Here is a 57671-nt window from a genome sequence, read left to right on the forward strand (position 1 = left end):
CGCGACAGGAAGGGCGGGCAGCCTTCGACATGTTCGCCATCCGGCGTGGGGAAAAACGGGAAGCAGTTGCCATCGTAATAGCAGGCCTCCAGATGGACCGTCCCGCCCTCCTCCCAGGCGTTCATCATATGGCTGAGGCAGCCGGCAGGCCCCCGGAACCAGCGTATATCCTCCCGCGTGCCGCCGCGTTTCACCAGCGCCACCACAATCTGTTCGTCGGGGTGCCACTCATAGAAGGTGCTGCCGCGCTTCAGAGCCTCCACATCCGTGATCAGCGGCATGAAGGGAAAGATGGCCCAGTGCGGCGTGACCGCGAAATCATGGACCAGGGAGGCATAGGGCATCTCGAACCAGATTTCGTCCAGGATGCCCCCCTGATCGTCGATATCGTAGAAGACGATGTCCCGCGTCCCGTCACCGCGCGCCTGATAGGAATAGGTCAGCAGACGGCCATCGTCGGGATACCATTTCGGATGCGCCGTCAGGGAGGTCGCCCGGACCTTACCCCCGAAATCATAGCGCCCGACAGGGTCCAGCGTGTCGCGGTCCACCTCGAACGGCAGGTCATCCTCCTTCAGCACCAGCAGCCGGCCATCATGGAAGATCACATTGGTGTTGGCGGTGCCACCGCTGACACCCTTGACCGACGGGTCGTCGGTGAAACGGTTGCGGTACAGGCCGTACAGCGACCGGCCGGCCTTCGCCTGCGCCATGTAACGATCATTGCGGACCCAGCGGCTGCGGTAGGAGACGGTGCCATCCTTGATGCGGAACATGTGTGCCATGCCCTCGCCATCGATGAAGATGTCGGTGCCCAGCATGGGCGGATATTGCCGGTCCGGCCCGGCGCGGTACCAGGTGCCATCCAGGCCGGCCGGCACCGCCCCTTCGATCAGTTCCAGCGCCTCAACCGTCGATTCCAGGCGCAGCGGCTTGGCCCAGCCATGATAGGCCGGGATGTCGGGAAAACGGACTTCCATTGATTTCTCCCCTCGGCCATCCGCGGGTTCACGGGTGACCGTGATTGGGGCAGCGGTCCGGTTCCCCAGCCGGGGGGCAGCCTCCGGACGGGACACGACTCGTTGCCTCATTGCGATAGTCATTGAATAATCAATATTATGGTTGGGCTGTCAATGCGCAAAAGCGCGGAATTTCTGATCATCGCCGGCAGAAGAAGAGAGGCTGGACATGACCGTTCCCGGTTGAAAGCCGAAAGCTGGCCGGACATGGCTCCAACGCCCGGCCAATCGTGAATTCTGTGGCAGGCCAGAACCGGTTCGCATACCATCGGATGCATCCGCCCGACAGGAACCATAAAAAAATACCAATAAATACAATGTATTATATTGCGATGGCCAAGCAGATTCTATCCAAGGCACGCCAGGGAGTAAACCGTGGAAGGGTCATCGATTTACCCGATCAACCACTTGCCAAGATACACATCATTGAGCTATCAATGATCTCATTGATAAATCAACAAGCGTTTGCGCCGCCGTGCCCCGTGTCTGTCCGGCGCATCGCAGGGGGAGGAAATCCACATGAGGCATTCAATGGCGCACCGGCTGACCGGCGCCAGCATCCTGGCCGTCCTTGCCGCCCTGGCCAATCCCGCCGCCGCACAGGACGCCGCCGGCGCGCCGCAACAGACGCTCGACCAGTTGGAAGAGATCATCGTCACCGGCACGCGCCTGCCTATGACCGGCTTCGCGGCGCCGACGCCGGTGACCGTCATGGGCGAGGTGGAATTGCAGCGCCAGGGCGTGTCCAATGTCGCCGACCTGCTGAACACCCTGCCGTCCTTCCGGCCGCAATCGACCCCGGCAACGGTCGGCATCTTCTCCAGCAATGCCGGCGCCAATCTGGCCGACTTGCGCGGCCTGGGCGCCCAGCGCACGCTGGTGCTGGTCAATGGCCGCCGCTTCGTCGCCAGCACCATCGCCGGCAGCGGCAATTCGCCATCGGGTTCCGTGGACCTGAACCTGATCCCGACCGTGCTGATCGAACGAAGCGAAGTGGTCACCGGCGGCGCCTCCGCAGCCTATGGGTCCGATGCGGTTGCCGGCGTCGTCAACGTCATCCTGAACACCAGTCTGCAAGGCGTGCGCGGCAGCGTGCAGTATGGCCTGTCGCAGGAGGATGACAATCGGGAAGTCTATGCCACCCTGGCCGGCGGCACCGATTTCGCCGATGGCCGTGGCCATATCGTGATCGGCGGCGAATATTCCAACAACAAGGGCATGGGCGACTGCTACAGCCGCGACTGGTGCGCCGAAAGCTACAACGCCATTTCCAACCCGACGCCGCAGACCAACGGTCTGGCGCGCCAGATTCTGCTGCCCAACGCCCGCACCGCAACCTCGTCCTTTGGCGGCCTGATCACGACGGGTGTGCTGCGCGGCATCGAGTTCCGGCCCGACGGCAGCTATTTCAACCATGATTACGGCACCTATTATGCCACCGGCCCCGCCTTCTCCAATGGCGGCCTGTTCCAGTCGGGCGGCAGCGCCGATCCGGTCAATGGCTTCTACAACAATTTCCCGCTGGTGGCGCCGGTCGAGCGCTATTCCGGCATGATGCATGCCAAGTACCAGGCCACGGACAATGTCGAACTGTTCATGGAGGCCTCTTATGGCCGTGCCAACGCGGAAACCACCGGCGCCTCGGCCCGCAATACCGGCAACATCACCATCCAGCGTGACAATGCCTATCTGCCGGCGGCCCTGCGCGCGCAACTGGTGACGGCCAACCAGACCAGCTTTTCCTTCGGCCGTGTGTCCAACGATATCGGCCCGCCTGTGGCGGAGGTGGAGCGCGAGACCTATCGCCTGGTCTCCGGCGCGCGCGGCGACCTCAGCGACAGCTGGCAGTGGGACGCCTATTATCAGTATGGCCGGACCAATTACGAACAGGAAACCCGCAACACCCAGATCACCGACAATTTCGCCCGCGCGGTGGATGCGGTCGACCAGGGCCTGTTCCAGAACGGTGTCGCCAACGGCAATATCGTCTGCCGCTCCACCCTGACCACGCCGACCAACCCGCTGGTGGCGGGGTGCAAGCCGCTGAACCTGTTCGGTGAGAACCGCTTCTCGCCCGAGGCCGTCGCTTATGCCTACGGCACGGCCTGGCAGAAGACGCACCTGATCCAGCAGGTGGCCTCGGCCAACATCTCCGGTACCGTCGCGGAACTGCCCGCCGGCCCGGTCTCCTTCGCCACGGGTGCGGAGTACCGCGTGGAAAGCGTGGCCGGCAGCGCCGACCCGCTTTCATCGGCCCTGCGCTTCATCACCAGTTCCGGCCAGTCCATCACCGGCCCCGACATCAAGGTGAAGGAAGGCTATGCCGAACTGGGCGTGCCGCTGCTGAAATCGGTGCCGTTTGCCGAAAGCCTGTCGGTCAATGGCGGCGTCCGCCTGACCGACTATTCGACCAGCGGTTCGGTGTGGAGCTGGAAGGCCGGCCTGTCCTGGGAGCCCACGGATTTCCTGCGGGTACGCGGCACCCGGTCGCGTGACATCCGCGCGCCGAACTTCTTCGAACTCAATGCCCCGGCCAGCACCAGCTTCCAGTTCCTGACCGACCCCGCCACCGGCGGCAGCGCACTGACCTCCGTCGTGCTGAGCGGCAATACCAAGCTGCGGCCAGAGATTGCCAAGACCTGGACGGCGGGTGCCGTCGTCACACCCATCGACGACCTGCAATTCTCCGCCGATTATTTCGATATCAGCCTGGATGGCGCCATCACCACCCTGGGCGGGCAGATCATCATCAACCGCTGCGCTGCCGGGGCGACGGAACTTTGTTCCCTGATCACCAAAAATGCCGCTGGCACCATCACCAGCGTCAGGAACGCTAACCTGAACCTGAACACGCTGAAGACACGCGGCGTGGATGTCGAGGCCCGGTATAAAATCGCCGTTGGTGAAGGCGACCTGACCCTGCGCGCGCTCGGCACCTATCTGTTCGACCTGATCACCATTGATGCGACGGGTGCTTCGGTAAACCGGGCCGGCATGAACGGCTCGCCCACGTCACAACCGTCGGGCCTGCCGACCTTCACCGGCACGCTGAGCGCCACCTATGCGCAGGGTGATTTCAGCGGCACCCTGACCTCACGCTACATCTCGCGCGGTGTTTACAACGCCACGCTGATCGGCCCGCACCAGTCCGGCTACACCGCGACGGCGGCCAACAGCATCAGCGACAATTATGTCGGCGATTACTGGCTGTTCAACCTGAACGCCCAGTACGACCTGACCGTCAACGACACGAAGGTGCAGTTGTTCGGCATCGTGAACAACCTGTTCGACCGCGATCCGCCCAACGACCTGCCGTCCAGCTTCGGTGTGACCAATCCGGTCCTCTATGACAGCATCGGTCGTACCTTCAAGGCCGGCTTCCGCTTCTCCTTCTGATCCAGCCAGGGGAGGTCACACGACCTCCCCTCTCTCCCGGTAAGAATGTGGAGCCAATATGACCTCTCCGGTACAACCGGCCATCGATGATCCCCTGTTCGGACGCGGTTACCGCGCGACCTTGCTGGTGCTGATCCTGCTGGTGTCGGCCTTCGCCTATGTCGACCGGGTTATCGTCCAGACATTGGCGGAACCGATCAAGAAAGATCTGGGGCTGACCGATTTCCAGTTCGGCCTGCTGGGCGGCCTGGCCTTCGCCATCCTCTATTCCACGCTGGGCCTGCCCATCGCGCGGCTGGCCGAACGGCGCGACCGTGTCACCATCATTTCCGTTTCGGTAGCCGTGTTTTCGGTGATGAGCCTGCTCTGCGGCATGGCGACCAATATCTGGACGCTGTTTCTCTGCCGCATCGGGGTCGGCATCGGGGAGGCCGGGGTGCAGGCGCCCAGCACATCGCTGATCGGCGACCATTTCCCGCCCCACCGAAGGGGTTTCGCCCTGACCGTGATGCGGCTGGGTGCCCCGGTGGGCGCCTTGCTGGGCTCCGTTGTGGCGGCCTGGCTGGCACGGGACTATGGCTGGCGCGTGGCCCTGATGCTGGTCTGCGCGCCCGGTCTGGTGGTGGCTCTGCTGTTCCGCCTGCTGCTGCGCGACCCGCCCCGCGGGCATAGCGACCGGCTGGCCGGTGTCAATATCCCGGCACAGGGGGCTGGTGCCGCCTCGCCCCGGACGCTGGAAGTGTTCGCGCAGATGTTCCGCCGCCCAGCCTTCCGCCACATGCTGGCCGGTCTGGCACTGGCCAGCATGGCCTTGTTCGCGGGTGGGGCCTTTACCGCCCCCTTCTTCATGCGTGTGCATGAATTGCCGCTGACCACCACCGCCTTCTATGTGGCGATCCTCAGCACCACGGCATCGACGGCGGGCATGAGCCTGGGCGGTTTCGGCATCGATTTCATCGCACGGCGTGGCAAGCGCTGGTACGCGCTGCTGCCCTGCCTGGGCATCGCCATCAGCGTGCCGCTCTATCTGGCTGGCTATGGGCTGGACAACCATGTCGCCGCGGTGACCCTGATCACCATCGCCGGAATGTTCCTGTTCTTCCATTCGGTACCGACGCTGGTCGCCTTTCAGAACATGGTGGCGCCACAGCAGCGGACCACGGCGGCCTTCGTCTATTTCTTCGTTTCCACCATGGTGGGCGTGGGTTTCGGCCCGCCGCTGCTGGGCCTGCTCAGCGACCTGTTCGCCGCCGCATCCGGGGTCACCGACGACGCCGCCGCCTCGGCTATCGGGGTGCGCAGCGCACTGCTGGCCAGCATCGGCCTCTATGCCTGGGCCGCCCTGCATTACGGGCTGGCCGCCCGCGCCATCGCGGCGGAGGATCACCCATGACCTTCCGTCCTGAAACTTTCCGTGCAAGGGGCATATCATGAAGTTTCCCAACACGCCCAACTTCACCGGTTTCTTCGCCCCGTCCGGCGTGGAGGCGGAAGTCCATGATCTGCCCGTACTGGATGGTGCCGTTCCCGCCGACCTGGATGGCAGCTTCTACCGCGTGGCGCCGGACCCGCAATTCCCGCCGCTGGCCGGCGACGATATCTGGTTCAACGGCGACGGCATGGTGACCCGGTTCCGGTTCAAGGACGGCAATGTCGCCCTGCAGCAGCGCTGGGTCCGTACCGACAAGTTCACACGGGAACGCGAGGCCGGCCGCGCCCTGTTTGGCGCCTACCGCAACCCGCTAACCGATGATGACAGCGTTCAGGGGGAGGTGCGCGGCACCGCCAACACCAATGTGCTTGTCCATGCCGGCAAGCTGTTCGCCCTGAAGGAGGACAGCCCGCCCGTCATCATGGACCCGGAAACGCTGGAGACCCTGGACCCGACCTATGATTTCGGCGGGACCATGACATCGCAGACATTCTCCGCCCATCCCAAGATCGACCCGCGCACGGGCGAGATGCTGAGCTTCGGCTATGCCGCCAAGGGGTTGTGTACCCGCGACATGGTCTATTACACGATCAGCGCGGAGGGGCAGATTACGAACGAGGTTTGGTTCGAGATTCCTTATTACTGCATGATGCACGACTTCGGATTCACCGAGAATTACGTTGTCTTCCATGTGGTGCCAATTGTCGGATCCTGGGACCGGCTGAAGGCCGGCCTGCCGCATTTCGGCTTTGACCGGGGGCGGCCCGTGCATCTGGGCGTGCTGCCGCGCAATGGCCGGGCCGAGGATATCCGCTGGTTCTCCGCCCCCACCTGCTTTGCCAGCCACGTCATGAATGCGCATGAGGACGGCACCAAGGTGCATTTCGATGTGCCGATGGCCAAGGGCAACATGTTCCCCTTCTTTCCCGATACCGAAGGGGCGCCGTTCCAGCCGCATGAAGCCGCCGCGACTATGACGCGCTGGACCGTGGATATGAGTGCGAACAGCGACGACATCCACATGGCGCCGCTGGCCAATCTGGTCGGCGAATTTCCCCGCATCGACGACCGGTTCGCGGGCGTGAAGAACCGTTATGGCTGGCAGCTTGTGCAGGACATGACCAAGCCCGTGGACCTGCCGGGCGGGCGCAGCGCCTCTGGCCTGATGATGAACACGCTGGGCCGCATCGACCTGGAAACGGGGGAGACCGACACTTACTGGGTCGGCTCCACCTCTTCCTTCCAGGAACCGGCCTTCATTCCGCGCCCCGGCTCCACGGCTGAAGGCGACGGCTATATCGTGGCGATTGAGAACCGGCTGGTGGAGCACACCTCCCGCCTGTTGCTGTTCAACGCCCTTAATGTGGCGGCCGGTCCCATCGCGACCATCGGCTTGCCCTTCCGCATCCGTCAGGGACTGCATGGCAACTGGGCACCGGCCCAGGCCACCGCTGCCTGATCGCCCCCTTTGCGCGACCGAAAGGATCAATTTTGGTTGACCAGACTTCCGCCGATTATCCCAAACTCGGCATGTATATCGATGGCGAATGGATCATGCGGGCCGACCGCACCCATCCCGTCATCAACCCGGCCAATGGTGAAACCCTGGGCGAGCTGCCGCTGGCCGGGGCCGCCGATCTTGACCGGGCGCTGGCCGCCGCCGACCGTGGTTTCCGGACCTGGAGCAAGACATCCGTCGATGAACGGGCGCGTGTTCTGCGCGATGCCGCCCGGCTGCTGCGCGAACGGGCCGATGTGATCGCCCGCAACGCCACACGGGAGGAAGGCAAGACCCTGGCCGAGACGCGCATCGAGACTATCGCCTGCGCCGGCCTGTTCGATTTCTATGCGGAGGAAGCGCGCCGGGTCTATGGTCGCGTGCTGGTCCGTCCGGCGGGCCAGCGCTCGCTGGTCATGAAGGTGCCGGTGGGACCGGTGGCGGCCTTTGCCCCCTGGAACTTCCCCGTGCATAATCCGGGCCGCAAGCTGGGCGCCCCCATCGCCGCCGGCTGCTCCGTGATCCTGAAGCCGGCGGAAGAGGCCCCGGCCTCGGCCATGGCCGTGGTGCAGGCGCTGATTGATGCCGGCTGCCCGTCCGATGCGGTCCAGCTTGTTTTCGGCGTGCCAGACGAGGTGTCGCGCCATCTGCTGGCCAGCCCCATCATCCGCAAGCTGAGCTTCACGGGATCGACGGTCGTCGGCAAGCATCTGATGCGGCTGTGCGCCGACACGATGAAGGTGACGACCCTGGAACTGGGCGGCCACGCGCCGGTGATCATCTTCGATGATTGCGATTTCGACCGGACGGTGGAGATGCTGGCCAACAGCAAGGTCCGCAATGCCGGACAGGTCTGCGTTTCCCCCACGCGGTTCTATGTCCAAGAGGGCATCTATGACCGGTTCGTGGCGGCCTATGCGCAGCGTATGTCGCAGATGAAGGTCGGCGACGGTCTGTTGCCCGACAGCAATATGGGGCCGATGGCCAATCCGCGCCGCCCGGTCGCCATCGCCGACCTGATCAAGGATGCCGTCAGCCATGGCGCACGGGTCCGCACGGGCGGCGAAGCGATCGAGGGTAAGGGCTTCTTCTGGCAGCCGACGGTACTGTCCGATGTGCCCAACAGTGCCCGCATCATGAACGAGGAACCGTTCGGCCCCGTGGTGGTCGCCACCCCCTTCGCCACCCTGGACGACGCCGTGGAACAGGCCAACCGCCTGCCCTATGGCCTGGCCTCCTTCGCCTTCACGGAGAATGCGCGCCGCGCCAACCTGATCGGTGACGCCATCGAGGCGGGCATGGTGGGCATCAACACCACCGCACTCGCCGCCTCCGACGCGCCGTTCGGCGGGGTCAAGGAAAGCGGCCACGGGTCGGAGGATGGGCCGGAGGGCCTTGCCGCCTGCCTCGTCACCAAGACCATCCATCAGCATTGAAGACAGGGGTCTACCCATGACCATGCCCAAGACCGGCGGCGCCCAGGGCTATCTGCGCATCGCGACCGAGGAAGCCTTCACCACGCCCGAACTGATCGCGGCCTTTCGTGAGGAACTGGCGGCACCGGATGTCGATCCGGGCTTCCTCAGCCTGATCGGCTACTATCTGGACCATCCTGCCGAACGGCCGCGCTTCGTGGCCAATGCCCTGATGGATCTGGGTGACCAGCGCATCGCGCATATGGATGAACGCGGCATCGACCGTCAGATCCTGGGCCTGACCGCCCCCGGCACCAACGTGATCCGCAATGCCGACCGGGCGACCATGGTGGCGGAAACCGCCAATGACCGGCTGGCCGAGGCCATCGCCAGATATCCCACGCGGTTCAGCGGCATGGCCGCCTGCGCGCCACAGAACCCCAAGGCGGCGGCGCGGGAGGTGGAACGCGCCGTCGGCAAGCTGGGCCTGTCCGGCGTGCTGATCAACAGCCACATCCTGGGCGACTATCTGGACAATCCGAAATTCAACGAGGTGCTGGAAGCCATCGAGGCCATGAATGTCCCTCTCTACATCCACCCCAACACGCCGCCCGCCGCCATGATCGGCCCGCTGCTGGAAGCGGGGCTGGACGGGGCGATCTTCGGCTTCGGGGTGGAGACGGGCATGCATGCGCTACGCATGATCACGTCCGGCGCGCTGGACCGGTTCCCGAAATTGCAGATCATCATCGGCCATATGGGCGAGGCCCTGCCCTTCTGGCTTTATCGCCTGGACTTCATGCATGGGGCCGGCGTGCGCACTGGCCGCTATGAATGCATGAAGCCCCTGAAGAAGGGCAAGGTCTCCACCTATCTGCGCGAACATTTCCACATCACCAATTCCGGCGTGGCCTGGGAAGACGCGATCAAGTTCACGCAGAAGGTGATGGGCGAGGATCGCGTGCTCTACGCCATGGACTATCCCTACCAGTGCCCGGTGGAGGAGGTGATGGCCTTGGACGCGATGGACATGCCGCTGGAGGTGAAGCGGAAATTCTTCCAGACCAATGCGGAGAAGCTGTTCAAGATCAATCCGTCGGCATGATGCTGTTTCCGGTCCGATAAGCCCGAGCAATCGGGGGGGAGCTACGTTTACGAGCATATCCGCCCTGGACCGGCGCGTCAGCGCTTCGGCGCAGGCGGGGTTCGGGGTCGACGCCTTGGAACAGGCTGTCCATGACCGCCACCCCGCCAAGGCAATGTCGGATGATCAAGGTGGGTAAATAACCAGGAGGCTTTGCAGGTTGGATGCGAGTATCGTTACTCTCGCATCCAACCTGCAAAGTTAACTTATTGATTATAATGGAAACCGGCTCAGAGTCGGCATCTGGCCCGGGGTGGCGACTGATTTCCATTGAGAATTGACCCATGTGACCCTTCCCCCCGGGCTCAGCGAGCGATGAGGGCATCGGAGTGATCCACATGGGACTTTTGAATGTCATCCGCCGTTTGGCCCTGCGGGAGAATTTGCCGATCCGGGAGATCGCGCGTCGAACTGATCTGTCGCGGAATACCATCAAGAAGTATTGAAAGCCGGCACGGTCGAGCCGAAGTTCTCGGTGCCGGAGCGCCCCAGCAAGCTGGACCCTTACGCCGACAAGCTCGCAGGCTGGCTTAGGTCGTAGGCCGACGGCGCCAGGGCCGGGAAGGGCACGGTTGTTCCACCGGTCCCGTTCGCCGTGTGGTCGATTGGGGTTAGCGCGGCTTGCCTATTGGTCATTCCATCCCTCGTTGTTCCGACGGTCGCTACGTGGCTTAGCGGATGGCTGGTCATGCAGTGTCCCTTCACGGCTTCAGACCCCGCCGGCACCGAGCCGCCAACCGGCGCGGCCCCCCCCTTTAAGCGCAAGCACGTCAGCGGATAGCCGTTGCCCGCAGACGCTCTCCATAGCACACTGGGAAGCTGATACGCGGTTCAGATGTTCACGACAATTTCCCTTGTAACGGTCTCTGCATGAAAGACATTCTCTTCCTGCGCTTGAGCTAATCTTTTGCAAGTACGCCAAACAGCGACGGAACTTTTGAGTTCAGCAGGAGATGATTATCATATGAAGATTCTTGAGCTTGCCGATCTGGATACTTCGCATGTGAAGGCCGCCTATCAGAAAGTAGTCGCCGCCATCGAGCGGCAGGATTTCCGGGCTGCTCAGGTCAAGAAACTGACGGGAACAGCACATCGCAAGCTCTATCGGGCAAAGCTTAACGATGCGGATCGCCTGATCTTCACCCTGGTTCGCCGAGACGGTGATATCTGCGCGGTGATGCTGGAGATCGTCCATAACCACGCCTATGATCGTTCACGCTTTCTGCGTGGCATCCCGGTTGATGACGAGAAGAGCCTGGATTGCGAGGCTGGCGAGGCGGCAAAGGATGCCGAACCACTACGTTATCTGAACCCCGCGCATAGCATCCTGCATTTCCTGGACAAGCCGATTTCCTTTGATGACATGCAGGATGCGGTGTTTCGCGCGCCCGCCCCGATGATCATCGTCGGCAGCGCCGGCAGTGGCAAGACGGCGCTGATCCTGGAAAAGCTGAAGCAAGCCGATGGTGAGGTGCTTTATGTCACCCAATCGGCCTTCCTGGCTCAGAATGCCCGAAACCTCTATTACGCCAATGGCTTCGTCCGGGACAAACAGGACGCGACATTCCTGTCCCTGCGCGAATTCATCGAATCCATCCATGTACCGACCGGACGGGAAGCCACTTGGCGGGATTTCGCTGGCTGGGCACAGCGGTCACGCCCGCTGTTCCAGGATATCGACAGCCATCAGGCATTTGAGGAAATCCGCGGCGTGGTCACCGCCCATGACCGCGGCACCCTGTCGCGTGAGGATTATCTGGCATTGGGCGTGCGCCAGTCGATTTTCCAGGCCGAGATGCGGGACAGGCTCTATACGCTTTTTGAGAAATACCGCGCCTGGCTGGCCGATGCCCGGCTGTTCGATCTCAATCTTGTGGCGCAGGACTGGATCGCCAAAGCGGCACCGCGGTACGATTTCATCGTCATCGACGAAGTTCAGGACATCACGCCGGTGCAGTTGCTGCTGGTGCTGAAGACCCTGAAAACCGCCGGGCAGTTCCTGCTGTGCGGGGATTCCAATCAGATCGTTCATCCCAATTTCTTCTCCTGGAGCCATGTCAAAAGCCTGTTCTGGCACGACCCGGCCCTGGCCGAACGACAGCAGCTCTCGGTTCTCGCCGCCAATTTCCGCAACAGCCAGGCGGCGACGCGGGTGGCCAACCAGTTGCTGAAAATCAAGCAGCGCCGCTTCGGATCAATCGACCGCGAAAGCAATTTCCTGGTCCGACCGGTCGGGGCAGAGGATGGCGTAGTGACCCTGGCCGCCGACAAGGAGCCTCTGAAGCGCGACCTCAACCAGAAAATCCGCCAATCCACCCGCTTCGCCGTGCTGGTGATGCGCGACGAGGACAAGGCCGAGGCGCGCAAGCATTTCAACACGCCCCTGCTGTTCTCCATCCATGAGGCCAAGGGCCTGGAATATGAGAATATCGTTCTCTATCGCTTCATCTCGGATTACCGCGCCGAGTTCAACGAGATCGCGGACGGAGTCAGCCCCGACGACCTGACCGCCGACGAACTGGCCTACCGCCGGGCCAGGGACAAGACCGACAAGTCGCTGGAGGTCTATAAATTCTTCGTCAATGCTCTCTATGTGGCGCTGACCCGAGCGACGGCCAATCTGTATCTGATCGAATCCGACACCACCCATCCTTTGCTGCGGCTTCTGGACCTGAGATCGGTCGACCAGATGCAGGTGGAGGCCCGGCAATCCAGCCTGGAGGAATGGCAACGTGAGGCCCGCAAGCTGGAATTGCAGGGCAAGCAGGAACAGGTCAATGAAATCCGCCGGACCATTCTGAGGGAGGTTCCAGTTCCCTGGCCGGTCTTTGATGAGCAGAAGACAACCGAGTTGCTGGTCAAGGTCTTCAAGGACAAGGCACCCGGTTCCAAGCCGCGACAGCAGTTGGTCGATATCGCCATGGGTCAGGATTTGCCCTTGTTGGCCGAACGCGTCCACAACAGTTCGACGCCTGCGGCAAGATCATTCGCCCAGCAACGCGCCCAGCATGGCATGAAGAGCTATGCCGCTTTCGCAGCGAAGAACTTCAAGGATATCCTGCGACAGTGTGACAGCCACGGCATCGAACATCGTCTGCCGATGAACCAGACGCCGCTGATGGCGGCGGCGGCATGCGGCAATCTTGCCCTGGTGGAAGCCCTGATTGATCGTGGTGCCAGCCTGACGGCCACCGACCATTTTGGCTACAACGCTTCGCAATGGGCAATGCAGGAGGCGTTTCGCGAGGAGCGGTTTGCCAAAGGGCCGTTTGCGGCCCTTTATGATCTGCTGGCGCCTGCCAGCATCGATATTAACACGGGCGATCGGCTGGTACGAATCGACCGGCATCTGGTCGAGTACAGCCTGTTCCAGACCTTCTGGGTGTTGTTCCGGTCGCGCTTCACCTATCCGCAGCGCCATATCCACGGCGCCCTGGCCACGCAAGAAATTCTGGATGCCTGGGAGCATCTGCCCGCCAACGCGGTGCCGACGGAACGGAAGCGGCGGCAATATCTCTCCGGCGTGCTGGCCCGGAACGAGGTCAGCCGTGACTATCCCTATAACCGTGCCTTGTTCAAACGCCGGGCGCAGGGATGGTATCAGTTCAACCCGGCTCTGTCAGTGCGCTGGCAACGTAACGGCGAGGAAACCTGGGTGCCGATCTTCCAGGCGCTCAACTTGCCTTTCATCGCCGAGTTCACGCCCGCTGCGTATTGGGGCAGTGCGCGCGACGCATTGGAAGACTATCTGCAAGAAGCAGCCATGCCGCCGGCTACCGCAGCGATCATGGGATGATGCCTCATCCCCCCTCCTCGAAGCGCAAAACGGGCACGCCCATCTTGCGGGCATTGTCGGCGAGGTTCTGGGTGATGCCGGAACCTGGAAAGGCGATGAGGCCGATGGGCAGGATTTCCAGTATCTGGTCATTGCGACGGAAGGGGGCTGCCTTCTTGTGGCGAGTCCAGTCGGGCTTGTAGACGATCGTAAGCGTCAGCCGAAGCCCGTCTTGCGGAACGTCTGATAACTGAGATTCTGCCGCCCCCTGATTTTGGTGGTGGCGGATGGTCGGGATTTTGGAAATGGACGGTCTTGGGAGTGCTCGTAAGAGCAGTCGCAAGGGAGGCGCGGTTCTGGTTGACCCGGAGCGGCGTCGTCGATGGAGCGTTGAGGAGAAGCTGGGCATTCTGTCGGAAACGATGGCGCCAGGGGCTTTGGTGTCGGCTGTATGCCGGCGGCATGGCGTTGGCAGCGGGCAATTCTACACATGGCGGGGACAGTTGCGCCGCGGTGAGTTGACGGGGTTCGCGCCCTTGGTTGTCGAACAGGAAGCCCTTGCCTTGCCGCAGCCAGCATCGGCACCGTCCGTGGCACCACCCTGTCCGTCCCGTGTGGCGCCAGCAGCGGATAGGGCGGGTGCGGGGTTGATCGAGCTTGTGCTGCCATCGGGTGTCGTGGTGCGGCTGCGCGGCGCTGTCGATCTCTCGCTGCTGGGCCGGGTGCTGACGGTGCTGGAGCGATGATCGGCCCGTCCGGCCCGGTCCGGGTCTATCTGGCGTGCGGTGTGACGGACATGCGCAAGGGGATGGATGGTTTGGCGGCCCAGGTACAGACGATGCTGCGGCTGGATCCGCATGGCGGGGCGATCTACGCGTTCCGGGGGCGCAGCGGCGACCGGGTGAAGCTTCTCTGGTGGGATGGCCAGGGCCTGTGTCTGTTTGCCAAGCGGCTGGAGAAGGGCCGGTTTGTCTGGCCGCGGGCGGCGGGCGGGACGGTATCGCTGACGCCGGCCCAGTTATCGATGCTGCTGGAGGGGATTGACTGGCGGAACCTGTTGCGCAGCTGGTCGCCCGAGGCGGCGTGCTGAGAGCCGTGGCGATGTGACTCATGGAAGATCGACCCCGGTCGGATGCCGAGCGAACGGCGCTTTGGTAGACTGCCCAGATGATGCAGGACAGCGCCCAGGAGATTGCCCGGCTGCGGGCAGCATTGGCGGAGCGGGAGGCGGAACTGGCCTCCGCACGGGCGGAACTGACGGGTGCCAAGCTGCTGATCGAGCGGTATCGGCTGGAACTCGCATCCTTGCGGCGCCAGCGGTTTGGGGCCTCGTCGGAAAAGCTGGACGGTCGGATTGCGCAGTTGGAACTGCTGCTGGAGGACCTGGAGGAAGGCGAGGCCGCGCCCCCGGTACGGGGCGGGTCAGACAAACCGCGCCCGGAACGGCCGCGGATACAGCCGGTGCGCCAGCCGTTGCCGCCGCATCTGCCGCGTGAGGATGTGGTGCATGCGCCGGGCGATGTGTGCCCCGGCTGCGGCGGGCGGCATTTCTCGCCCCTGGGCGAGGATGTGACCGAGATTCTGGAGAAGGTTCCGGCACGGCTGAAGGTGATCCGGCATGTGCGGCCGAAACTGTCCTGCCGGACCTGTGCCACCATTGTGCAGGCCTCGTCGCCCGATCTGCCGATCACGCGGGCCGGCCGGGGCCGGGGCTGATCGCCCAGGTGGTGGTGAGCAAATATCTGGATGGACTGCCGCTCTATCGGCAATCGGCGATGCTGGCCCGCGAGGGCATCGAGATCGAGCGCGCCACCCTGGCCGATTGAGTGGGGCACGCGGCTTGGTGGGTGGCGCCGCTGGCCGAGCGGATCGGGGCCTATGTGCGGGTTGCCCCGGTCATCCATACCGACGACACGCCGGTGGCGATGCTGGCACCGGGACAGGGGCGCACCCGGACAGGTCGGCTTTGGACCTATCTGGTGGATGAGCGGCCCTGGTGCGGGGATCGGGCGCCGGCGGCCTGGTACCGGTTCAGCCCCGACCGCAAGGGCGAACGCCCCCGTGAACATCTGGCCGATTACAAGGGGGTGATCCAGGCCGACGCGTTCAGCGGCTATATTGCCCTGATCCGCGCGCCGCCTGATCCGGGGGTTGGGGCGGGCGACGGGGTGCCCGCCATCCGGCATGCGGCCTGCTGGGCCCATGCGCGGCGCAAGTTCCATGAAGTGTTCGAGGCGACGGGTTCCCCGGTCGCGGGCGAGGCGCTGGCGCGGATCGCCGCCCTCTACGCCATCGAGGCGGAGATCACCGGACAGAAGCCCGATCAGCGCCGGGACGCCCGCCAGCGCCTGGCCATGCCCCTGCTGGCCGACCTGAAGGTGTGGCTGGAAAGCCAGGCCGCGCGCCTGTCTGCGAAGACCGCCCTGGCCAAGGCCATCCAGTACGCGCTCGGCCGCTGGACGGCGCTGCTGCTCTATACCGGGGACGGCCGGATCGGCATCGACAACAACCCGCCGAACGCAGCCTGCGCACCATTGCCCTGACGCGGAAGAATTTTCTGTTCTTAGGCTCGGAGGCCGGCGGCAAGCGGGCGGCTGGCCTCTACACCGTGCTGGAGACGGCCAGGCTCAACGGGCTGAACCCGGATGCCTGGCTGGCCGATGCCATCGACTGCATGGCTAGGGGCCATGCGGTCAACCGCCTGGACGAACTTCTCCCCTGGAACTGTCGGGAACCGGCGCTACAATCGCCGGCATGAGCCGGGCCGACCCATCCCCCGGTGCCACATCCTTCCAGGAGATCGCCACCCTGCGCATCGAGTTGAAGGACAGTGATCCCCTGATCTGGCGTGAACTGGAGGTGCCGACCTCCGTCACGTTGAAGGTCCTGCACGACATCGTCCAGGTCGCCATGGGCTGGTTCGACTATCATCTCTGGGAATTCACCCTGGACGACCGGCGCTATGGCCTGCCATCCGACGAGGATTGGGGAACCGGTCGCCTCTATGACGCCACCAAGGTCCGCCTGCGCGATATCCTGAAACCCCGCCGCACCCGCATTGATTACCTCTATGATTTCGGGGACAATTGGGAACACCGGCTGATCATCACCCGCGTCCGCCAGGGCGACCCCGGACTGGGATATCCCCGCTATCTCGGCGGAGAACGCAATGCACCGCCGGAGGATTGCGGCGGCATCCCAGGGTTCTACGACATGCTCGCCATCCTGGCCGACACAGACCATCCCGATCATGCCGAGATCGCCGAATGGCTCGACGAGTACGATCCCGACACCATCGATGAAATCCCGATGCAATACGCCCTCAGTCGAATCGCAAACCGCAGAAACGCCGCCGCCAAACGCCTCAAAAACAAAAAAGACGCGGGGAACAGCTGACGCTTACCCTTCACCGGAGGCGTACGCTTCCGCTGCGCTTCCACGGTTTGCATCACCCCCATGGCCCGAACAGCAAAAAGGCCAGCAACCCGTTGGGATTGCTGGCCTTTATTGGATGCGGGGGCAGGATTTGACCGATGGCATGACAATTTATGCGTGAATATTTAGAGTAAAATTCCCTCCATAAAATGCGCGCACTCGCCACTCTACAGTAGCCGCAAGGTCTCGTCTGCGCCAGGAGGCGGCGCCCATCTCCGCCCGAGCTTTTCCATCAGCCGCTGTGCATTCCGCGGGGCTTTGCGCTTGTCGGTATTGTCGAAGAAGACGAAAACGTCGCGCGGTGTCGCTGTACCGCCGACCGGATCCCCGGCGAATTCACCGTCCTCCATCGCGCAACCTTCACTCCAGGCGCCGATGCGGGCGGCCCACCGATCCAAAGCCGCGTCATCATAGCCGGACCGGTACAGTTCCTCCGATCCATGCAGGCGGCAATAGATGAAGTCGGCCGTGATATCCATCAGCCGCGGCCATTCCACCGTATCGGCGCAGACCAGGGCCACCTTGTGCCGTCGCAACTGCCTTATGAAAGCCGGATCGCGGAAGCTCTCATGCCGGATCTCCACGGCGTGACGCAGCCGGTGAACACCATCGGTCTGAAGCCAGGCACGGCTTTTCAGATTGTCGTCATGGCGCGCCGCCAGTTTGGATGCCGCTTCCGCCCCATGCGGCAGGAGAGCCAGAAATTCCTCCATCACATCCGCGTCATACCGGAAGCTGGGCGGAAATTGCCAAAGGATCGGGCCAAGCTTGGCCCCCAGGCGCAGCAGACCCGATGCCAGGAAGTTGGCCACGGGATGCAGCGGGTCGGTCACGCGCGTAACATGGGTGATGTATCGCGGTGCCTTTATGGCGAAGATGAAGTCCTCCGGCACCTCCTCCGACCAGCGGGCGAAACTGGCGGGCTTCTGCATGCCGTAGAACGTGCCATTGACCTCGATCGCTGGAAAGGTGCGGCCGGCATAAGCCAGTTCCTTTTTCTGCACCAAGCCCTTGGGATAGAAATGGCCGCGCCAGGGTGGGTATGTCCATCCGGAAATGCCGATGCGGATATCGCCTTTCACAGAATGCCCTTTCCTCTCGCTCAAATTATATACCGGTCCCACCCGCCATAGCGCCCTTTCACGGCTCCCCGCCGGATGGAGAGCGCGATCAGCCACAGGCCGATGATCACATTTGCCACGCCGTGCGCCGTGCCCGCCCCGAACAGGAAAGGGGCCGCCATCGCGGCGAAACCCAGTGGCACCAGGCAATAGCGCAGCGTCCGGGCGACCTCCGCCGCCGCCAGCGATATCACCGTCAAGGCCAGGAAGCCGATGACATGGTCGGCATCCGCCATGGCGCCGTCGGCCCCGAATGTCAGCCGCGTGAACAGCAGCGACGTTGCCAGAATGCCAGCCAGGGCGAGGTTCCAGGGCAGGTTGACGCCGCCCGACCACATGTCCCGCATCACCGCCCCCGCCGGCCGGTCGAATTCGTCCTTTCGCGCGTCCCGATCACCCTCATCCGTATCCCCGAACAGGAAGACGCGCAGCCAGGGCCGGCCGGCCTTTGCCCGCCGCCGCATAAACTGTATCGTGGCCAGCAGCTCGTCCAGCGAATAGGGGATCTGGATCAGCATCGCTGCGGCACCGACCAGGGTCAGCGTCGCCCAGGTGCCGATGACGATGGGCTGGATGATGACGAACAGGATCGAGACCACGCCCAGGGGCGCGATCATCAGCCCGAACAGGAACACCAGCCACGGCATGGTCCGCCAGCGTGCCCGTGACCCGACAATGCCGGTGACGATCTCCAGCGCGTAGGTGTAGCCGCCCAGTGCGGCGTCGGGGATGGGAAAGGCTTCGGACACGGCCGATGTGATCACCGCCTCCGTGCCGTTCTTGGCCGGCGCATCGGGAAGGCCGGGGAAGAACGGATCCCACACACCGCTCACCTGTCCAAGCTGATAGGCAGACAGGTAACGGGCGACCAGCAGGCCGATTAGCGCGAACAGGATGATGGGCAGCCGCTGCGCCCAGCCCGACGGGTTGTAGCTCCAGCCCGGCGGGATGTCCGGCCCCGTCATCGCGGCCACCATGGAGGGGCCGGGTTCCGGCCGCGTCCCCACCGCCAGCCCGAAGGCGAAGGCACCGACCAGCGTATCGGACAGGAAGGCGGCGGGGTTTGCCGTCCAGAACAGGAACGGCACCGCCATGATCCCCGCCGCGACCGCAGCCGACGCCCAGCGCGCCCAAGCAATCCGCCAGGACAGCGACAGCGAGGCGAAGAACACCAGGGCCGTGCCCAGCGCGATCTCCGACCAGAACAAGGCCGGCTCCTGAACCTCCACGATCACCGGCTGCACCAGGATCCAGAAACCGAGCGCGATATTAACGAAATGCGCCCAGCGATTATCGGCATGGGCGGCGCGATACCAATCCTCGTGGCTGGCGCGCAGTTCCTCCGGATCGTGGCCGACCTTCTCCGCCTCGGTCACGAAATCCGGTACGGGGATGCGGTTGGCCTTGTACCAGGCGGCCGGGTCCTGCTTCAGGGTGGCGATGATGGCCGGCAGTTCGTCGGTCAGCCGATGCCGGGGCGTCCAGCCCAGAAGTTCCCGCGCACGGGTTATATCCAGTGCGTAATGGTCGCTCGCCATCCGCATCATGAAGGGCTGGATGAAGGGGCGCTCACCGCCATCGATGGCGTCGGGCACCAGCGGTTCCGCCTTGTCCTGCACCCAGGCACCGACGCCGGCCACGGCGGACGGCACACGCAGAGTGGCCCAGTCCGCCTCGCCATGGATCAGGCAACCGAGACGATCCTGAAGATCGTCATAGCCGATGGCATCCGGTTCCCCGACCAGGATCACCGTCTCGTCGGGCAACTGCCCGCGCCGGTCGATCGCCCGGACGAAGGCGTCGATCATATCCTCGCGATGCACCATCGCCTGGCCGGCATCTGTGTCACCGGAATAAAGGTGGCTCTGGAAATCACGCTCATAGATACGGGCGATCTGGTTGGCGAAGGTCGGCACCGATGTGCGCGCATCATAGAGCCCGGCCAGATGCAGGAAGACGGTCGGTATCCGCCCGCGTGTCTCACGGATGGCCTGCTCCGCCTCCGCCTTGGATTTCGGATAGGCCCAGCCGGGTTCGATCGGCCAGCTCTCATCGATGCGTTCCCCCGGCCGGCCGGCCTCATGCACCAGCATCGTGCCGGAATAGACGAACTGTTCCACCTCGAATGCCTGCAGCGCCTGCATGAGATTGCGGCTGCCATCGACATTGACCGCCTTGTATTCCGGCTTGTCCTCGCCGCTGAAATCGAAGAAGGCCGCCAGATGCACGACGCTGGCGAAATGACGGCCATAATGCGCACCGATCCGGTCCAGCGCATCGGCGACACTTCTGCCGTCGGTCAATTCGGCCTTGATCACCGGATAGTCGGTGTCGCCGCCGGCCGTATCCAGCCCTACCACCAGATAGTGGTCCCGGAGTGCCGCCGCCAGGGAATGGCCGATATTACCGGCCGCACCGGTGATGAGGATGATAGGCTTGTCGGGCAAAGGTCCCTCCCCGGTCAGGTCATGCGGGTAACAACCCCGGGACAAGGCGGTTCCCACCCTGTTTCCCGCCGCCCGCGGGAACCTGCAGCGGTGACAGTGTGGAATTGGCAAAAAACCATGAAACCCGGGACGGGGAATGAACGTTTCCCAATATTCGCCTGACGGCGCCCTTCCACCTTTCCAGACAAGCCGGAGATGATCCGTGGCAAACGGCAAGCTGGCTTCCTACACCCAGAAGCGCGACTTCACCCGCACGGCGGAACCCAGGGGCCACACAGGCCCCAAGGCCGGACCCCGACGCCGCTTCGTCATTCAGAAGCACGATGCGCGGCGCCTGCATTACGACCTGCGGCTGGAGGTGAATGGTGTCTTCAAATCCTGGGCCGTCACCAAGGGCCCGTCACTGGACCCGCATGTGAAGCGTCTAGCCGTGGAGGTGGAAGACCATCCGCTGGCCTATGGCGATTTCGAAGGCACGATCCCCAAGGGTCAATATGGCGGCGGCACCGTGCAATTATGGGATCGCGGCTATTGGGCACCGGAGGACGAAGGGGCAGATATCGAAGCCGCGCTGAAAGCTGGCGAGCTGAAATTCACGCTTGAAGGCGACCGGTTGCAGGGCGGCTGGGTGCTGGTCCGCATGCGCGGCGACCGCGAGGGCCGATCAGGGCGCAGCAACTGGCTGCTGATCAAGCATCGCGACGAGGCCGCCCGCGAGGGGGACGAAGATGCGCTGCTGGCAGAAGACCGCTCCGTCGCGTCCGGCCGCGCCATGGTCGACATCACCGCCGGTAAGGGGCGGAAGCCAACACCGTTCATGGCGAAGAAACCGGCGACCGCACGGAAGAAGCCAAGTAAGGCGGAGGCGTCGGAAATGCCCGGTTTCGTGGCGCCGCAGCTCTGCCGCTCCGTCGACCGGCCACCATCCGGGGATGATTGGGTGCATGAGATCAAGTTCGACGGATACCGCGTGCAGGTGCGGGTGGAAAAGGGCTTGGCCGTCATCCGCACACGCAAGGGCCTGGACTGGACCGACCGTTTTCCCGCCATCGCCAAGGCCGCCGGCACGCTTCCCGATCTGCTGATGGATGGGGAGGTCATCGCATTGGACGCGGACGGCATCCCCGATTTCGCGGCCCTGCAGGCCGCCTTGGCGGAGGAGAAGACCGATGCACTGTCCTTCTTCGGCTTCGACCTGCTGTTCGATGCCCACCACGACCTGCGTGAACAGCCGCTGCGCGCCCGCAAGGAAAGGCTGCGGCACATCCTGGATGCGGTGAAAGGCGATGCTGCCCGGCGGCTGCGCTATGTGGAGGATTTCGCCACGGGCGGCGATGCCGTGCTGTCGTCGGCCTGTCGGCTATCCTTGGAGGGGGTGGTATCCAAGCGCATCGACGCACCCTACCTTTCCGGCCGTTCAGACAGCTGGGTGAAGGCCAAGTGCCGGGCGGGGCACGAGGTGGTGATCGGCGGCTGGACCACGACGGACGGCACCTTCCGTTCCCTGCTGGTCGGGGTCAACCGTGACGGCAAGCTGGTCTTCATCGGCCGGGTGGGCACCGGTTACGGTGCGGCCAAGGTGAAGGCCCTGCTGCCCCGGTTGGAGGCGCTGGCCACCGACAAATCCCCCTTTGCCCAGCGCCTCCCCCACGGTGGTGGCATGGTGCATTGGGTGAAGCCCGAACTGGTGACGGAGATCGAATTCGCCGGCTGGACCGCCGCCGGCAATATCCGGCAGGCCGCCTTCAAGGCGCTGCGCGAGGACAAGCCCGCAGCGGAGGTGGAGGCCGACATGCCGGCCCCCATCGACAAGGTGGGCCTGGCCGTGCCCGCCGTCCCCATGGCCGACCGGAAGGCCGGCGGCAACCCGGTCATGGGCGTGACGCTGTCCAATCCCGACAAGCCGCTATGGCCGCACGCGGAGGATGGCAAGCCCGTCACCAAGCTGGACCTCGCCCGCTATTTCGAGAGCGTCGCCGATCTCATCATGCTCCATATCCAGGGCCGCCCCTGCTCCATCCTGCGTGCGCCCGACGGCATCGACGGCCAGCATTTCTTCCAGCGCCATGCCATGCGCGGCATGTCCAGCCTGCTGGAACAGGTGAAGGTGACGAAGGAACACCGGCCCTATCTGCAGGTGGACCGGCCAGAGGGGCTGGCCGCCTTGGCGCAATGGGGAGCGCTGGAACTGCATCCATGGAACTGCCGGCCGGATGCGCCCGATAGACCGGGCCGCCTGGTCTTCGACCTGGACCCCGGCCCGGACGTGGCCTTCGCCACCGTGGTGGCGGCGGCAAGGGAGTTGCGCGACCGGCTGGAAGCCCTGGGGCTGACGCCATTCGCCAAGACCAGCGGCGGCAAGGGCCTGCATGTCGTCGCGCCTCTGGCCGATGAAGACCGGCGTACTCCCAACTGGGACGCGGCCAAGGCGTTCGCCAAGGAGCTTTGCCGCCGCATGGCCGAGGATGCGCCCGACCGCTATGTGGTGAACATGGCCAAGAAGCTGCGCCAAGGCCGCATCTTCCTGGATTATCTGCGCAATGACCGGCTGGCCACGGCGGTGGCGCCCTTGTCGCCGCGCGCCCGGCCCGGCGCCCCTATCTCCATGCCCCTGACCTGGGAACAGGTGACGGCGCGGCTGGATCCGGCCCGGTTCACCTTGCGCACCGGCCCCGCCCGCCTGCGCAAGAGCGATCCCTGGACCGGCTATGCGGATGCCGAACAGCCGCTGAGTGCCGCCATCAAGCGGCTGGAGAAGGAATGACGATATGGCCGGACGGCATTTCTGGAAGGGTTATCTGAAACTGTCGCTCGTCACCTGCCGGGTGGCGATGGTGCCCGTTCTGTCGCAGGCGGCGAAGGTACGTTTCCACCTGTTGAACCGCACAACGGGCAACCGCGTGGAAAGCCGCTATGTCGATAGCGTTACCGGCAAGCGCGTGCCGGAAAAGGATCAGGTGAAGGCCTATGAGAAGGGAGAGGATGATCATGTCCTGCTGGAGGACAAGGAGTTGGACGCCGTCGCCCTGGAAAGCACCCGCACCATCGATATCGACCTGTTCGCCCCGCGCGACAGCATAGACTGGGTCTGGTACGACACGCCCTATTTCCTGATCCCCGACGATAAGGTGGGCGAAGAGGCGTTTGCGGTTATCCGCGAAGCCATGCGCGCCGCCGACATGGCCGGCATCGCCCGGCTGGTGCTGAACCGTCGGGAACGGGCCGTGATGCTGGTTCCACGCGACAGGGCGATCATGCTGTGGACCCTGCGCTATGGGGATGAGGTGCGCGATCCCGACGACTATGTTCAGGACATGGACGGCGGCAAACCCGATGCCAAACAACAGCGGCTGATCCGCTCCATCATTGATGATGCAAAGCGCGGCTGGGACAAGGAACTGGCTGCCGATCCCGTGCAGAAGAAGCTGCTGTCGATGATCGCCCAGCGCCGCCGCGCCCTGAAACGGCAGAAGCAGCCATCGGCCAAATCGCGCGGCGACAATGTCATCGACATCACCGATGCCCTGAAGCGGAGCCTGAAGCTGGGGTGACGCCCTTATGCTGCCTGGGCGGCACTCCGGCGTAGCGCCTCCATCAGATCGTCGGGCTTGGTCCGGGCCGGCGCCTTGCGGCGGCGGACGGGCTTGCCCTCGATCTTGGCGCGGACGAGGTCAGCCAGTGCCGCATCATAGCGGTCGTCGAAGGTCGCGGGATCGAACGTGCCCGTCTTGGTGTCGATGATGTGCCGCGCAAGGTCCAGCATCGGCTTCTTCACCTTCACATCCGCCACCCGCTTCAAGATCGCCGGCTGCGTCTCCACCTCATGGTCGAAATTCAGGGTACGAGCCATGAAGCTTCCCTCGCCCGGCCAGATCAGCAGGCTGCGCACGCGCCGGAAAAGCACCGCCCGCGCCAGGGCAGCCACCTTCCTTTTCCGCATCCCTTCCAGCACCAGCCCGAATGCATCGGTTGAAACATGGGCGCGGGGACCCAGGAAATAGGGCCGGTCGAAATAGAGCGGATCGACATCATCCAGATCGATGAAGCCCTCCACCGCCATGGTGCGCTCCCCCTTGGGCAGAGCGGAGGCGATTTCCGCCGGCTCGAACACCAGATAGCGGCCATCGCCGACATCATAGCCCTTCAGCTGGTCATCGTGCTCCACCGGTCGCCCCGTGGACTCGTCCACCAACTCGCGCCGCACGCGGTGGCCGGTGCGACGGTTGACGATATGGAAACTGACACGTTCGGCGCTGCTGGCGGCCGCATAGAGCGACACTTCCACGGGCAGTTCACCCAACAGCAGGACGCCGTTCCAGCTTGCATGCGCCGCCATGATCTGCTCCCAATCCAAGCTTCCCGCAAAGGCAACAGGGGCGGCCGGCAAGGGGTTCCCCTGTGGCGACATGACGATCGGTGCCCCATCAGGCTGACCCCCTTCGAATTGTGCTGGCCTATAGCGGGCTCATCGGGGGCAATGGCCCACCATCGGCACCTTGAAGGGGAACCCCCCTCCTCCCCTGCCGTTTATGACCAGCCACCACCGACCCATGACCGACGGCTGAACGCCGCCCACCGGCAGAGAGGTTGCCATGCCCATCATCATCAACGGCACGGCCGTGCCGTTGCCTGACGACCCGCGCGTCTCGCTGCTGGACCTGCTACGTGAACAGCTGCATCTGGCCGGCACCAAGAAGGGCTGCAACCAGGGTGCCTGCGGCGCCTGCACCGTGCTGGTCGATGGGGAGCGCATCATCTCCTGTCTGGCGCTGGCCGTGCAGTATGAGGGGCGCACGGTCACGACGGTGGAGGGTCTGGCAGCCGAGGGCGATCTGCACCCGTTGCAACGGGCCTTCATCCAGCATGACGGGTTCCAATGCGGCTATTGCACGCCCGGCCAGATCTGTTCGGCCATCGGCATGGCGGCGGAACTGGAACGGGGACTGCCCAGCCACGTCACCGCCGATCTGCTGGTGGATGAAATCCTGACCAGCCGCGAGGAACTGGCCGAACGGATGAGTGGCAATCTCTGCCGTTGCGGCGCGCATAACGGCATCATGGATGCCATCACCGCCACCTTCATCCACACGGAAATTAGCCGGTCCACCGGGCCTGAGAAGGCGGAGGAAGCGGCATGATCCCCTTTACCTATGCCCGCGCCGCCGACGCATCCCATGCCTTACAACTGGCCGGCCCGCTGGTCGCGAAATATCTGGGTGGCGGCACCAATCTGGTCGATCTGATGCGTGAGACGATCGAGCAACCGGAAGCGCTGGTCGATGTCACCGGCCTGTCGGCCGCCATCAAGTACCATGAAGGCGGGTTGCTGATCGGTGCTGCCGCCAACAACACGGCCGTGGCGGAACATCGGGTGGTGCGCGAGGCCTATCCGGTGCTGGCCCGCGCCATCCTGTCGGGGGCGTCGGCCCAGGTGCGCAACATGGCCACCGTCGGCGGCAACCTGCTCCAGCGCACGCGCTGCGCCTATTTCTATGACCCTGACGGGTCGCGCTGCAACAAGCGTAGCCCTGGGGAGGGCTGCGATGCGATCGACGGCTTCAACCGGATGCATGCCATCCTGGGCGCCTCACCCACCTGCATCGCCACCCATCCGTCCGACATGTGCGTGGCACTCGCCGCCCTGGATGCGGTTGTGCATGTCCAGGGGCAGGCAGGTGAACGCACCATCCCGCTGACCGACCTGCACCGGCTGCCGGCGGATCGGCCCGATCTGGACACAATGCTGGAACCGGGGGAGTTGATCACCGCATTGGCGCTGCCGCCTTTGTCGACCGGCGCACGCTCCACCTACCGCAAGGTCCGCGACCGGGCCAGCTATGCCTTTGCCCTGGTCTCCGTCGGTGCCGTCCTGGCTATGGAGGACGGCATCATCAAAGATGTGCGCATCGCCCTGGGCGGCGTCGCACACAAGCCCTGGCGGGCCGGCATCGCCGAGGCGGCGTTACGCGGCCGTGAAGCCACGCGTGAGAATTTCCGCGCCGCCGCCGAGGCGGAACTGCGGGAAGCCCGGCCCCTGCACGATAACGGCTTCAAGATCCCGCTGGCCATCCGCACTATCACCGCCACCCTGGGCGAATTGACGGGAGAGGCCGCATGAATCTCATCGAACAGGCCAAGCAGGCCGTCCAGGGCGTGTCCCAGGCGGTCATGACCAAGGCCGTGGCCATGGCACCCGACAGTTGGGTCCCCGGCGGCCAGCCCGACCCGTTGATGCACAGCAAGCACGGCCTGGTGGGCGCACCGGTATCGCGCCTCGACGGTCCGCTGAAGGTCACCGGCCAGGCGCCCTTTGCGGCGGAATTCCGGCTGCCGGACATGGTTTATGCCGCGCTGGCCTACAGCACCATCGCCAAGGGCCGCATACAGTTGCTGGATGTCGCGCGGGCGGAGAAGGCACCGGGCGTCGTGCTGGTGATGACCTACCTGAACGCCCCGCGCCTGTCCCCGCCGCCCTTGTTCCTGACTGAGGAAAAGGCGGCTGCCGGCGACAATCTGCCGGTCATGCAGGATGACCGCATCCATTGGAACGGCCAGCCCATCGCCCTGGTGCTGGCCGCGACACAGGAACAGGCCGATCACGCCGCCTCCCTGATCAGCGCCACTTACCTGATGGAAGAGGCCCAAACCTCCATCGCCGCCGCGCGGGCGGCGGGGACCAAGCCGTCGCACTTCATGGGCCAGCCGCTGCATAATAAAAGCGGCGATGCCGAAGCCGCCCTGGCCGAAGCGCCGTTCAAGGTGGATACCACGTACACCACGCCGCGCCACAACCACAATCCCATCGAGTTGCACGCCCTGACCCTGGCTTGGCAGGGAGACTTCCTGCGCATCCATGACGCCCAGCAACTGGTGGCGCACAGTGCCTTCACCCTGTCGCGGGTGTTCGACATGCCGGAGGAGAAGGTGGTGATCACCTCTCCCTATGTCGGGGGCGGCTTTGGGTGCAAGTCGCTATGGCAGCACCAGATCCTGGCCGCCGCTGCCGCGCGGATGGCGGGGCGGCCCGTGCGGCTGACGCTGTCACGCGAAGGCGTCTACCGCATCGTGGGTGGCCGGTCGCCGACGGAACAGCGGGTGGCGCTGGGGGCGGACGCCGACGGAAAGCTGACGGCGCTGATCCATAGCGGCCTGACCGTGAAGACACCCTACAACGCCATGCCCGAACCCTTCATCCTGCCCACCCGCAGCGCCTATGCCACCGAAAACATCCTGCTGGATGTACGGCATGTGGAGTTGGACATGCTGGGCAACACGTTCATGCGGGCACCGGGTGAAGCGGTGGGCACCTTCGCGCTTGAATCCGCCATGGATGAGCTGGCGGAAAAGCTGGGCATGGACCCGATCGAATTGCGTCTGCGCAATGAGCCGGAGAAGGACCCGACCTCCGGCCTGACCTTTTCCGCCCGCCATATCGCCCAGGCCTGGCGCACGGGTGCCGAGCGCTTCGGCTGGCACCGGCGCAAGCCCGTTCCGGGAACCGTGCGGGAGGGCGAGTGGCTGGTCGGCATGGGCTGCGCCATGGCCACATATCCCTATTACCGCATGCCGGGCGGGGCCGCGCGCCTGACCCTGACCCGCGATGGCCATGTGTCGGTCGACGTTGCGGTGCATGAGATGGGTATGGGCACCGCCACCGTGCAAAGCCAGGTGACGGCCGAGAGGCTGGGCCTGCCCCTTGACATGATCAGTTTCAATTACGGTGACAGCACCCTGCCGGGGCTCATCATGGCCGGCGGGTCACAGCAGACGGCCGCCACCGGCGCCTCCATCCTGGCCGCCTACGACGCGCTGAAGAAGGAATTACTGGCCCTGGCCGGCAACAGCTCCCCCCTGGCCGGGCTGAAGCCGGACGAGGTGGGCAGCCGCGATGCCGGCCTCTGCAAGCTGGACGAGCCCGACCGCTATGACAGCTATGCCGCCATCCTGGGCCGGGCCCGGCGGGACGAAGTCCGGGTGGAGGCGAGCCCGCCGCCGCCCCTGGAGACCATGCATTGGTCGATGCACAGCCACGGCGCGATGTTCTGCGAGGCCCGCGTGAACGTCGTGACCGGCGAGCCGCGGATCAGCCGTTTCCTGGGTTCCTTCGATTGCGGCCGCATCCTGAATCCCAAGACGGCGGCCAGCCAGTTCCGTGGCGGCATCATCATGGGGCTGGGCTTGGCCCTGATGGAGGAGACGCAGTTCGACGAGCGCAAGGGCCGCATCATGAACGCCAACCTCGCCGACTATCATGTGCCCGTGCATCTGGACGTGCCGGAGATCGACGTGATTTGGACCGACATTCCCGACCCGCACACCCCCATGGGTGCCCGCGGCGTGGGGGAGATCGGCATCACCGGCACCGGCGCCGCCGTCGCCAACGCCATCTACAACGCCACCGGCAAGCGCATCCGCGACCTGCCGATCACCCTCGACAAGCTGCTGTGAGCGGCAGCGCACCCATTCCGGCGAAGGAGCCTTCCCATGGGCACGATCCAGCCAAGAATCCACGAAGACGCCCTGCCCGGCCATGAAAGCCGGCTTACCCCTAAGCCGGAATGGCGGCCACGCTATCCCGGCTCCGGCCGCCTGAAGGGCAAGGTGGCCATCATCACCGGTGCGGATAGCGGCATCGGCCGGGCGGTCGCCGCACTGTATGCCCGTGAAGGGGCCGACATCGTCATCGTCTATCTGCTGGAGGATGAGGATGCGGAGGAAACAAGGCGGATCGTGGAGGCGGAGGGCCGCCAGGCCGTCATCATCAAGGCGGATATCGGCGACAAGCTGGCCTGCGACCGCATCGCCAAACAGACCATGGCCAGCTTCGGCCGCATCGACATCCTGGTCAACAATGCCGGTGAGCAGCATCCGGACAAGGACATCACCGACATCACGGAAGAACAGCTGCAGCGCACCTTCCAGACCAACATCTTCGCCATGTTCTATCTGACCCAGGCCGTGCGGCCGCACCTGAAGCCGGGTGCCGCCATCATCAACTGCACCTCGGTCACCATGTACAAGGGCAGCAAGGAATTGCTGGATTACAGCGCCACCAAGGGCGCCATCACCGCCTTCACCCGCTCCCTGTCGGAAAATCTCGTGGGCGACGGCATCCGGGTGAACGCCGTGGCCCCCGGCCCGATCTGGACACCGCTCAACCCATGCGGCGGCGCCAGCAAGGAGAAACTGGAACATTTCGGCGAAGGCACCCCCATGGGCCGTCCCGGCCAGCCGAACGAGGTCGCGCCGTCCTTCCTGTTCCTGGCCTGCGAGGATGCCAGCTACATGTCCGGTCAGGTGCTGCATCCCAATGGCGGGATCATCGTCAACGGCTGAGGAGAACAGGCCATGGCTGTCCATAAATTCGCGATAGGGGATGCTTGCCTGGAACGTTCCCCCGAGCAGGACGGGGAGGTGTTCGCCGGCAATGTCATCGATCAGCGCCACGGTGGACCGATTACCATCGGCTTCGGCCGTTACGGCCCCCATGAAACGCTGGTGGAAAGGATCGCCGTCCACGATGTGATGGTGGTCCTGGAAGGCCGGCTGTCGGTTACGACGCAAGCCGGCACGGTCGAGGCCGGCCCCGGCGAGATCGTCTATATGCCGGAGGGGGAGGAAGTCACCATCCGTTCCTTCGAACAGGGCGCCGTTACCGCCTATGTCACCTACCCACACTGGCAGGAAGCTCTGCAAAGCAAGCCTCGCGCGGGGGATGGGGCATGAAACTGACCGGATCGTGCCATTGCGGGGCGGCGCGCTTCACCGTCACCGCCTATGCCCCGGCCCCCTATCTGCGATGCTATTGCTCCATCTGCCGCAAGACCGCCTGGGGCAGTGGCTATGCCATCAATCTGGGCGCGAAGGCCGATACGCTGCAGGTAGAGGGGGCGGAGAACATCACGATGTTCCATGCCACCATCGACGGCAAGCAAAGCAAGGGCGAGCGGCGCTTCTGCCGGCACTGCGGATCGGCCCTGTGGGTCTATGATCCCGCATGGCCGGATTATGTGCATCCTTTCGCCAGCGCCATCGACAGCAAGCTGCCCACGCCGCCGGAGAATGTGCATATGATGCTGGCGTCAAAGGCGAACTGGGTGCAGGTCGACAAGGCCAATGGCGACACCTGCCACGACACCTATCCAAAGCAATCCCTGGAGGAATGGCATCGCGCCCATGGAATTATGGATATAGAAAGCTGATTTTTGACTTTCATCTCACACAGCTACATTCAACCTTCACCTCGATTTACTGCAAAATCTCTGAACATAAATTTGCCCAGGAAATGACCATCATTGCCATTTATAGGGAACATACGCAAACCTACAGCATTGTCTCGGTAGCATTGACCGAGGGAGGACGCCATGTCGGGGCCGGCACGTTACGAACGCCATGAGCAGCCGACGGGCGGTTGGGGTTCCGTCAAATCGTTGGTCAGGCATTCCCTCCGTCAGCAGGCACTTTCCAGCGCCGTCGGCCTTGTCCGCGACCATAACAAGGTCGGCGGCTATATGTGTACCAGCTGCGCCTGGGCCAAACCGGGGGAGCCGCACATAGCGGAATTCTGCGAGAACGGGGCCAAGGCCACCTTCTGGGACCTGACGGCCAAGCGCACCACGCCGGAATTCTTCGCCGATCACACGGTCACCGAACTGCTGGGCTGGGCCGATTACGACCTGGAGAATGCAGGGCGGCTGACCCACCCGCTGCGCTACGACGCCGCCAGCGATAAATACCTGCCGGTAAGCTGGGAAGAGGCCTTCGCAGATATCGGCACCAGACTGCGCGCCCATCAGCCCAAGGATGTGGTGTTCTATGCCTCGGGCCGCGCGGCGCTGGAAGCCTCCTTCATGTACCAGTTGCTGGCCCGGCTCTATGGCAACAACAATCTGCCCGACAGTTCCAACATGTGCCACGAGACGACGTCGGTGGCGCTGCCGCAGAGCATAGGCACGCCGGTCGGAACGGTACTGCTGGAAGACTTCGCCAAGACCGACTGCATCCTGTCCTTCGGCCAGAATGTCGGGACCAACTCACCCCGGCTGCTGCATAACCTGCAGGAGGTGCGGGAACGCCAAGTGCCCATCGTGGTTTTCAATCCGCTGCGGGAGCGGGGATGGGAGGCTTTCATCAATCCCCAGCGCATCGGCCAGATGCTGACCAACAGCCCGACCCAGATCGCCACCCAATATTACCAGCCCCGCGCCGGCAGTGACATCGCGGTCATGATGGGCATGGCCAAGGCCCTGTTGGCATGGGATGACGAAGCCAGATCCATCGGCAGCGAGCGGGTCCTGGACCATGATTTCATCGCCCGGCACACCGACGGCTTCGACGCTTTCGAGGCCAGGGTGCGGCAGACCGCCTGGGGCGAAATCGAAACCACCAGCGGCCTGTCGCAGGCTGCGCTGGAGGATGCGGCCCGCACCTATGCCAAGGCGAATGCCGTCATCGCCATCTACGGCATGGGGCTGACCCAGCACAAGCTGGGCGTCGACAATGTGCAGATGCTGGTCAATCTGCTGCTGATGCGCGGCCAGATTGGCAAGCCGGGGGCCGGCATCTGCCCCGTGCGCGGCCATTCCAATGTCCAGGGCCAGCGCACCGTGGGCATTTCGGAGAAGACGAAACTGGTGCCGCTGGACCGGATGGCCGAACGCTACGGGTTCGAACCGCCGCGCGAGGACGGCATGAACACGGTGGAGGCGTGCGAGGCTATCCTCGCCGGCACGGCCCGCGCCTTCATCGGGCTAGGCGGCAATTTCCTGCGCGCCATTCCCGAACATGAATTGATGGAACGGACGTGGCGCGACCTGGACCTGTCGGTGCAGGTCGCCACCAAGCTGAACCGGACCCATCTGGTGGCGGCGCGCACCACCTATCTCCTGCCCACCCTGGTCCGGTCCGAGATCGACGAGCAGGCGACCGGGCCGCAGATCGTGTCCAGCGAGGATTCCACCACCTGCATCCATGCCTCGCGCGGCAAGCACAAGCCGGCCGGCAATCATCTGCTGTCCGAGCCGTCCATCATCGCCGGCATCGCCAAGGCGGCCCTGCCGCCCAATCCCAAGGTGCCTTGGGATATCTGGGTCGGCGATTACAGCCTGGTCCGCGACGAGATCGAGAAGATATTTCCCGACAATTTCAGGGCCTTCAACCAGCGGCTCGACACGCCCGGCGGCTTCCCGCGGCCCATCGCGGCACGGCACCGCAAATGGGAAACCGATACGGGCAAGGCGAATTTCAAGCTGCCCAAGGCGCTGTCGGCCAGCTTCGACAAGGGCGAGGACCCCAGCGTGCTGCGGCTGATGACGCTGCGGTCGAACGATCAGTTCAACACGACCATCTATGGCTATGACGACCGGCTGCGCGGCATTCATGGCTCCCGCATGGTGGTGATGATCAACCGCGAGGACCGGATCCGGCTGGGTATCACCGAAGGCGGGATGGCGCGCCTGATCAGTGCAGCCGAGGATGGCATTGCGCGCAGCGTTGGCGGCCTCCAGCTCATCGATTACGACATCCCCGCCGGCACGCTGGCCGCCTATTACCCGGAATGCAACCCGCTGATCCCGCTCTGGCAATATGCCGAGGAGAGCAAGACCCCCGCCGCCAAGTCGGTCCCGGTCAGGATCCTCCCCGAATGAGACTGCCCCCGGAGCCAAGGAGCGGCGTCGCCATGGCGGAGCCTGTCGGCCTGACGGAGGCGGTGTTTTCCGGAATGGAGGAAAGGGCCGGCCCTTTTATCGGCCTTGACGGCCTGTTCGCGACCGTGGCGCCGGCCGGTGCTATGGGCATCTCCATGGGAACCGCCAGGAATGGGCCGCGCGGGGGCCGGCCATGATCGCGGCGATGAAGCTGCTGCACATCGCCGGGCTGCTGACTTGGTGCGCGACGCTGGTCACCCTGCCCGTCCTGCTGCATGTCCATTACCGTGCGCGCAATCCGCGGGAATACCGGGAGTTCCGCCTCATCACCCATATCGGCTATGCCTTCATCGCCACGCCATCGGCCCTGGTCGCCATCGCGGCTGGTACGGCGCTGATGTTTCTGGCGGAGATTTACGATCCCTGGTTCCTGACCAAGCTGGCCTTCGTGGCGGGTATGGTGCTGGTGCATATGTGGCTGGGCCATCTTGTCCAGCGGTCGGGCGACGAGGACGGACCCAGCCGCGCGATGCGGCCGCTGATCGGGCTTTACCTGACCGTGCCGCTGATCCTGACGGTTCTGCTGCTGGTCCTGGCCAAACCCGACCTGGGATGGGTACGGGACGAGATGCCCGCCTGGCTGCTGGCCCCTCAAGGGGGATCGCTATGAGCCTTGTGCGTGCCCACCCCGTAATCGAAGACCAGCTTGCCGCCGTGCCAGCCGGTCATGGCGGTCATCCCGGCAGCCAGCATGGACAGCAGAATGCCCCAGGGCAACACGGTGCCGGCCGGATCGCCCAGCCGCAGGCCCCAATTGCCGCCCAGCAGCGCCAGCAGCATCACGGCCAGGATGAAATGCGTCCAGCTTGCCGCCCGGATGCGGATGCCGGGCACGATCAGCAACTCCACCATCCCGACGACACCGGCCAGCAACCCCATGATGAAGCCCACACCCGCCGCCCACAGGCCGGCGCGCGGCCAGAACAGATCGCCCGTCCACCAATAGAGCGCATCGGCTCCCAGCGTGCTGAATGTCAGGGCGATGGGATATGTGACCAGCATGGCGTGGATCGGGTGGCCGGCAATGGCGACACGGCTCTCGGTCAGGCGGAAATGACGATGTTCGTTGATCGGGTCGCGAAACCGGCTGCGCTGCTTGCGGGGCTTGGTCGCGGTGTTCTCGGACATCGACGCGGTTTCCTTGACCGTGGGCCGGCCTCTGCGTCCAGCCCCGTCAGGATCGAACGGTTCGCACTCCTGCTGGTTCCCCTGCTGTCGGGATGTTCGGGACCTTTATCGACCCTGCAGCCGCAGGGACCCGCCGCCGAACGCATCGCCGTGCTCTGGTGGATCATGCTGGCGGGGGCGACGGCCTTGACCGTGCTGGTGCTGGCCCTGGTCACCATCGGCTTCCGTTCACCCGCCCGGCAACCGGCGGAAAGGTTCTGGACCCATGGCATGGGTGTGGGCTTCACCCTGGTCATACTGGCGGCCCTGGTCGGTGCGGGCCTGTGGACAGGGGAAAGGCTGCTGCCGCGCCAAAGTGTGGATGTCGTTCGGGTCGAGGCCGTCGCCCGCCAATGGGAATGGCGCTTCCGCCAGCCTGACGCCACCGGCGCCATGGTGGAGACGGTTGGCCGGCTGCATATTCCCGCTGGCCGGCCCGTCGATGTGGTGATCACATCCGACGACGTGATCCACAGCTTCTGGGTGCCGCAGCTTGCGGGGAAGATGGACGCCATTCCCGGCCGCGCGAACCTGCTGCGTCTGGAGGCCGGGCAACCCGGCCTCTATCACGGCCTGTCGGCAGAATTCTCCGGCACCGGCTATGCCGGCATGCGCTTCGAGGTGCTGGCCTATCCGCCCGACGATCCCCCGATCCTGCCGAAAGGGGATGACGCGCCATGACGCCCAATCCGCCACAGAGCGCCCTGCGCCTGCATCGCGAATTATCGAGTGTCTGGGGCCGCCCGCCCGGTCTGCGCGGTTTCCTGTCCTCCGTGAACCATAGCGAGATCGGGCTACGGTTCATGATCGCGTCGTTCTTCTTCTTTTCGGTCGCCGGCCTGCTGGCCATGCTGATCCGCGCGCAATTGGCGACACCGGACGGCGCCTTCCTGGATACCGCGCAATACAACCAGATCTTCACGATGCATGGCAGCATCATGATGTTCCTGTTCGCCATTCCCATGCTGGAAGGGCTGGGCATCTACCTGCTGCCCAAGATGCTGGGATCGCGGGACCTGGCCTTTCCCCGGCTCTCGGCACTTGGCTGGTGGTGCTACCTGTTCGGCGGCACCATCCTGCTGCTGGCCCTGGCCGCCGGCGTGGCGCCGGATGGCGGCTGGTTCATGTACACGCCCCTGTCGGGCAAGGAGCACAGCCCTGGCATCAATGCCGATGTCTGGCTGCTGGGCGTCACCTTCGTGGAAATCTCGGCCGTATCGGCGGCGGTGGAGATCACCGTCACCATCCTGCGCATGCGGGCACCGGGGATGAAGCTGACCCGGATGCCGCTGATGGCCTGGTATCTGCTGGGCACCTCGGTGATGATGCTGGTGGGCTTCCCGCCGCTGATCCTGGGATCGATCCTGCTGGAGGTCGAACGGGCCTTCGACTGGCCGTTCTTCGATGTGGCTCGTGGCGGCGACCCGCTGCTCTGGCAGCACCTGTTCTGGCTGTTCGGCCATCCGGAAGTCTACATCATCTTCCTGCCCGCCGCCGGCGCCATCTCCACCATCCTGCCGGTGATGTCGCGCACCACCATCATCGGCTATGGCGCCATCGTCGGCGCGATCCTGGGGCTGGTATTCCTCAGCTTCGGGCTGTGGGTCCACCACATGTTCACGGTCGGCATCCCGCACATGGCGCTGGCCATCTTCTCCGCCGCTTCAGCCCTGGTGGCGGTGCCGACGGCGGTGCAGATCTTCGCCTGGATCGGCACGATGTGGAAGGGCCGGCCACGGATGCGCCTGCCCATGCTCTACCTGATGGGCTTCTTCGCCACCTTCGTCATGGGTGGCCTGACCGGCGTGATGCTGGCCATCGTGCCCTTCAACTGGCAGGCCCATGACACGGCCTTCGTCACTGCCCATCTTCATTACGTCCTGATCGGCGGGTTCGTGTTTCCCATGATGGCGGCGGTGACCTACTGGATGCCGCTGATCACCGGGCGCTGGCGGATAAGGGGATTGGGTCTGGCCGCCTTCTGGATGGTGATGATCGGCTTTCACGGCACCTTCTTCATCATGCATCTGACAGGGCTGCTGGGCATGCCGCGCCGGATCGACGTCTATGGTGCCAATCCGGAATGGATATTGCCCAACCTGATCAGTTCGGTCTTCTCCTTCATCATGGGTGCCGGCTTCGCGCTGTTCGCGGTGGATCTGATCCTGCAAAGCCTGCTCGGCCGGCGCACCAGGCGCGATCCCTGGCAGGCCGGAACGGTGGAATGGGCCATGCCCATGCCCGCACCCGACTACAACATCGCCTCGCTGCCCCTTTCCGACAGGGCATCGGCCCTGGAACTGGCACGCGGAGAGGGATTGCTCCCCGGTGCGCCACGCGGCTGGCGGGAAACATTGGTGGTGTCGATCATTGATGGACGGCCCGACCACATCGCCGTCCTGCCGGGCAATACGCTGCTGCCCATCTTCACCGCCATGGTGATCGGCGCCTTCGTGCTGCTCATGCTGTTCGGCCTTTACTGGCTTGCCCCCGTTGGATTGCTGGCCATCGCGCTTGCCGCTTGGCAATGGCATCGCTGGACCGGTGCCGCCCAGGATCACCCACCGGTGGAAGCCGCCCCCAGCCTTACCCTCCCGATGAGCTGGCATGTGCCCAACGGCCTGGCCCGTACCGGCCTGTATTGCGCCCTCGTCGCCAACGGCACGCTCTTCGTCTGCCTGCTGTTCGCCATCGGCTTCCTTTCCCTCATCGCTCCACCGGGACCGGTCCCGCAAAGCGGCCTGACCGGAAGCCATGCCCTCCTTGCCGGCATCGCGCTGCTGGCATTGGCGGGGGCGTCGGCATCGGCACACCGGCAACCGGGCGTAAGGGCGATGGCCGGTGCCGCAAGCCTGCTGGCCGCATTGGCCGCCCTGGGCCTGCTGGCCCCCATGGTCGACGACCCGACCCGCCATGCCCGCGACGCGCTGCGCGCCCTGGCGCTCGGGCATATCCTGCTGCATGTTTTCGTCAGCCTGTTGCTCGCCATCCTGTGCCATTGCCAGCGACGCGACGGTCGCATCGCACCGGGCCGTGTCGCCGCCAGCCCGATCTGGCGCATGTGGCAGGATTATACGCTGGCCACCTCCGCCATCCTGATAGCCATCGTGGCGGGACAGGAACTCGCCCGATGAACTGGCTGCTGCGCGCCCTTCTCGGCCCGACCCTATGGGCGGTGGCATTCTCCGGCATCTACGCCCTGCACGGGTTGGGGTGCGCGCGCGGCTGGCCGGCCATCGCCACCTCGTTCGGCAGCCTGCACCACCTCCTGCTGGTTTCACTCTGGGGAATTTGCGTCGGATTGGCGCTGATCATTCTTCTGCGGACACCCATGGGCACCGGCAGGGCCGCCGAGATCGCCCGGATCGGTGGCTGGATCGGGGTCGGCGCCACCATTCTGACCCTTCTTCCCATCCTGGCCGTCAGCACATGCGGACCGGAAACCGCGTTTGCCGCCCTCTTCGTGAAAACGGCCTCTGCAACAATTTGACCCCAGGCAATGTTGTTGGTCTGTACAACCGGCAGGAATGGCAGCGATGGAACCAACAACCCTGATGCTGATCTATTTCGTCATTCCGGTCTGGTTCTTCGCCGGGTTCGCCGACTGGATATGCCATCGCGCCAGTCATATCGAACGGAACTCAGGCGTGAAGGAAAGCCTCATTCACCTACTCATGTATGCCGAGGTGGCTGTGCCGCTGCTGGCCTGCCTGTTCCTGGAAATCAATGCCCTGATCATCATCGTGATGATCATCGCCTTTCTGGCACATGAAGCCACCGCGCTCTGGGATGTCAGCTACGCGGTTTGCCATCGCGATGGTCACACCGCTGGAACAGCATGTGCACAGCTTCCTGGAAATGGTGCCGCTGATGGCCATTCTGCTGGTGCTCGCGGGCCATTGGGAGCAGTTCCTGGCCCTGTTCGGCTTCGGCCCGTCCGGCACCGATTTCAGCCTCGCGTGGAAAAGCCAGCCCCTCCCTTCCACATATCTCGCCATTGTCCTGACCGCAGCCGCGTTCATGGAACTATTGCCTTATCTGGAAGAACTGGCGCGGGGATGGCGTGTCAGACGGATGCGCCAGCAAGGGCTTCGGAGTGATGAGCCGTAACCGCATCAAACGCGCGGCGTCAGGCAGGCGTTTCAGCGAGCAGCGTGATAACGGCAGCAATGCGGCAGGGTTCCGACAGCAGCGGAACGAAATTATGGCGAACAAAAACGAAATCACGGAACGGAAACCCGCCGGCACCGTTCTAGGCGTGCGGGCCTCGTCCCCCTGCAGATATGCGGGCGAGGCCCGACCTAATCCAATCAACCCAGGAGTGCTGCCAATGCCCAGCCAGCCCAAGGACCTGAACGATCTTTTCCATGAAACGCTGAAGGACATCTATTTCGCCGAGAAGCAGATCCTGCGCGCCCTGCCCAAGATGGCCCACAAGGCCAATGGGGAGCAGCTTGCCCAGGCCTTCGAGCAGCACCGCACGGAGACGGAGGGCCAGATCGAGCGCCTGGAGAAGGTGTTCGAGATGATCGGCAAGAACCCGCGCGGCAAGACCTGCGATGCCATCATGGGCATCATCGACGAGAGCAAGGAGGTCATGGAGGATTTCGCCAACAGCGACGCGCTGGACGCCGGCATCCTGGCGGCCGCCCAGGCCGTGGAGCATTACGAAATCAGCCGTTACGGCACCCTGATCGCCTGGGCCGAACAGTTGGGCCTGTCCGATGCCGTCCCGCTGCTGGAGGAAACCCTGGCGGAGGAAAGGCGCACCGATGTGCTGCTGAGCAAGCTGGCGCTTGCCAGTATCAACGTCAAGGCGGCCGCCTGACCGGCAGGCAGCCCCCAAGGTCCGTGGCCTTGCCGGCATCCAGGGTCGGCAAGGCCGGTGGGCGGGGCGGGGTTATGTGAAACATGGACACAGACGGTAAACTGTCCTTTGGTCCCCTGCCCCGGCGCACGGTGCATCTGTGCATCGATATGCAGCACCTGTTCGCGGAGGATACGCCCTGGCATACCCCCTGGATCAGCCGCATCCTGCCGCGTGTTGGGGAATTGTCCAGGGCGAAGGCGGCCCAGACCATCTTCACGCGCTTCGTGCCGCCCCATAGCGCAGCCGACGCGCCGGGTGCCTGGCAGCGTTACTATGAGCGCTGGGATGAGATGACCACGCAGCGGCTGGATACCGATCTTCTGGAGTTGCTGCCGCCACTGGCCGCCCTTGTCCCGCCCGCGCGCATCTATGACAAACGAACCTACTCACCCTTCGCCGACGGCACGCTGGCGAGCTGGCTGCAAGGCCAGGGCGTAGAGGCGCTGGTAATTTCCGGAGCGGAAACCGACGTCTGCGTGCTCGCTACCGTACTGGCGTCGGTGGATTTGGGCTTTCGCACCATCATCGCGGCGGATGCCATCTGCGGTTCCGCCGATGAGACCCACGATGCGCTGGTCCGCTTCTACCACACGCGGCTGTCGGAGCAGGTGGAGATCACGTCGGTCGAAGCCATTCTGGAAGGATGGCACCCGTGAGCGCGACCTGCGCCGAAAGCGATCTGCCGCTCGCCGCCCCCCTTCCACTGTCCTTTGGAGAGCATCATGACAACCGATAAGCATCAGACCGAAGCCGCTTCGGCAGCCCCGCTTGACCGGGGCGGGAGTGGCGGTGGCAACGCCAACTCCGTGAACCCGTCCGGTCCACAATCCCCGGCTTCTGGTTTTGAAGCGGTCGAGCAGGCCGCGCAACGGGCAGCAGCCGGTGACACGGGCTCATTGTCGCCGCTCCCCGCGACCTTCGCGAACCTGGAGAAGGGAGGGGTAGGCAATCCCTCCGATACAGATTCCTTATCATCCGCCACCGTTTCCGATGATCTGGTCGCTCCGGACCCAAAGCAGGCGGCCGCAACGGCCATGCATGAACAACAGAATGAACTCCCTCCGGAGCGCAGGAACGATGGACAGGAGGATCGCCCCGCCACTGCCTCCACCGTCGAGGAGGAGCTGCTGCGGGGAGGAGCCGGCAACGCGGCCGCCGCACGTGCCAGGCAAGCCCCGGCCAGCAGGCCCTTCCGCCCCTGGCTGCCCATCGCCATCCTCGTAGGATTGGGTGCCATGCTGGCTGCCTGCAGGCGTTAACCTGCCAGGAGGACGGCTCAATGACCAATCATGCGCGTCAGCTGGCGCTCGTGACGGGGGCGGCGTCCGGCATCGGTTATGAGCTTGCCCGCTGCTGTGCCCTGCACGGCTTTGATCTGGTGGTCGCCGCCGACAATCCCGACACCCATCGTGCAGCCGGTAGCTTCCGCCAACTGGGTATCAACGCGGATGCCTTGCATGTGGATCTCGGCACCTCCGAGGGCGTGGACCTTCTTCTGGCGCAGACGGACGGCCAGCCGATTGAGGTGTTGATAGCAAACGCCGGCCTGGGGCTGACCAGACCCTTCATGGTCCAGAGTTTCACGGACATACAGCGGGTGATTGAGACCAATGTCACGGGTACGTTGCGTCTTATCCAGAGGGTGGCAAGGCCTGGCCCGCAAAACGCCGTCTATAATGGCACGAAGGCATTCATCGACTCCTTCTCCCATACCTTGCGGGAGGAGTTGCACCAGGATGGCATCACGGTCACCTACCTCAAGCCGACCCCGGCCATGGCCGGTTTCGCTTGGCAGGCGGAGGTGGGAGACGCAGCTGTCGCCCGCGCCTGCTTCAAGGCATTGATGGAAGGCGAGGCGGAAATCGTCATCGGCTTGGCAGGAGAGGTATCATGAAGCGCTATGCCTATGGCTGGATCACCCTGGCCTTCTTCCTCGTCTCCATTTTCGGCCACTGGGCTTTCGGCTGGTTCGTTTTCGTCAATGACGCGGCCGCCCACGGCCAGACACCGGAGATGGCTACGTTCGCCATGCAGATGGGCCGGGAAACATTTGAGAACTGGCAGTCGGAGTTCCTTCAGCTCCTCTGGCAGGTGGGCGGTCTCGCCTATTTCCTTTACGCCGGCTCCCCATCCTCAAAGGAAAATGACGACCGCATGGAGGCCAAGATCGACACGCTCATCCGCCTTCAGGCCGGCTCCAAGGCGGAGGATTTGATCATGGAACTGGATGAACGCTATCTGCGCCATCATGGCCATGCGAAGCCGGTAAGACATGGCGAAATGCCGGTCAGGATAGATCCAGGTTACGATATGAAGTAAGTCGGCTGAATATGAGGCCGATAGAACGAAATTTCATCATTAAATTAAACTCATACAAAGAATGAAATTAAAAGATTCTCAAATAAATATACCACCAGTTTCAAATAATATTCCACACTCAATCACGAAATAATTTGGAATTTTCTGTGCTTTTTTGGGAACCATACTGTCCTCTTTGTGTTCATTTTATGTGACCGCCAGACAGGAGCATGTCGCGTCATGGATCCCAAGAAGCCAAACAAGGGCGTCGCGTCAGCGACGTCCGCCGAAAGTGGTGCATCCACAGAGGAAACGCCCCATCCCCAATCTCTTGAGCAACTGCGCAACGACCAGCAAGCCCTCATAGCCGTGCTGGAAAAGGAGGCGGACGCGTCGGATGCATTCGCTCGCTGCCTTGATCATCTCGACACGATTGATCGCCTTATCGTCCCGGTGCTGAAGAAGGCCAACGTGCCGGAGCCGGAACTGCGGCGAACACTGGTCCGGCACGACTTGGCGCGGGTGCTGCTCGCGGATCTGCGTTACGGCCGCCAGGATGAGGAAAGCCGGAATGCAAAGCAGGCTGTCCTGGCCCAGTTGATGGCAGCTCTCGGCAAGCAGGAGGTGGCGGATGACAGCGGCATCTTCGCCCTCGCCGCCGCCAAGAAGGCCGACCTTGAAGAGATCGCGCCGAAAATCGCGACGCGCAAGGGCGCGTCCCCGAAACAGGCGGAGACCAAGCAACCACGAACGCCGGCGCTGAGCATTCTCCGCCTCGACATGTTCGGCCGGCAACATGATATCCCCTCGGAGGAATATCCCATGGCACGCTACCAGAATGACCGTCCCCGCGACGATGATGGCCGCTTCACCAGCGGGTCGTCCGGCGGCCGGTATGACCGGGATGACGACCGCCGCTACGCCGGTGGCGGGTACGGTGACCGCGACTACCGGGATGACCGTTCCTATGGCTACGGCCGCGACGATGACGACGGTCGCCGCTATGGCGGGGGCAATGACCGCTTCCGCGACGACCAGGGCCGCTTTGCGTCGGACGACGATTACCGCGGTTCGCGCGGTAACCGGTACGAGAATGACGATCGCCGCTACGGTCGGGATGACGATGATGACCGCGGGCGTGGTTGGCAAAGCGATGCGCGCGGCCGCGCCGAAGCGTCCCGTCGCCATGACTATGACGATGATCGCGGCTACAACAGCCGTGGCCGCTCCTCAGGCAATGATCGCTCCCGCGATGACCAGGGCCGTTTCACGTCGGACGATGACCGCAACTATAGCAGCCGCGGTCGCTCCTCGGGGAACGACCGTTTACGTGACGACCAGGGTCGCTTCGCGTCGGACGACGACCGGCGCTATGGCAGCCGCCACCGTGACGATGATGACAGCCGTCGCGGCCATGGCGGCTGGTTCGGTGACCCCCGCGGCCATGCCGAGGCGTCCCGCCGCGGGTGGGAGAACCGCCGCTGAGTAGGGCGGACCGGTTCGAGTGAGAGGAGAGCCGCCGCCCCCTACGGCGGCTCTTCCGCTTTTCCCGAAAGCCATCGCGGCGGGAGGCATATGATGACCAACCTGAACGACGCCCACACCCGTCAGCCGACCTTGTCAGGCCAGCGCGCTGTCATCACCGGGGGCACCACCGGCATCGGCCGCGCCATCGCCGTGCTGCTGGCAAGCCATGGAGTGAATGTCTTCATCTGCGGCCGGACGCCGGAACACCTGGATGACGCGCTTACGCGCATCCGGGAGGTTGGAAAGGGCGATGGCATCGCACTGGACCTGGCGGAGAAGGGCAAGGTCGATGAATTCTTCGCGGCAGCGCACCGCTATCTCGGTGATCTTGATATCGCCGTGGTGAATGCCGCCGTCGCAGCCTCCGGCCTGTCTGAAATGTCGGATCGCGAACTTGATTATGCCATCGCCACCGATTTCACGGCCTATATCACCAGTTGCCATGCGGCTTACGAGATCATGGGGGACAAGGGGCATCTGGTGCTGATCGGGTCCACCAGCGCCCATTCACTGTCTGCGAAATCCACCGTCTACGCCGGCATCAAGGCCGGCATCGCGGGCTTCGCGGAGGCGCTGACGAAGGAACTGGGCGAGAAGGGTATCAAGGTGTCGCTGGTGGAGCCGGGCTTCACCAGCGCCGACATCCACTATCCCGACCTGCCAGCGGAAAAACAGCATGATCTGATCCGCGAGCACAAGATGCTGCGGGCGGAGGACATCGCTGTCGGCGTGCATTACCTGCTGACCCAGCCCGACCGTGCTGTCGTTCAACAACTCGCCATCGTTCCACGCAGGAAATAAGGCCCGTCATCAAGGCGGACATCAGCTTTTGGAGTTCCCGACCCAGTTGCCGTTCCGCAAATCCCAATTCCGAAGTTACCAGGAGGCTGCAATGACCGATCTCGATCAAACCCGGCCCGGCGCGTCCCGCCCGCCGAACGAGGGTGGGAACCGGGCGGAGCGGTTCCCACCCTCACCGGATGATCCGGCCGGAACGGCCGACAGGCACCGCATCGATATCGACCATGGCGCCATGAGAGACAAGGTCGCCTTCCCCGACCCTGCGGCAGCACCCCTTGGCACTGACGAGGAAGCCGGTGGCAGCCCTGCCGCTGCCCCGATCCCGACCTTATCGGAGCCCGTGCCGGGAGATGCGGAGGCCAAGACAATCTCGGGCGAGCCACGCAGCCGCGCCCATCATGGTTGGATGCCGATCGGCCTGCTGTTGCTGGGCCTGACGGCCCTGCTTGTGACCTTCCTGGATTGAAGCCCTGGCTCCCCGCGCAGATGTCCGATCATGCAGAACCCCGCAAAGGCACGCCCAGCCCTGACCTGGACGAAGCGGAATTCCGGCGCCGCTTCCTGGCCCAGTTCCCGGACCCGGCCTTCGATGCCCTGGCGGATGAGCTGCACCGCATTGCCAGTGCCGCCTGGGATGCCTACAGCCATCACCGCAAAAGCCCGCATACGCGCAAGGCGGGTGCAGAATTTCATGATCCCGACTACGAGCTGTCAGTGGATTGGATCGCCGCTCGCGATGCCATCCGCGCGGCACAGGATCAGCACGGCCAACAGGGCGGACCCAGCCGCTTCCTGCTGGTCAGCGGCTCCTCACGCAGCGAGCATACCTGTCCGGGCGAGATGTCGAAATCATATCGCCTGGTGCAGCTGGCGCGGAAGGTGCTGGAGGAAATTCCCGACACCATCGTGGAGGTGCTGGAGCTTGATCGCCTCACCGCCGAATACGGGCGCCATATCCACCCCTGCAAGGCCTGCTTCTCCACCACCGCACCCCTCTGCCACTGGCCCTGCTCCTGCTATCCCAACTATTCGCTGGGCCAGACGCAAGATTGGATGAACGAGATCTATCCGATGTGGGTCCGCGCCCTTGGCGTGATGATCGTAACGCCGGTGAACTGGTACCAGGTGTCCTCGCCGGTGAAGCTGATGATGGACAGGCTGGTCTGCGCCGATGGTGGCAATCCCGATCCGACCCGGACCCAGGGCAAGGATGCACGCCTTGCCAAGAGGCTGGAACTTGATGGCTGGGACTATCCCCGCCACCTTGCCGGTCGCGCCTATTCAGTCATCGTGCATGGTGATGTGGAAGGGGCGGAGAACGTGCGGCGCAGCCTGTCGGACTGGCTACGCTTTATGCAGCTGGTACCGGCCGGCCCGAAGGCGGAGCTGGACCGTTATATCGGCTATTGGAAGACCTATGCCACCAACCATCTGGAACTGGATGCCGACAAGACGATCCAGGAAGAGGTCCGGAACGCAGCCCGTACTCTGGCAGAAGCTGTTATGGCCACCCGCACGGGCCGGCAGGTTTCCGCCGGCAACACGCTTCGCAATCCGCGCCAGAAATAACCGAAGGCTCCTTGCTCCACCAACTGGGCAATGATCGTCCCCCCGATCAGCCCTGCGCTTTCCTGCGGCGGGTTTCCCAACCCTTCTTTGCCGCGGCCGAGCGTTTCCCGTGGCTCTGGCTGGAGCCTGACTTGCGGCCACCCTTGCGGGAGGAGGAGTGGTTGTCAGGCTTGCCGCGACCCGAACCCGACTTGTTGCCGCCACCGGATTCCTTGTTCACCGTCGCCCAGGCCCGGCGTTCCGCCTCTTCGTGGCTGACGCCGCGCTCCTCATACCCATCTTCGATATGCTGGGCCTTGCGCTTCTGCTTGTCGGTATAGCTGGATTTGTCGCCTCGTGGCATGGCGTCCTCCCTGGTATGGTCGGAACCCGAAGGGATATTTCAACAAGCAGCCGCAAGCGGCGACATCCGGATGGACCGATGGAGCGGCCGGGTCGGACGGCGGTCGCCAACCGCTCCGCTGCGATTGAATTCAGGCGTCGCACAGCCCGCCGACTTCAGGATGGTGATCACCTCAGCCATGGAGACATTCAGGACCTCCGCGGCTTCTTCGTTGGAAAAACCTTCCATCAGGACCAGGAGCAACACTTGCCGCGCACGCGTCCCGGCGCGCTGCTCCTGATTGAAGAGATGGGCGTAAAGCCGGGTGTAAAGTTTGAACAGCCCGACCCTGGCGCTGGAGGCCGGTGGAAGCGCACCATGCTCGGCGGTTACAATGTCCATCACCGCGTCCACATAGGCTTCGGCGGCCTCCCGGCTGCCCGACATCGCCTCGGCATGCCGGCGCAATGACGGCAACTGGACCTCGATGGAACCGCGACGCAAGCGGTGGATGGTCTGCATGAGTGAAGCGCGCATGCTCCTCGCCTCCCTTGGATCAGTTCGGGTGGGCCGTAGCCCGTCGACCGCTATCAGGCTGGCAAACCGAGGAAACGGCAAGAAAACTTCCTGATTAAGGCCCCGCTAGCGCCATCGGGATATTGCCCGTGGTTGAAATGCACCTTCGGCCTATGTGAACGGCTTTAGCCATTCACCAACCTGACCCTACGTGCAATCCCCATCTGCGATCAAAGGTCGCCGCCCATGCCGACACTCAGATGCCTTGCGCGGATGATCGCCGGAGGCACCCGGCCATCATCCGTCAGCCGTCCGTTCAGTGCTTTTCGCCCGTGGCCAGGTACTGCCGCATGATGGCGGGCAAATTGTCCTCCATCCATCCCGCCATGGCCAACTCCTCTTCCAGGATCTGTTCCATTGTTGCGGCGATGCCGGGTTCCCCGGCCGCGTTCGCCGCCAGGATAAGCGCCTTGTAGTTGATGATCTCGAAATACTCGAAGGCGGCACCGTAAACCGCGTCCTTTACGACCTCGTCGGAAGCGAAGATGCCGGAAATCGCTTGGCCGATGCCCGCGATGGCCCCGATGCCGGTCTTGAGCAGCGAGGTGTCGGCGTCAAGCTGGTGCAGGCACAGTTCCACCTGGGCCGCCTGGTTGCGGGTCTCGGCCACATGTTGCTGGAGACGCGCTTTCAGGGCGGGATAATCCTCCAGCCGGTCCGCCGTGGTCTTCAGCATCTTCTCCGCCTGCACCTCCATGGCGTAGGCGTCGCGCAGCCAGTCGATGAGGTGTTCCCTTGGCGTCGTCATGATCAACTCCTGTTGGGGAATGCTGGGGGCGCACCAACGGTTATCGCCCGTCCGGTCCGTTGCCGGCACTCGGATCAAACGGTTCTCACGACGCATCCGTTCCCGTGGCTGACACTGCGGTCGCGCTATCCGCCAATACCGGCCATTCTCCCGGCTCCAGCGTTGCCAAGCGTGTGAACTCGGCCTCGCTCATCCGGACAGCCAGGCATTCGCATCCAAAGACGACGCGGTCCCGCGAAACCGCACGGAGCTGTTCGTTGAGGCCGCCCACATCGCTTGTCGCCACCACGACGTAGCTGACACGGCCCGATGCGCATTCAAGCAGCGCCTCCACCGCCTTGCCCAGCAAAATGCCCCTGTCGTCGCGCACCTTCAGGCCTGCGATGCCCGTGCCGGTAAACAGGGTCGGTGCGGCCGAGCGGCGGCTGGCGCGTTCCGCGGATCGCCCCCCTTCCTCATATGTGCGTTGCCTCCCCAACCAGCGCCACACGCCGACCAGATTGACGACGGCCAGAAATGCGTTCGTGGCGAGGAGATCGGCCTGATCCGACACCAACCCCACGATCGACCAGCAAACCGACCCCAGCAGGAAGACGACGAAGCCCCAGCCGGTGACGCGCGCTCCGAGATTGGCTGCGGTCATTGCGGCTGCAACCATGGTTGCGATCGATGCCGTCACGCCAGCGATCGTTTCCAACTTTCCTGCCTCCTCGGGTGGATATCCATCATGCCCAGGTTCGATCTCACCCAGCGCGTCTGCTGGCCTTGCGCTTCAGCCGCCGTGCATTGGCCATGGCCTTGCGGTGAACAGGAGCCAGCGCCGTCGAGCCCAGCCGTGCCGCCGCGTCGATGGAGTCCAGCGTCAGTTCCGCCATCCTGTTGCCGAGATCGGCCATCTCGCCCGGTGTTGGGGAACGCCCGCGCAGAGCCATGCCGCCCAGATGTTGCATATGCCCGATCCATAACGACTGCGCCTCCCACCAGGCGGCGACAATCGTCGATCCAGCGCGTGAGAACGCGTCGACCTTCTCCGGCACCATCTGCGCCAGTTCGACATGGTCGCCGGTAAGGGGGGATCGCATCGCGGCTTCGATGATCGAGGTCCGCGTGGCAATCACCGCGTTGGCGGCACCCAGCGTCTCCATCGCACGCATGCAGGTTCCCGTCATCGACAGGCTTGCCGCCATCAGGCGGCTCCAACTGGAAACAGGGTTGAACATCTTCATCCTCCATCTGGAAGCGTTGAAGCGGGCAAGCCGCGTCCAGCCCGCCGCAGAAGCGGCATGCGGCGGGCCAGGTCGTTGCGGATGGTGGTTGCGGCGACGGCGCCACCTCCCATCGCCTGGCTGATCTGGTCCAGGCCCAGCACGACGTCACCGGCTGCATAGAGACCCGGGATGCTGGTGCGCTGGTGGGCGTCGACCACCAGACATCCATCCTCGGAGAGGGCCGTACCCAAGCTGCCGGCCAGTTCCGAACGTATGTGGGAGCCCAATGCCGGATAGAGCGTGTCGAAGCTGGTTGCGACATCGTCGATATCGAGGTCGATCGTCTGTCCCCGCGGCCTTATCCGGCCGCATGTTCCGGCAATGGCGATGCCGGCCTCCGTCAACCGTCCCCGTTGCCCGTCGGTCAGCGTATGTCCTCCGCCAGGAGCCACGAGCGTGACATCGACCGAATAGCTCCTCAGGAACAATGCCTCCGCGCATCCGCGCTCCCCGGTGCCCAGCACCGCGATCCGTCGGTCGGTCACCTCGTAGGCATCGCATACGGGGCAGTAGCGCACCAGGCCGTCCGCCAGGGCGGCTCCATGGTCTTCGTTGTCCATGCCCTCCGGCCGCCGATTGACCACGCCGGTCGCCAGCAGCACGGCCCGCGCCCGTATCCGACCGGGGCCGGCCCACGCCATGAACCCCTCCGCCGTCCGAGTCAGCTCCGTCACCGTGCCCGTTCGATGTTCGGCGCCGTAGCGATCCGCTTGCCGCCACATGCGGAAGAGCAACTCGGCGCCTGATATGCCCTCCGGGAACCCGGCGTGGTTGCGCGTCAGCGGGATCAATGCGGCGCGGCTCTGCCCGCTGTCGATGACGGTCACGGAAAGGTGGTAGCGGGCAAGGTATATCGCGGCCGTCAGTCCGGCGGGGCCGCCGCCGATGACCAGGCAGTCCCGATCGGTGGCATCGTGGTCTTCCATCCGCACACCTCTCGAATCTGCCATTTGATCGTCCCGGCCCCGCGGTCCGATGCATCGGATGTCGGCATCGACCTCAGTCCGCAAGTCCCGGCGTTAGCCCACCCGCCAATGCCTGGACCTCCGCCACCGGTGCAGGATGCGACGTGATCAGCATGGCGTTCATGTCGACCCAGTCGGAAACGAGGCGAAAAGCGGCGCGCAATCCCGCCCAGCCGCCCATGTCGACAGGTTGGGAAACAATTGCTTGGGGCATGCCCGGCAGCACTTGATCGGAACCAATGCCGGGAGCCAGGATAGCACCTGTGCCACCCCCCGCCGCAAAGGCGGCGCTTGTCGCTGTGAGGAAGGTGCGTCTGCTGACCCCTGCCATTTTTCCCTCCTCCAATACCAGGATGCTTCGGGGTAACAATGGCAGCGCACGAATGTTCGGGAGCCTGAGCTTGCTCATCCGACCTCATCCATTCGAATATGGCGGGCTCGCCTTGGCTGAATGGTTTCTGCCGCATCAGCTTGGACAATGGAGAACGAAACCTTCACAGGAAGGCCCTATGCTGGATAGGGGATGCTTTGGGGCACGGTCTACGTCCCCTTGGTGCATGGGTGTTCAACGTTTGGGTTCAAGATAGCCATGCATGCCCATCCAGCGCTGGAAGGCATCGAACCATCCGGTGCTTGTGGTCTGTTTCCGATACATCCCGAAGCCGTGTCCGCCCTGTTCATAGAAATGGAACTCGACGGGCTTTTTCGCCGCTCTCCAGCTTTCGATCAAACCGAACCCGTCATTGCTGAAAAGCGGGTCGTCGGCTGCCAGTGCCACGAACAGCGGCGGCGCGGCGGCGGGTACCGTCACGGGGGCCAACGGGCCATAGATATTGGCGATGAAGGCCGGTCTGGCATCCTGGCCGGACAGTGTGGTCGCCATCGTCAGCATGGCGCCGGCGGAGAAGCCGATCATGCCGATGCGGTCGGGATCAATCCGCCATTCCGCCGCGCGCCGTCGGATAAGGGCGAAGGCGGCACGGGCATCGGCGATCTGCGGAGCGATGCCGGCGACCATCTGTTCCGGATTGGGCCGGGGCAATCGTGCAGCCCCTGAAAACATCTCGCGCATCGCCTGTTCAAACGCCTGCATGTCCTGCGGCGTCTGGTTCAACCGGTATTTCAGCACGAAGGCGGCCACACCCTTGTCGGCCAAGGCCCGCGCGACGTCCCACCCCTCATTGCTCATCGACAGGGTGCGGAACCCGCCGCCGGGTGCGACGACAACCGCCGTGCCCGTCGCCTTTGCCGGATCGGGCAGAAAGGGCGTCAGTGTGGCGGTGGTGACATTGCGCGCGAAATGGCTGCCATACTGGCTGTGCCAGGATTCCGGCACCGTCGCACCCGGCAGTGGCCCCGTCCCCAACTCGATGGCCTCCGGCTGGGCCGGGATCGCGATCGGCGTCATCTTGTCGTTCTGCGCCTGGGCCGGCAGCGACAGGTAGACGATGGCGGCCACCGCGGCGATACGGGCAAAGATGCGCCGCGCGCATCGCACGGCATGTGCTTCAAGGGCATTCGACCTCATGACATTCCCTCCTGTTCGGTCTTGTTGTTCTGGATTTATTGGGGCGGTGCCGACACCCCGGCCTCGGTCTGAACCACGGGCTTCATCAGGCCGTTGACGTCATATCGAAGATGCTCGACCGTCACCGCCCGACGGCCGAGGGCACCGTTCAGATCGCCGATGGCCAGTGCGGCATTATGCAGGAACAGGTACCAGTCGCCCTTGAACTGGGCGATGCCGGGATGGATGGTGAAACTGTATCTGCCCGACCCGGTCAATTCACCGCGATAGGTCCAGGGACCCCGGATCGTGGGGGCTGTGGAATAGGAGACCCGCTCGTCGCGGTGCTGGGAACGATCAAGCGAGGCATAGGTCAGGTAATAGAGATCGCCACGCTTGTGCAACCACGGCCCTTCCTCGAAATGCGGCGGCGTGATCTCGGTGATCGGACCATCGATCTCGATCATGTTGGGCTTGAGTTTGGCGATATAGCACTGACGGTTACCCCAGGCGATCCAGGTCGTGCCGTCATCGTCGGTGAACACGGTCGGGTCGATATCTTCCCAACTATGCGTGCCCTTCGGCGTCATATCGTTGGTGATGAGTGCCGAACCCTTGGCATCGACGAACGGACCCGTGGGATTGTCCGACACGGCGACCGCGATGGCCTTTCCCGGATGCGTATCGTCATGCTCGACCGCGGCATAGAGCCAGAACTTGCCGTTCTTCTGGATCGCCTGCGATGCCCAGGCGTCCTTCTTCGCCCAGGCGAAGTCAGCCACTTTCATGATGGGGCCGTGATCGGTCCAGTTCCGCATGTCGGTCGTGGAATAAACAAGCCACTCCCGCATGTTGAACATTTCGTCGCGCTGCGCCTCGTCATGCCCGACATAGAGATACAGCCTGTCGCCGACAACGAGCGGTGCTGGGTCGGCCGTAAACTTGTTGCGAATGATGGGGTTCGAACTGGATTGCGGTTCCGTGGGAACGTCAGCTCCAGCTGGAGCCGATAAAGTTAGCGCTAACAATCCAACTTGCAAAAGCTGCCAGCTGTTGGTCACGCGGCACCCTCCCCGGCTGTTTATAATTAATATTATATTATTAAACCTGATGAAATTTAGTATCAAGCTCTTCAATGCGACGACAACCGGATGCCCATGCCGCGCGCCCCTTATCGTGAACCGCGCCTGGATTGCATCGTTACCTTGTGCCATCGGCCCCTGAAATCGGCTATGGGCAGGCTTCACATTCCCCTGATCCGCCGGGAATCCAGTTCCACCACCTCCATCCCGATCGCCCTTTTCATGTCATCGAACGTCGTGCGCGCCTTCCGGACGCCATCATCGATCCATCCGGGCGGCTCGATCTGCCGGCCGACGAAGCCCAATGCGTCCAGAACGCGAGGAACCAGCGATGGTCCGACATGGTCGGCCCCGCGGACCAACCGATATTCATGTCCTATTCCGGCATCGAAAAGGATGCGATGCAGGAATTCCGTTCCTTGGTGGAGATACAGCATGTCCTGGTCGCCAACATCGAGATAGATGGGCAGATCGACCAGCCGCTTGGGATCGCGGCTGGCAATGGTGGCCGGGTTGTTCGCCGCCCAGTATTCGGGATCGACCGGCGAGCCGAACATCGGCTGGAGCAGCTTTTCCGGCCGCCAGAACCTGACACGCGGACCGATCTCATCCCAGGACAGGGTGGGCTCGATCGCGGGTTCCAGTGCCGCGACGGCGGCGAAGCTGTCCGGATGCTTGAAGGCCAACCGAAGGCTGCCCAGCCCCCCCATCGAGACACCACCGATGAAGCTGTGCCGCCGTTCCGCCGACACGGCCAGGCTGCCACGCAGATGGGGCAGCAATTCCGCCATGATGAAGGTTTCCCAGCGTTGCGACCCATCCCGGAAATCCATGTACAGGGATCGACGCGCGCTTGGCGTGGCGATGACCAGCGGCGGGATCTGGCCGGCGGTGACGGCCGCATCGATGGCGGGCGTGAAATGCTGCAAATCCTGGTCGCTGCCATTGCCGCCATGCAGGAAGAGCAGCAGCGGCAGCGGCCTCCCCTGATTATAGGAGGGGGGCGTATAGATGCTGACGGCGACGTCGCCTGGAACGTTCTCCGATCGCAGCGTGATCGCCTGCACCCTGCCCCCGGATAGCTCGGCGGTCTTGGCCCCAGCAAGGGCGGGCATGCTCGACATCGCGGCCATGGCGGCCGCAAATTTCCGTCGATTGATCACTGGCGGTCCTCCGTCGCGGCGAATGCCCGGGATATCGACCCGATGCTCGGGTCAAACATTAATTAGATTGTGAATAAATGAAATGGCTGTCAAGCCTCGCCTCTCCTATACTGGATCCCGCAACGGCGCGCGGGATTTGTAACGGCCACGAGCCGGGTCGCACGCAGACATGGAGAGGGACGCGCTTTCATGTTCGATGCCAAGGGGTTCATCCACGGCCGTGCGCTGCCCTATGTCGCGGCACTGTTCCTCATGGCCGCATTCCTTGCCCAGGGGCCAGCCCTTGGGCATCAAACGCAGCGGCAGCCGGCAGCTCGCAGCACCCTGGACGGTCCGGAGCCGGCGCGGTCCGGCGACGCCGCCTGGTTCGGCCTGCGCCTGCCGGAACCGGAAACGGATCCGGCAACGGGCGCGTTCCAGACGGCCCGCACCGATCTGCCCGCCCGTCCGGCGGTCTTCGCACCGGGCCCGATGGACCCGCTTTTCAACGGGGCCGCCCTGTATGCCGATGTCGCCACCATCGTCGGCTTTTCCCATGAAAGCCGGGCGGCGGGAGAATATCTGTGGGGGCGCATCACGGGCCGGCCGGCCTATGACAAGATGGCGGAATGGGTGGCTGCACGGCTGCGAGCCGCCGGCTATGCGGATACAAGCCTGGAACCCTTCCGCGCCACCGATATCAACCTGCCCGTGGCCGGTGAGGTCCGGCTGATCGGCGGCGCGGAGATGGGTCCGGGAAGCCGGGATGTCGTACTGCAATCGGCCATGGTGCAGGGGAGCGGGCCGGTCAACGGGACCGTCACGGCGCCGCTGGTCTATGCCGGGATGGGCATGGACGCGGATCTGGCCGGGCGCGACCTCCATGGCAAGATCGCGGTGATCCTGGCTTTCCCCGCTCCCAGCCTTTATGCGCCCATCCCTGCCCACCGCACCGAGGCCGCCATTCGGGCGGGGGCAGTGGGCGTGGTCGAAATCCTGGTCCAGGCCGGGAACCTGAAAAGCTTCGATCGCGACCGCCATGGTTGCGGACAAGGACTGTGCTTCACGGTTGGCGGGGAGGACGGCTTTTTCCTGCTGAACCTGCTGGGTGAGGCCGCGCGGGTGGGGCGAAGTGTCAATGCCCGGCTTTCCGCCCGGTCCGAAACACTGAATAAGGACGTGTCCAATGTCGTGGCCAAACTGCCGGGCAAGACCGGGCGCACCATCATCATCGATGCACATATCGACGGCTGGTTCGGCGGTGCCGACGACAATGCTTCCGGCGTTGCGATCATGCTGGCGCTGACCAAGCATTTCGCAAACGCACCAAAGCTGGAACGTACCCTGGTCTTCGTGGCCAGCGCCGGTCATCACAGTGCCGGGGCCAGCGGACTTGCCGCCTTCCGCGCCCGGCACGATACCGGACACGTGGCCCAGGCCGACCTTGTCCTCAATATCGAGCATCCGGCCCAGACCGCGACCATGCGATCCTATGTCGACCAACAGGATGACAATTTCGGGCGCAGGATGATCGCGGCATCGGGCGAGCTTCCCAAGCAGATCGCCATCAGCAACGGAGCTCCCTATCTGATCGACCTGTGGCGCCAAGGGATCGAATGTTTCGGGCTGGACGCGCAAAGGATTATCGACAAGCCGCTTCCCGGTGAATTGAAGGCGTTCATCCAGTGGCCGGAGATCCCGCAGACCCAGATGATCGCGTCGGGCGAGGTCTATCACACGACGGGCGATGACCTCTACAGCGTCCCGCCGGGGGGGCTTGAACGGGCCGCACGATTCTACGCGCATTTCATCGCGCAGGTGGCGAACGCACCCACCGGGCTGCTGCATGGCGACGCGTGGACGGCGGTGCGGCAATGTCCACCCACCCCTTGAGGTACCGGCCCCTTGCGGTGACAATGGTATGCGGTAGTCTGTGGACAATACCGACACAAGAACGATCAGGGATGGAAGAAGAATCCACAGGCAAGATGGGGCTGGATGGCGAGGCGGTCCGGCAATTGCTGCAAGGGGCGGTGCTGAAGGGGGCCGACCCTCAGGCGCTTTTGCGGGCGGCGGCCATCGATCCGTCGGTTTACGGGAACAGGCGGGCGGCGATCGACGGCAAGGCCCTGGTCCGGCTGATCCGCCGGATCCAGTTCACGCTCGACGATGTCTATCTGGGCTTCTTCGCCCAGGGTTGCCGGTTGGCACTGGAAACGGAGCGCCTGCTCTCCTTCCTGCATTGCACCACGTTAGGCGAGGCGCTTCGGGTCAGCATCCGTTTCACGGATGCGATGTGCGCCGATGTCGGGCCCGGCATCAGGGAAGAGCATGGTGCCGGCCTGCAGCATATCTGCAAGTACCAGACGGTTGCCGGCGTGAACCGCGACATCCTGGTCTGGGTCCGGTTCGTCTGGATCTATCAGCTTTTCAGCTGGCTGATCGGCCGGCCGCTGGCGCTGCGCGGCCTTTCCGTGCGCGGGTCCCGTCCGGTTCAGGAAAACGGCTTCGACCGGTTCGCGCTTTTCTGCTGTCCCGTGCAGTTCGATGCACCGGTCGATGCGCTATCCTATGATTGGGGCGACCTGACCGCGCGTCTTGTCCACAATACCATTAATGAATATGACGATTATTACGCGAGCGAGCCCGACTGGTTCGCGATCCTCGACCGTGGTCTGAACTGGCGGGAACGGACGCAACAGGTCCTGATCGATTTCCAGCGCGCCGGCCTCTGGTCGGTGCCGGTGGAGGTGGTGGCCGCGCGCCTGCGCACGCGGCCACGGCGGCTGCGCCATGACCTGTCGCTGGAGGGAGAGAACTTCCAGGATATGCGGACGCGGCTGCGCGGGGAACTGGCGGCGGCCTATCTGCTGGCCAGCGACATGCCCATCACCGAGATCGGCTTCACCGTGGGCTTCAGCGAACCCGGAAGCTTTTCCCGGCATTTCTGCGCCTGGGCGGGAATGTCGCCGTCGGCGTACCGCACGGCGCATATCGGCGATCCGGCAAAGGTCGGCGCCGCCACGGTGCTGCTGAACGACCGGCGGATCATCTGACCGGCACGGGCGGCCGTCGCCCTGTCACTTCTGCCAAATCAAGGCGTCAGACCGGTCATTGTATGCCGATGGGCAGATGCGAAGATCGTCCCAGACCGGGGGCGGCAGATCCCCGGCTTCATCAAACGGATCAATGGGGATGGAATGACCATGAAGAGCTTGCAGCTGACCCGCGTGCGCGCGTTGGGTCTGGGGGCCACGGCGCTGTTTGGCGGGTGTCTTGTTCCGGGCCAGGTGTGGGCCCAGACGCAAGGCAACACCGCCGCTTCCGGGACCGAAGCCCTGCGTGAGATCGTCCTTGAAGAAATCGTCGTGACGGCGGAAAAGCGCGCGGAGGGGCTGCAGAACATCCCCATCGCCATCACCGCCGTTTCGGGTGCGACGCTGGAGAAGGCGGGCGTCAAGGAAGTGGGCGACTTGGTCCAACTGGCGCCCAGCCTGCAGTTCGGCACGCGTTCCACCAACGTGTTCATCGCCATGCGCGGCATCGGCCAGGCGGGGCAGGATATCGGCAGCCAGTCCGGCGTGACCGTGTCGCTCGACGGCGTGCCCCTGCTCAACCATTTCATGATGAACCCCGCCTTCCTCGACATCGAACGGGTCGAAGTCCTGCGCGGACCTCAGGGCACGATCCAGGGCCGCAACGCCACCGGCGGTGCGATCAATGTCTACAGCAAGGGGCCGACCGATCAGACCGAGGGCGAAATCGGCCTCACCGCGGGCAATTATTCGCGCCTGGGCATCAAGGGCTTCATGAACGCGCCCCTGTCCGACCAGATCATGGCCCGCATCTCCTTCCAGAACGACCGCGCCGACGGCTGGACGAAGAACGCGTTCCTGAACCGCCGCAACGACGATGCCGACATGACGCAATTGCGCGGCCAATTGCTGGTGAAACCGTCGGAGAGGTTCAGCGTCAATGCGCTGGTGGATTACATGCGCGACCGCGGTGACCCGTCCTTCAACGTTCTGCTGGGGCGCGCCGATCCGGCCCGGCCCACGCCCGCGGAGGTTCCCGGCTACGCCTATCCGGCCAACAACCTGAAGGACCTGACCTTCTATTTCAACGAGCCCGGCCAGCGCGACGTGGAAGATATCCGCGCCACCCTGACCGCGCGCATGGAGCTGGGATCGAACACGTCGATCACCTCGACCACCGGCTATATCAAGCATGACATCGACCTGACCAACCTGGATGTCGACCTGACACCGGTCGTCGGCTCGCGGTTCGATCTCATCGGCCTGTATGCCGAGCAGGCGACGCAGGAATTCACGGCCACCACCGATCTGGGCGACCGGGCGGACCTTGTGGCCGGCCTGTTCTACATGCACGGGGACGCGAGCGAGCCGCTCTATCTCAGTTCCGCGACGGTGAAGAACCTTC

51 protein-coding genes and 2 pseudogenes (2 of these 53 cut by a window edge) are annotated in these 57671 nt (G+C 63.9%); 37 read left to right on the forward strand and 16 right to left on the reverse strand.

Going from position 1 to position 57671, the window contains the following annotated elements; translation table 11 throughout:
* Positions 1-980 carry the 5' portion of a carotenoid oxygenase family protein gene (locus ACM9HJ_RS24810; protein ID WP_416574470.1) on the reverse strand. 442 nt of this gene lie to the left of the window's left edge, so 980 of the gene's 1422 nt are visible here — the first part of the coding sequence; it begins with the start codon at positions 978-980; the stop codon falls past the left edge of the window.
* Between the two features lie 558 nt (positions 981-1538).
* Here ACM9HJ_RS24810 and ACM9HJ_RS24815 point away from each other — a divergent pair.
* From ACM9HJ_RS24815 to ACM9HJ_RS24845, 7 genes and pseudogenes are all read left to right on the forward strand, one after another.
* Positions 1539-4415, forward strand: coding sequence for a TonB-dependent receptor (locus tag ACM9HJ_RS24815; RefSeq protein ID WP_416574471.1), 2877 nt, complete (start codon positions 1539-1541; stop codon positions 4413-4415).
* Positions 4416-4473: 58 nt separating this feature from the next.
* Positions 4474-5808: a spinster family MFS transporter gene (locus tag ACM9HJ_RS24820; protein WP_416574472.1), complete on the forward strand. Its 1335-nt coding sequence runs from the start codon at positions 4474-4476 to the stop codon at positions 5806-5808.
* A gap of 37 nt (positions 5809-5845) precedes the next feature.
* Positions 5846-7306, forward strand: coding sequence for a carotenoid oxygenase family protein (locus tag ACM9HJ_RS24825; protein ID WP_416574473.1), 1461 nt, complete (start codon positions 5846-5848; stop codon positions 7304-7306).
* 32 nt (positions 7307-7338) lie between these two features.
* Positions 7339-8781 carry an NAD-dependent succinate-semialdehyde dehydrogenase gene (locus ACM9HJ_RS24830; protein WP_416574474.1) on the forward strand — a complete coding sequence of 481 codons (1443 nt, stop codon included), beginning with the start codon at positions 7339-7341 and terminating at the stop codon, positions 8779-8781.
* Between the two features lie 16 nt (positions 8782-8797).
* Entirely contained in the window at positions 8798-9865 is a 1068-nt protein-coding gene (locus ACM9HJ_RS24835) for an amidohydrolase family protein (protein ID WP_416574475.1), read from the forward strand.
* A 377-nt stretch (positions 9866-10242) separates the two neighbouring features.
* A pseudogene (locus ACM9HJ_RS24840) lies at positions 10243-10439 on the forward strand (IS21 family transposase); the annotation flags it as partial.
* A 429-nt stretch (positions 10440-10868) separates the two neighbouring features.
* Positions 10869-13700 carry an AAA family ATPase gene (locus tag ACM9HJ_RS24845; protein WP_416574476.1) on the forward strand — a complete coding sequence of 944 codons (2832 nt, stop codon included), beginning with the start codon at positions 10869-10871 and terminating at the stop codon, positions 13698-13700.
* A 4-nt stretch (positions 13701-13704) separates the two neighbouring features.
* Here the strand turns inward: ACM9HJ_RS24845 and ACM9HJ_RS24850 are convergent, their stop codons facing one another.
* Entirely contained in the window at positions 13705-14022 is a 318-nt protein-coding gene (locus ACM9HJ_RS24850) for a hypothetical protein (protein WP_416574477.1), read from the reverse strand.
* Between ACM9HJ_RS24850 and tnpA the strand changes: the two genes are divergently transcribed.
* The 4 genes and pseudogenes from tnpA (at position 13985) to ACM9HJ_RS24870 (ending at position 17075) form a co-directional block, all read left to right on the forward strand.
* Positions 13985-14425: an IS66-like element accessory protein TnpA gene (tnpA, locus tag ACM9HJ_RS24855; protein ID WP_416574478.1), complete on the forward strand. Its 441-nt coding sequence runs from the start codon at positions 13985-13987 to the stop codon at positions 14423-14425. The two genes, ACM9HJ_RS24850 and tnpA, sit on opposite strands and share 38 nt — an antisense overlap.
* Entirely contained in the window at positions 14422-14769 is a 348-nt protein-coding gene (gene tnpB / locus ACM9HJ_RS24860; RefSeq protein ID WP_416574479.1) for an IS66 family insertion sequence element accessory protein TnpB, read from the forward strand. The genes tnpA and tnpB overlap by 4 nt, the downstream gene beginning before the upstream one ends.
* Positions 14770-14849: 80 nt before the next feature.
* Positions 14850-16437: pseudogene (gene tnpC, locus ACM9HJ_RS24865) on the forward strand (IS66 family transposase).
* The gene (locus tag ACM9HJ_RS24870; protein WP_416574480.1) at positions 16434-17075 is read left to right on the forward strand and encodes a plasmid pRiA4b ORF-3 family protein; all 642 of its coding nucleotides are present in this window, start codon (positions 16434-16436) and stop codon (positions 17073-17075) included. Before tnpC ends, ACM9HJ_RS24870 begins: the two are co-directional and overlap by 4 nt.
* Positions 17076-17281: 206 nt before the next feature.
* On the opposite strand, the gene ACM9HJ_RS24875 is transcribed toward ACM9HJ_RS24870, so the two are convergent.
* Positions 17282-18196 carry a DUF72 domain-containing protein gene (locus ACM9HJ_RS24875; protein WP_416574481.1) on the reverse strand — a complete coding sequence of 305 codons (915 nt, stop codon included), beginning with the start codon at positions 18194-18196 and terminating at the stop codon, positions 17282-17284.
* 20 nt (positions 18197-18216) lie between these two features.
* Positions 18217-20682, reverse strand: coding sequence for a vitamin K epoxide reductase family protein (locus tag ACM9HJ_RS24880; RefSeq protein WP_416574482.1), 2466 nt, complete (start codon positions 20680-20682; stop codon positions 18217-18219).
* Between the two features lie 202 nt (positions 20683-20884).
* Here ACM9HJ_RS24880 and ligD point away from each other — a divergent pair, with 202 nt between their 5' ends.
* Both ligD and ACM9HJ_RS24890 read left to right on the forward strand, forming a co-directional pair.
* Positions 20885-23446: a DNA ligase D gene (gene ligD / locus ACM9HJ_RS24885; protein WP_416574483.1), complete on the forward strand. Its 2562-nt coding sequence runs from the start codon at positions 20885-20887 to the stop codon at positions 23444-23446.
* Positions 23447-23450: 4 nt separating this feature from the next.
* A complete protein-coding gene (locus ACM9HJ_RS24890) occupies positions 23451-24233 on the forward strand; it encodes a Ku protein (RefSeq protein WP_416574484.1) in 783 nt (260 codons plus the stop codon).
* A 5-nt stretch (positions 24234-24238) separates the two neighbouring features.
* Here ACM9HJ_RS24890 and ACM9HJ_RS24895 read toward each other — a convergent pair whose 3' ends face one another.
* Positions 24239-25018 (reverse strand): Ku protein, encoded by a 780-nt coding sequence (locus ACM9HJ_RS24895; protein WP_416574485.1) that lies wholly within the window; start codon positions 25016-25018, stop codon positions 24239-24241.
* A 256-nt stretch (positions 25019-25274) separates the two neighbouring features.
* Between ACM9HJ_RS24895 and ACM9HJ_RS24900 the strand changes: the two genes are divergently transcribed.
* The 8 genes from ACM9HJ_RS24900 (at position 25275) to ACM9HJ_RS24935 (ending at position 33999) form a co-directional block, all read left to right on the forward strand.
* On the forward strand, positions 25275-25820 hold the full coding sequence (locus tag ACM9HJ_RS24900; protein WP_416574486.1) for a 2Fe-2S iron-sulfur cluster-binding protein: 546 nt from the start codon (positions 25275-25277) through the stop codon (positions 25818-25820).
* A complete protein-coding gene (locus ACM9HJ_RS24905) occupies positions 25817-26800 on the forward strand; it encodes an FAD binding domain-containing protein (protein ID WP_416574487.1) in 984 nt (327 codons plus the stop codon). The genes ACM9HJ_RS24900 and ACM9HJ_RS24905 overlap by 4 nt, the downstream gene beginning before the upstream one ends.
* On the forward strand, positions 26797-29130 hold the full coding sequence (locus ACM9HJ_RS24910) for a xanthine dehydrogenase family protein molybdopterin-binding subunit (protein WP_416574488.1): 2334 nt from the start codon (positions 26797-26799) through the stop codon (positions 29128-29130). The genes ACM9HJ_RS24905 and ACM9HJ_RS24910 overlap by 4 nt, the downstream gene beginning before the upstream one ends.
* Positions 29131-29166: 36 nt before the next feature.
* On the forward strand, positions 29167-30018 hold the full coding sequence (locus ACM9HJ_RS24915) for an SDR family oxidoreductase (protein WP_416574489.1): 852 nt from the start codon (positions 29167-29169) through the stop codon (positions 30016-30018).
* Between the two features lie 12 nt (positions 30019-30030).
* Complete coding sequence (locus ACM9HJ_RS24920; protein WP_416574490.1) at positions 30031-30408, forward strand: hypothetical protein; 378 nt, start codon at positions 30031-30033, stop codon at positions 30406-30408.
* A complete protein-coding gene (locus ACM9HJ_RS24925; protein WP_416574491.1) occupies positions 30405-30884 on the forward strand; it encodes a GFA family protein in 480 nt (159 codons plus the stop codon). Before ACM9HJ_RS24920 ends, ACM9HJ_RS24925 begins: the two co-directional genes overlap by 4 nt.
* A gap of 162 nt (positions 30885-31046) precedes the next feature.
* Positions 31047-33329 (forward strand): FdhF/YdeP family oxidoreductase, encoded by a 2283-nt coding sequence (locus ACM9HJ_RS24930; RefSeq protein WP_416574492.1) that lies wholly within the window; start codon positions 31047-31049, stop codon positions 33327-33329.
* A gap of 193 nt (positions 33330-33522) precedes the next feature.
* A complete protein-coding gene (locus tag ACM9HJ_RS24935) occupies positions 33523-33999 on the forward strand; it encodes a CopD family protein (RefSeq protein ID WP_416574493.1) in 477 nt (158 codons plus the stop codon).
* Here ACM9HJ_RS24935 and ACM9HJ_RS24940 read toward each other — a convergent pair.
* Positions 33981-34517: a DUF2231 domain-containing protein gene (locus ACM9HJ_RS24940; protein WP_416574494.1), complete on the reverse strand. Its 537-nt coding sequence runs from the start codon at positions 34515-34517 to the stop codon at positions 33981-33983. The two genes, ACM9HJ_RS24935 and ACM9HJ_RS24940, sit on opposite strands and share 19 nt — an antisense overlap.
* Before the next feature lie 150 nt (positions 34518-34667).
* On the opposite strand from ACM9HJ_RS24940, the gene ACM9HJ_RS24945 reads away from it, so the two are divergent.
* From ACM9HJ_RS24945 to ACM9HJ_RS25005, 13 genes are all read left to right on the forward strand, one after another.
* A complete protein-coding gene (locus ACM9HJ_RS24945; protein WP_416574495.1) occupies positions 34668-35237 on the forward strand; it encodes a cytochrome c oxidase subunit II in 570 nt (189 codons plus the stop codon).
* On the forward strand, positions 35234-37690 hold the full coding sequence (ctaD, locus tag ACM9HJ_RS24950) for a cytochrome c oxidase subunit I (protein ID WP_416574496.1): 2457 nt from the start codon (positions 35234-35236) through the stop codon (positions 37688-37690). Before ACM9HJ_RS24945 ends, ctaD begins: the two co-directional genes overlap by 4 nt.
* Positions 37687-38046 (forward strand): hypothetical protein, encoded by a 360-nt coding sequence (locus ACM9HJ_RS24955; RefSeq protein ID WP_416574497.1) that lies wholly within the window; start codon positions 37687-37689, stop codon positions 38044-38046. Before ctaD ends, ACM9HJ_RS24955 begins: the two co-directional genes overlap by 4 nt.
* A 326-nt stretch (positions 38047-38372) precedes the next feature.
* Positions 38373-38666: a hypothetical protein gene (locus ACM9HJ_RS24960; protein WP_416574498.1), complete on the forward strand. Its 294-nt coding sequence runs from the start codon at positions 38373-38375 to the stop codon at positions 38664-38666.
* A 220-nt stretch (positions 38667-38886) separates the two neighbouring features.
* Positions 38887-39384: a ferritin-like domain-containing protein gene (locus ACM9HJ_RS24965; protein WP_416574499.1), complete on the forward strand. Its 498-nt coding sequence runs from the start codon at positions 38887-38889 to the stop codon at positions 39382-39384.
* A gap of 83 nt (positions 39385-39467) precedes the next feature.
* Positions 39468-40082, forward strand: coding sequence for a cysteine hydrolase (locus tag ACM9HJ_RS24970; RefSeq protein ID WP_416574500.1), 615 nt, complete (start codon positions 39468-39470; stop codon positions 40080-40082).
* 66 nt (positions 40083-40148) lie between these two features.
* Positions 40149-40685, forward strand: a complete 537-nt coding sequence (locus ACM9HJ_RS24975; RefSeq protein ID WP_416574501.1) for a hypothetical protein — start codon at positions 40149-40151, stop codon at positions 40683-40685.
* 20 nt (positions 40686-40705) lie between these two features.
* Complete coding sequence (locus ACM9HJ_RS24980) at positions 40706-41320, forward strand: SDR family NAD(P)-dependent oxidoreductase (RefSeq protein ID WP_416574502.1); 615 nt, start codon at positions 40706-40708, stop codon at positions 41318-41320.
* A complete protein-coding gene (locus tag ACM9HJ_RS24985) occupies positions 41317-41745 on the forward strand; it encodes a DUF6766 family protein (protein ID WP_416574503.1) in 429 nt (142 codons plus the stop codon). Before ACM9HJ_RS24980 ends, ACM9HJ_RS24985 begins: the two co-directional genes overlap by 4 nt.
* 219 nt (positions 41746-41964) lie before the next feature.
* Positions 41965-43209, forward strand: coding sequence for a hypothetical protein (locus ACM9HJ_RS24990; protein WP_416574504.1), 1245 nt, complete (start codon positions 41965-41967; stop codon positions 43207-43209).
* A 93-nt stretch (positions 43210-43302) separates the two neighbouring features.
* Positions 43303-44052 (forward strand): SDR family oxidoreductase, encoded by a 750-nt coding sequence (locus tag ACM9HJ_RS24995; protein ID WP_416574505.1) that lies wholly within the window; start codon positions 43303-43305, stop codon positions 44050-44052.
* Between the two features lie 91 nt (positions 44053-44143).
* On the forward strand, positions 44144-44518 hold the full coding sequence (locus tag ACM9HJ_RS25000) for a hypothetical protein (protein ID WP_416574506.1): 375 nt from the start codon (positions 44144-44146) through the stop codon (positions 44516-44518).
* A 20-nt stretch (positions 44519-44538) separates the two neighbouring features.
* The gene (locus ACM9HJ_RS25005; protein WP_416574507.1) at positions 44539-45621 is read left to right on the forward strand and encodes a flavodoxin family protein; all 1083 of its coding nucleotides are present in this window, start codon (positions 44539-44541) and stop codon (positions 45619-45621) included.
* Positions 45622-45667: 46 nt separating this feature from the next.
* Here ACM9HJ_RS25005 and ACM9HJ_RS25010 read toward each other — a convergent pair whose 3' ends face one another.
* The 10 genes from ACM9HJ_RS25010 to ACM9HJ_RS25055 form a co-directional block, all read right to left on the reverse strand.
* On the reverse strand, positions 45668-45964 hold the full coding sequence (locus ACM9HJ_RS25010; protein ID WP_416574508.1) for a hypothetical protein: 297 nt from the start codon (positions 45962-45964) through the stop codon (positions 45668-45670).
* A gap of 39 nt (positions 45965-46003) precedes the next feature.
* On the reverse strand, positions 46004-46480 hold the full coding sequence (locus ACM9HJ_RS25015; RefSeq protein ID WP_416574509.1) for a hypothetical protein: 477 nt from the start codon (positions 46478-46480) through the stop codon (positions 46004-46006).
* A gap of 295 nt (positions 46481-46775) precedes the next feature.
* Positions 46776-47267 carry a ferritin-like domain-containing protein gene (locus tag ACM9HJ_RS25020; RefSeq protein ID WP_416574510.1) on the reverse strand — a complete coding sequence of 164 codons (492 nt, stop codon included), beginning with the start codon at positions 47265-47267 and terminating at the stop codon, positions 46776-46778.
* 85 nt (positions 47268-47352) lie between these two features.
* On the reverse strand, positions 47353-47964 hold the full coding sequence (locus ACM9HJ_RS25025) for a PRC-barrel domain containing protein (protein WP_416574511.1): 612 nt from the start codon (positions 47962-47964) through the stop codon (positions 47353-47355).
* Positions 47965-48010: 46 nt separating this feature from the next.
* Positions 48011-48487 (reverse strand): hypothetical protein, encoded by a 477-nt coding sequence (locus ACM9HJ_RS25030; protein WP_416574512.1) that lies wholly within the window; start codon positions 48485-48487, stop codon positions 48011-48013.
* A 2-nt stretch (positions 48488-48489) separates the two neighbouring features.
* Positions 48490-49461: an NAD(P)/FAD-dependent oxidoreductase gene (locus tag ACM9HJ_RS25035; protein ID WP_416574513.1), complete on the reverse strand. Its 972-nt coding sequence runs from the start codon at positions 49459-49461 to the stop codon at positions 48490-48492.
* Between the two features lie 73 nt (positions 49462-49534).
* On the reverse strand, positions 49535-49909 hold the full coding sequence (locus ACM9HJ_RS25040; protein WP_416574514.1) for a twin-arginine translocation signal domain-containing protein: 375 nt from the start codon (positions 49907-49909) through the stop codon (positions 49535-49537).
* Positions 49910-50065: 156 nt separating this feature from the next.
* Positions 50066-51028 carry an alpha/beta hydrolase gene (locus tag ACM9HJ_RS25045; RefSeq protein WP_416574515.1) on the reverse strand — a complete coding sequence of 321 codons (963 nt, stop codon included), beginning with the start codon at positions 51026-51028 and terminating at the stop codon, positions 50066-50068.
* A 35-nt stretch (positions 51029-51063) separates the two neighbouring features.
* Positions 51064-52221 (reverse strand): glycoside hydrolase family 43 protein, encoded by a 1158-nt coding sequence (locus tag ACM9HJ_RS25050; protein ID WP_416574523.1) that lies wholly within the window; start codon positions 52219-52221, stop codon positions 51064-51066.
* A 29-nt stretch (positions 52222-52250) separates the two neighbouring features.
* Positions 52251-53204, reverse strand: coding sequence for an alpha/beta hydrolase (locus tag ACM9HJ_RS25055; protein WP_416574516.1), 954 nt, complete (start codon positions 53202-53204; stop codon positions 52251-52253).
* A gap of 237 nt (positions 53205-53441) precedes the next feature.
* Between ACM9HJ_RS25055 and ACM9HJ_RS25060 the strand changes: the two genes are divergently transcribed.
* From ACM9HJ_RS25060 to ACM9HJ_RS25070, 3 genes are all read left to right on the forward strand, one after another.
* Positions 53442-55124 carry a M28 family peptidase gene (locus ACM9HJ_RS25060; RefSeq protein ID WP_416574517.1) on the forward strand — a complete coding sequence of 561 codons (1683 nt, stop codon included), beginning with the start codon at positions 53442-53444 and terminating at the stop codon, positions 55122-55124.
* A gap of 71 nt (positions 55125-55195) precedes the next feature.
* A complete protein-coding gene (locus ACM9HJ_RS25065; RefSeq protein WP_416574518.1) occupies positions 55196-56287 on the forward strand; it encodes an AraC family transcriptional regulator ligand-binding domain-containing protein in 1092 nt (363 codons plus the stop codon).
* Between the two features lie 150 nt (positions 56288-56437).
* On the forward strand, positions 56438-57671 hold the 5' portion of the coding sequence (locus tag ACM9HJ_RS25070; protein ID WP_416574519.1) for a TonB-dependent receptor. 1046 nt of this gene lie beyond the right edge of the window; only the first 1234 of its 2280 coding nucleotides appear in the window; its start codon is at positions 56438-56440; the stop codon falls past the right edge of the window.

The organism is Niveispirillum sp. KHB5.9 (assembly GCF_048066115.1).
Lineage (GTDB): Bacteria > Pseudomonadota > Alphaproteobacteria > Azospirillales > Azospirillaceae > Niveispirillum.

Bases quoted from the DNA above. Each gene is read 5' to 3' on its own strand.
- ACM9HJ_RS25050 (WP_416574523.1), bottom strand. From the start codon at position 52,221: ATGGCACAAGGTAACGATGCAATCCAGGCGCGGTTCACGATAAGGGGC.
- ACM9HJ_RS24905 (WP_416574487.1), top strand. From the start codon at position 25,817: ATGATCCCCTTTACCTATGCCCGCGCCGCCGACGCATCCCATGCCTTA.
- ACM9HJ_RS25015 (WP_416574509.1), bottom strand. From the start codon at position 46,480: ATGCGCGCTTCACTCATGCAGACCATCCACCGCTTGCGTCGCGGTTCC.
- ACM9HJ_RS25040 (WP_416574514.1), bottom strand. From the start codon at position 49,909: ATGAGCAAGCTCAGGCTCCCGAACATTCGTGCGCTGCCATTGTTACCC.
- ACM9HJ_RS24940 (WP_416574494.1), bottom strand. From the start codon at position 34,517: ATGTCCGAGAACACCGCGACCAAGCCCCGCAAGCAGCGCAGCCGGTTT.
- ACM9HJ_RS24835 (WP_416574475.1), top strand. From the start codon at position 8,798: ATGACCATGCCCAAGACCGGCGGCGCCCAGGGCTATCTGCGCATCGCG.
- ACM9HJ_RS25065 (WP_416574518.1), top strand. From the start codon at position 55,196: ATGGAAGAAGAATCCACAGGCAAGATGGGGCTGGATGGCGAGGCGGTC.
- ctaD (WP_416574496.1), top strand. From the start codon at position 35,234: ATGACGCCCAATCCGCCACAGAGCGCCCTGCGCCTGCATCGCGAATTA.
- ACM9HJ_RS24980 (WP_416574502.1), top strand. From the start codon at position 40,706: ATGACCAATCATGCGCGTCAGCTGGCGCTCGTGACGGGGGCGGCGTCC.
- tnpB (WP_416574479.1), top strand. From the start codon at position 14,422: ATGATCGGCCCGTCCGGCCCGGTCCGGGTCTATCTGGCGTGCGGTGTG.
- ACM9HJ_RS25030 (WP_416574512.1), bottom strand. From the start codon at position 48,487: ATGTTCAACCCTGTTTCCAGTTGGAGCCGCCTGATGGCGGCAAGCCTG.
- ACM9HJ_RS24890 (WP_416574484.1), top strand. From the start codon at position 23,451: ATGGCCGGACGGCATTTCTGGAAGGGTTATCTGAAACTGTCGCTCGTC.
- ACM9HJ_RS24920 (WP_416574490.1), top strand. From the start codon at position 30,031: ATGGCTGTCCATAAATTCGCGATAGGGGATGCTTGCCTGGAACGTTCC.
- ACM9HJ_RS25045 (WP_416574515.1), bottom strand. From the start codon at position 51,028: ATGAGGTCGAATGCCCTTGAAGCACATGCCGTGCGATGCGCGCGGCGC.
- ACM9HJ_RS24915 (WP_416574489.1), top strand. From the start codon at position 29,167: ATGGGCACGATCCAGCCAAGAATCCACGAAGACGCCCTGCCCGGCCAT.
- ACM9HJ_RS24910 (WP_416574488.1), top strand. From the start codon at position 26,797: ATGAATCTCATCGAACAGGCCAAGCAGGCCGTCCAGGGCGTGTCCCAG.
- ACM9HJ_RS24900 (WP_416574486.1), top strand. From the start codon at position 25,275: ATGCCCATCATCATCAACGGCACGGCCGTGCCGTTGCCTGACGACCCG.
- ACM9HJ_RS24895 (WP_416574485.1), bottom strand. From the start codon at position 25,018: ATGGCGGCGCATGCAAGCTGGAACGGCGTCCTGCTGTTGGGTGAACTG.
- tnpA (WP_416574478.1), top strand. From the start codon at position 13,985: ATGGACGGTCTTGGGAGTGCTCGTAAGAGCAGTCGCAAGGGAGGCGCG.
- ACM9HJ_RS25010 (WP_416574508.1), bottom strand. From the start codon at position 45,964: ATGCCACGAGGCGACAAATCCAGCTATACCGACAAGCAGAAGCGCAAG.
- ACM9HJ_RS24995 (WP_416574505.1), top strand. From the start codon at position 43,303: ATGACCAACCTGAACGACGCCCACACCCGTCAGCCGACCTTGTCAGGC.
- ACM9HJ_RS24970 (WP_416574500.1), top strand. From the start codon at position 39,468: ATGGACACAGACGGTAAACTGTCCTTTGGTCCCCTGCCCCGGCGCACG.
- ACM9HJ_RS25055 (WP_416574516.1), bottom strand. From the start codon at position 53,204: ATGCCCGCCCTTGCTGGGGCCAAGACCGCCGAGCTATCCGGGGGCAGG.
- ACM9HJ_RS24975 (WP_416574501.1), top strand. From the start codon at position 40,149: ATGACAACCGATAAGCATCAGACCGAAGCCGCTTCGGCAGCCCCGCTT.
- ACM9HJ_RS24930 (WP_416574492.1), top strand. From the start codon at position 31,047: ATGTCGGGGCCGGCACGTTACGAACGCCATGAGCAGCCGACGGGCGGT.
- ACM9HJ_RS24935 (WP_416574493.1), top strand. From the start codon at position 33,523: ATGATCGCGGCGATGAAGCTGCTGCACATCGCCGGGCTGCTGACTTGG.
- ACM9HJ_RS24960 (WP_416574498.1), top strand. From the start codon at position 38,373: ATGGTCACACCGCTGGAACAGCATGTGCACAGCTTCCTGGAAATGGTG.
- ACM9HJ_RS24955 (WP_416574497.1), top strand. From the start codon at position 37,687: ATGAACTGGCTGCTGCGCGCCCTTCTCGGCCCGACCCTATGGGCGGTG.
- ACM9HJ_RS24815 (WP_416574471.1), top strand. From the start codon at position 1,539: ATGAGGCATTCAATGGCGCACCGGCTGACCGGCGCCAGCATCCTGGCC.
- ACM9HJ_RS25000 (WP_416574506.1), top strand. From the start codon at position 44,144: ATGACCGATCTCGATCAAACCCGGCCCGGCGCGTCCCGCCCGCCGAAC.
- ACM9HJ_RS24825 (WP_416574473.1), top strand. From the start codon at position 5,846: ATGAAGTTTCCCAACACGCCCAACTTCACCGGTTTCTTCGCCCCGTCC.
- ACM9HJ_RS25005 (WP_416574507.1), top strand. From the start codon at position 44,539: ATGTCCGATCATGCAGAACCCCGCAAAGGCACGCCCAGCCCTGACCTG.
- ACM9HJ_RS25060 (WP_416574517.1), top strand. From the start codon at position 53,442: ATGTTCGATGCCAAGGGGTTCATCCACGGCCGTGCGCTGCCCTATGTC.
- ACM9HJ_RS25035 (WP_416574513.1), bottom strand. From the start codon at position 49,461: ATGGAAGACCACGATGCCACCGATCGGGACTGCCTGGTCATCGGCGGC.
- ACM9HJ_RS24985 (WP_416574503.1), top strand. From the start codon at position 41,317: ATGAAGCGCTATGCCTATGGCTGGATCACCCTGGCCTTCTTCCTCGTC.
- ACM9HJ_RS24845 (WP_416574476.1), top strand. From the start codon at position 10,869: ATGAAGATTCTTGAGCTTGCCGATCTGGATACTTCGCATGTGAAGGCC.
- ACM9HJ_RS24990 (WP_416574504.1), top strand. From the start codon at position 41,965: ATGGATCCCAAGAAGCCAAACAAGGGCGTCGCGTCAGCGACGTCCGCC.
- ACM9HJ_RS24925 (WP_416574491.1), top strand. From the start codon at position 30,405: ATGAAACTGACCGGATCGTGCCATTGCGGGGCGGCGCGCTTCACCGTC.
- ACM9HJ_RS24820 (WP_416574472.1), top strand. From the start codon at position 4,474: ATGACCTCTCCGGTACAACCGGCCATCGATGATCCCCTGTTCGGACGC.
- ACM9HJ_RS24965 (WP_416574499.1), top strand. From the start codon at position 38,887: ATGCCCAGCCAGCCCAAGGACCTGAACGATCTTTTCCATGAAACGCTG.
- ACM9HJ_RS25020 (WP_416574510.1), bottom strand. From the start codon at position 47,267: ATGACGACGCCAAGGGAACACCTCATCGACTGGCTGCGCGACGCCTAC.
- ACM9HJ_RS24870 (WP_416574480.1), top strand. From the start codon at position 16,434: ATGAGCCGGGCCGACCCATCCCCCGGTGCCACATCCTTCCAGGAGATC.